This is a genomic window from Nocardiopsis sp. NPDC058631 (assembly GCF_042716955.1).
In the GTDB taxonomy this organism is placed as follows: domain Bacteria; phylum Actinomycetota; class Actinomycetes; order Streptosporangiales; family Streptosporangiaceae; genus Nocardiopsis.
Genome location: NZ_JBHXQY010000021.1, coordinates 1 through 56,642, shown reverse-complemented (window position 1 = coordinate 56,642; position 56,642 = coordinate 1). Strand labels below are relative to the sequence as shown.

Here is a 56,642-nt window from a genome sequence, read left to right as displayed (position 1 = left end):
GGCCGTTGTCGGCGAGGACGGTGTCCAGGCCGTCGGGGAGGCGCTCGACGATCCCGTCGGCGTGCGCGATGCGCAGCGCACGCCACAGCTGCTCGTCGTCGACCGGTGCGTCGGTGGCCAGGAGCAGGTTGTCTCGGACGGTCTCCTGGAACAGGGACACGTCCTGGGGCAGGAGCGAGACCACGCGCGGCAGCTCGCCCCTGGAGTACTCCCCCAGGGGCGAGCCGCCCGCGGTGACGCCGCCGTGGTCGGGGTCCATGAAACGGGCCAGCAGCTGGGCCAGGGTGGACTTGCCCGACCCCGAGCGCCCGGCGACGGCGACGTGTTCGCCGGGGCGGACCGTGACGGTGAGGGCCTCGACGGCGAGACGGGCGGAGGCCTCGGGGGCGACAGAACTCCACCGGAAGGCGACGTCGCGGACCCGCACGTCAGCGCTCTCGGCCTCCGGTGCCGTGCGGTCGCCGTGGGAGGCGATCGGCGGACGCGCCGCCAGAAGTGCCTCGATACGCGCGGCGGCCTCCCCCGTCGTGCCGTAGTGGCGGGTCATGCCCGCCCACTGGAGGATCGGGGCGGTGGTCATGGTGGCGAGGACGATCGCGAACGGCACCGCTTCGGGGGCCAGTGTGCCCCGGCTCAGCTGCCAACCGGCGGCACCCGCCGCGGCGATCGCGGCCACGAGGGAGACGACGCCGAGCGCGGCGGTCTCCGCACCCGCCCTGCGCGCGTTGCGGAACTGGGCGGTGAGGAGCCCGTGGTCGATACGGGCCAGTCGCGCGTTCCTGCGCGGCACGAGCCCGTAGCCGACGATCTCGCGGACCGCCCCCGCGTTCTCGGCGACCTCCCCGCCCAGTTCCGCCAGGGCCGAACGGACGCGTTCGCCCTGGGGGCGCGCCCACCGCCGGGCGAACAGGGTGACCGCCACGGCCAGGGCGAGCACTGGGGCGACGAGCAGGGCCGCGGGCGGGCTCACCGCGGCCAGCGCGAACCACAGGAGCGGTGTGCTCAGCCAGGTGCTCAGGGTGTAGACGGAGGAGTGCGCGTAGTAGATCTCCAGAGCCTCGGAGTCGGACAGGCTCGTGGTGAGCAGGTCGCCGACCCTGCGGCCGGAGATACCCGCCGGTGCGAGCCCGGCGACCGCGTCGTACACCCACAGGCGCACGCGGGCGAGCACGCGGAAGCTGATGTCGTGGGTGAGCCAGCTCTCCAGCCAGGACGCCGCCGACCGGACGATGACCGCGGCGAGTGTGGCCAGGGCAGGGCCGAGCAGGTCCCCCGTTCCCCCGCCGCCGAGGACCGTGACGACGGCCCACGCCCCGCCCGCAGCCGCCGCGGCCTGGGCCAGGTGCACGACGGCGTTGCACGCCACGCCCGCCAGGTACGGGGTCCGCATGCCCGTGATCGTGTGCCACAGTCCCGCCAGAGTGGCGAGTCCCGTGCGGGGCGGTCCGAGCCCGGCGTCCTGTTGGTCCGGCGCGCTGTTCATCGTTCTCCTCCGGTTCCGGCCCGCTGTGCGTCGACGAGTTCCGCCCAGCGGCCTCCCCGGGCGGCGAGCTCCCCGGGCGGGCCGAATTCGACGACCCGCCCCTGGTCGAGTACGAGCACGTGGTCGGCGTGGGCCACGGTCGAGAGCCGGTGGGCGATCACGACCATCGTGCGCGTGCCGCGCTCGGCGCGCAGGACGTCGGTGATGAGGGCCTCGTTCTCGGCGTCGAGCGCGCTCGTCGCCTCGTCCAGCACCAGCAGCCGCGCGTCGGCGGCCAGGGCACGGGCCAGGGCCACGCGCTGGCGCTGCCCGCCGGACAGGAGCCGCCCGTGTTCGCCGACCTGGCCGTCGAGGCCGGCGTCCAGCTGGACGGCCACATCGTTCACCTGTGCCCGCGCGATCGCGGAGGCGACCCGGGCGTCGGCCCCCCGGTCGGAGGGGGCGGCCGCGATCCCGACGTTCTCGCGGATCGAGCCGGACAGCAGGACCACGTCCTGGGCGACCCTGGCGGTGGCCCGCCTGAGCCGGGCGAGCGGGATGTCGGTGAGCGCGTGTCCGCCGAGCACGATGCGCCCGGAGTCGGGGTCGACGTCCCGGAGGAGGAGCCGGCCCAGGGTGGTCTTGCCCGCCCCGGACGCTCCGACCACCGCGAGCGTCGTCCCCGCGGGGACGGAGAACGACACGTCGCGCAGCGCGGGCTCGTCCGCACCCGGGAACGTGAAGTCCACGTGCTCCACCGCGAGGGCGGGGGCCGTGTCCAGGCTCTCCGCGGCTTCCTGCCCTCGGTCCTCCACCGGCGGCCGTGCCGCGAGGAACCGCGAGATCGCGCCGACGGCGGCGATGCCGTGGAACCCCTCGTGCCAGTATCCGCTCAGCTCCTGCTGCGGGCGGAAGCACTCGGCGGACAGGAACAGCACCAGGAGCACGGACTCCAGGGGCAACGCGCCGCGGGCGGCCTCGAACGCCGCCACGACCGTCGCCCCGGAGGTGCCGAGCGCCATCGCGGCCGACATCACCGCGGACACGCCCAAGGAGGCGCGCATGTTGGCGGCCGTGGCCTCGCGCAGCCTCTCGGCCGAGGCCGCCACGTGGGCACGCCGCCGGTCGACCGCTCCGAGCGCGACCAGGGTGGGCAGTCCGCGAATCGTGTCCGCGACCCGCGCGGCGAAGGCGTCGAACCGCTCCCAGTGGTCCTGGGCCCGGTCACGCAGGAGCCACCGCCACATCCTCTGGGCGAAGGGGACCAGCAGCACGCAGGCCAGCACGAGGGCGGCCACGGTCGGAGCGACCAGCACCAGGACGACCAGCAGACCGGCCGGGACGATCCAGGAAACGAGCAGCTGGGGCAGGTAGAAGCCGACGTAGCCCTGAAGGTGCTCCACCCCGTCGACGACGGTCGTCTGTGCCCCGCGCCGCCCGCCCTGCCAGGTGTACCCGGGCCCCAGCTGGTAGAGCTTGTCCATCACCCTGGCCCGGACCGACCGTTTGACCCGGGCGGCCGCGGCCATCGCCAGCTGGTCGCGGATCCACAGGCACACCCCCCGTCCCACCGCGCACACGGCGGTGGCGAGCAGGGCCCGTGCCAGTTCTGTCTGGCCGCCGTCCTCCCAGCGCAGCAGGGCTCCGGTCGCCGCGGCCAGTCCGAACGCGGTGCCGACCGAGAAGGCGGCCGCGAGTACGGCGGCCAGCGTGGTCGCGACGACCCATCCGCGTACCGGAACCAGGAACGGACCTGTGGCTCCGCTCAGATACATGGGGTTCTTCCTTCCCGGGGCGACCCGGTCCCGGCCGGACGGCCCGGTGCGTGGTCCATCAGAAGCGGTCGGGGTGGAGACCTTCGGCGATGCGCTCGACGGCGCCGATGTTGCCCAGGGTCCCGGGGAACAGGTCGGACCCGGGAACCGCGATGAGGCGGTCCTCCGCGACAGCGGTCACGTCAGGGAAGGTCTCGGTCAGATAGGAGCGCACCGCGGCCTCGTGCTCGCTGTCCTTGACGCCGAACACGATGGCGTCGGGATCCCGTGAGGTGACCTCCTCGGGGGTGATCGTCGCCGCGAAGAAGTCGGCGAAGGCGGACTCGTCCGGATCGAAGACGTTGTCCCCTCCGGCCTGGAGGATGATGTCGTACTCGACGCCGCTGCCGATGGCCGACAGCGTCGTGCCATCGACGTAGAGCTGGGCCACTGTCGGCAGTTCCGCTCCCTCGATGGCCGAGGAGACCGCGGCCAGGCGCTCCTGGCCCTCACCGGCGAGTTCGGCGGCGCGCTCGGGTTCGGCGAAGACCATCCCGAGGTTCTCGATGTCGGTGAAAACGTCGTCGACCGTGCCGGACTGCCGCCGTTCGGGGCAGCCACCCGTGGCCACGTAGGCGTTCGCCCCTGCCTCGGCCAGCTGGTCCGTGCTCGCGAAACCCTGTTCGGTGGTGAACTCGTAGGTGGTGGGCGAGTAGACGAAGTCGGGGGTGACCTCAAGCAGGGTCTCCCGGGTCGGTGGGGCGCTGTCGCTGAGCACGGGCACGTCGGCCACCTGCTCGGAGAGTTCAGCGGGCAGTTCGTCCGTGTCCGTCTGGGCCTGGCCGACGAGCTGGTCGGCCTGGCCCAGCTCGACCAGGAGCTCGGTCTGCGACGGGCTCAGTCCGACCAGGCGTGTGGGTTCGGCCTCGAACGTCAGCTCGGTTCCGCAGTTCTGGACGGTGACCGGGTAGCCCTCCTGGGCGGTGCCCTGCGGCGCGGCCTCGGGTGAGACGGAGGTCCCGCAGGAGCTCAGGGCGAGCGCGGCGAGGGCGGTGAGTGCTGCGGCTGCGGAGGTCCGCTTGCCGGATGCGGGTCGGGGGTCGGTCATGTTCGTGTCCCTTCAGGGGATGACGGGGAGGGGTCGGTGGGGGCGGGTTCGGAACGGACGACGCCGTTGAACAGGATGTGGGCGCGGTCGCGGGCCGGGGTGCGGACGATGTCGGCGTGGACCCGGAAGCGGTCGCGGAGCACATCCGACGTCAGCACCTCCTCGGGCGTGCCGGCCCGGTCGACCCGGCCGCCGGCGAGGAGTGCGACGCGGTCGCAGTGGCCCAGGGCCAGATCGAGGTCGTGCAGGGCGATCAGGGTCGTCAGCCCCAGTTCGCGGATCAGGTCCATGAGTTCGAGCCGGTAGGCGATGTCGAGGTGGTTGGTCGGCTCGTCGAGCACGAGCACCCTCGCTCGCTGCGTGATCGCGCGGGCGAGGAGGACCCGCTGCCGCTCCCCGCCGGACAGGTCCGCGACCTGGCGGTCCGCGAGCGCGCTCACACCCACCCTGGCCATCGCCTCCGCGGCGATCCCGCGGTCCTGCGCCGTGTCGGATCCGAATCCGCGGTGGTGGGGGGTGCGGCCCAGTAGGACGGCCTGGGCCACGGTGATCCCGAACTCGTCGTGCGACTCCTGGGCGACGACGGCGACCCGCAGTGCGGCCTCGCGCGGGCTCATCCGCCAGACGTCGTCACCGTCGAGGAGTACCCGCCCGTGCCGGGGCCGGAGCACCCGGTAGACCGTTCGCAGCAGCGTCGACTTACCGCTGCCGTTCGTCCCGAGGATCCCGAGGACGGCGCCGGAGGGCACGTCGAGGGACACGTTCTCGACGACGGCTCTGCCCCCGCGCGACACGGAGACCTCGTCGAACACGACCCTCATCGGTCCATCCCCGCCACTGAGGCGCGATCACGGCGCATGATCCACAGGAAGAACGGTGCCCCGACAACGGCGGTGAGGATGCCGATCGGGATCTCCGTGGGCGCCGCGATCGTCCGGGACAGCAGGTCGGCGGACGCCAGGAACAGTGCTCCGCCGAGCACGCACACCGGGAGCATGATCCGGTGGTCGGTGCCCACGACGATGCGGGCGATGTGCGGAATGATCAGGCCGACGAAACCGATGCTGCCGCTCACCGAGACCACGGCGCCCACCAGGAGAGCGGAGACGAGCAACAGGACGGTGCGCAGGCGGTCGACGGGGATGCCCAGGGACGTGGCGGCCTCGTCACCGATGAGCATCGCGTTGACACCGCGGATGTTGAGGGAGACGACGACCACCGCGAGCAGCAGGGCCAGCGCGGGCAGGAGCAGGGAGTCCATGGTCGCGGCCGACACCGAGCCGAGGAGGAAGAACATGACGCTGAAGACGTTCTGCGCCTCCGTGGTCAGGGTCAGGTAGCTCGTCACCGCACTGAACAGGGACCCGAGGGCCACCCCGGCGAGGATGAGGCGCTGCGGTGCGATCCGCCCGTTCTTGCGTGCCAGCAGGTAGACCGCCGCGGTCGCCACAGCGGCGCCGGTGAAGGCCGCCGTCGAGAGCGAGGGGCCGCCCACGGCTCCGCCGAGGCCGACGACCACCAGGACGGCGCCGACGCCCGCGCCGGCGGACACCCCCAGCACGTAGGGCTCGGCCAGCGGGTTGCGGACGACCGCCTGCATCAGCGCCCCGGCGAGGGCGAGGGAGGCGCCGGTGATCGCGGCGAGGAGGGTTCTGGGAACTCTGAACTGCCACACCGCCTGGTCCTGGAGGACCGTGTAGCTGCCGTCCGTCATCCAGGGCATGCCGGGCAGGAGGTGTCCGAGCACGAGTCTGGTGGCGTCGGGCAGGCCGAGGGGGACCGATCCCGTGCTGGCGGAGGCGAGGACGGCGAAGAGGAGGAGGGCTGCCAGTACGGCGGGCACGAGGGAGTTCAGGCGTCTTCGCCTGGTCCGCGCCCGTTCCCCGTGTGCGGCCCCGGGGACGGAGCCGACCGGCGCGCGTTGGCCCCGACCCGCTCCTGTGTGGGGTGTGGTTGTGTCCATCCCTGTCCTGTCTTCGTTCGCGCCCGGAGAGCGGCGGTCCGGGCGGGCTTCGAGCGGTGCACCGCACAAGCCGGACAATGAAAACCGTTGTCAGCTCCGTGGCACTGTAGCGCAAAACGGCATAAAAGCTCTCATTCCTCCCGCCGGCCCGCCCCGATGACACCTCCACCTCGAACGGGTGGGGAAGCCGCAGGTTCACCCCGCCTCGGAGGCGACGGCGGTCAGGGCAGGTAACCGCTGCGCGTGCCAGGCGGGCGGCGGCCCCGGCGCGGGCGGGGAAGAGCTCCGGCGGGCGGTCGGGGAGGTCGCACGGGCAGGACGCCGCGACCAGCCGTCCCCTCAGTCACAACAGCAGTGGAGTTCGTGCTCGGCCGCGTCGGCTCCATGGCGCTGTTGTCCCTCGCCGTCCGCGCGGCGTCCGGGTACCGGGGCAGCACGAAGCCACCGAGGTCCCCAGAGGCTGGCTGGACACCTACGGAAGCAGTGACTGGGCAACCTACGACCGGCTGACGGCACCGGAGCCGCCCCGACCGTCACCTGGGCGCCCGTCCTGGCGCTGCGGCCGACCAGGCGTCGCCCGCGCCCATCGGTTCGCGCTCCCCCGCCACGATCCGCCCCATGTGCCTCTACAGGCAGCGTTGGGAATTGACGGCCCTGGGGCGCAGCATTTCCCCGGGCCGCCCGCGGCCCGGCCTCCATCCTTCGCCGCGGTCACCGGGCGGGAACCCCGGGGCGGCCCAGTGGTCGGGGCAGCGGTCCAGGCTGTCGACGAAGCGGGCGGCCCCGCCCTCGGTCATCCCGGTCTCGCGGGAGACCAACGTGATCGCCTCGGCCACACCGTCCCGGGCGGGCAGTTCCCGGGCCCGGTCGGCGAGGCTCCGACCGGGTGTGGGCTCGACCGGAACCCGGCGGCCCTCCTCGACGGCCTCGACGAGGTGCTTGGCCTCGACCAGCCCCGGGCCGGTCCGCTCCGCACGAGTCTGACGGCCTCGATCTTGCGGTGGGCCCGCACGAGGGCCAGGACCTCGTCGACCGCGTGCTGGTCCAGCGGCCTCCTCGCAGGTTCGGGCCCGAAGAAACGATCGAAGATACCGGCCATGTTCGGCGCGCCTTCCCTCGCGAGCGGACCGGGGGGTCCGCCCCGGCCCCGCGGTGTGGGCGGGGTGGTCGTCATCGTCGAACCGGTCCTCGGTTCCGGGACTGGTCGAACGTCTCTCTTTGTCGCACGCCGAGGGCCCCAGCGCCGAACGGCGCTGGGGCCCGAGAGTTCAATACCACCTACCGGCTGCCGCCGGTCTTCCGCTTGCCGAGATCGAACTCGGACGGGAGTGCGGGGATCGCGGTTGTGTGACCGTGGACCACCTTCTTCCGAACCGGGCCTGCGGTACCCGAGTGGAGCATTCCCACACCCGGGCGTTCCTCGATGGCACCTACTCCTCTCGATCTCTTCGCGTGCGCTTCCCTCCTGCTGCGGTGTCCCCCGTACGGGCGGGGCACCGGCCCCACCGGCCGCCGGCGTCTTGAAGCACGTGTACGCCGGTCGAGCCGACCTGCTCTGTTGCTGCGCGGTCCCCCACGGGTGGGAAACCGGTACTGCCACTGCGGTCCTACCGGCTCCCGGCGCTGTCCGACACTGCGCGCCGGTCGAGCCCTACTGCGCTCTTCTTCGTTGGTTCGATGTCCCACGCACACGCGGGATACCGGTCCTGCTCTCCACCGGCGTATCCGGTGGTCCACCGTGTGGATCTCTGTGGCTACGACAGAAAATGTATCAGCGCCACCAACACATGTCTACTCTGACCAAGACAGGTTTTCGCGTGTCCGGCGAGCAGATATCCGGGGCGGCAACTCAGCCCGCCCCGACTCCCACCGGAGCCTCCAAAAACGCCCGCAACTGCTCGGCCAGCGGTTCGTCGAGACTGTACGGCCCGCCCCTGTGACGGGGGTCCCGGAACGCCCGCCGGAAGGCGTCGGGGCCACCGGTGAGATCGGCAGTGGCATTTTTGAGGTCCTCCAGCGCCCGGCCGAGCCGCCCGGGCCTACTCCCCCAGGCGGCCTCGTAGGCCCGGAGGGCCCGAAAGAAGCGGACGCACGCCAGATGGGTCGACTCCCGGTGGTCGTGGCGCTGGATGTGCTCGGCGATCGCGCGGGTCCTGCGAAGCGTGGAAGGCATCGGATCACTGTTTCCTGAGGCGAGGGACACAGACACTGCTCAGGGGCGGCCCGGCCGGAGCCGGGCCGCTGAGGGCATCAGGCATCGATGCTGCGAGGCCGACCGCCGCCATGGCTGACACTGATCTTGCGCGGCTTGGCCTGCTCGGCGACCGGGATGCGCAGGGTCAGGACGCCGTCGGTGTAATCCGCCTGGATGGCGTCCGTTCGCAGCGTCTCGCCGAGAAACAGCTGCCGCGAGAAGGTGCCGGTGGGCCGCTCGGCGATCACCAGCGCCTCGCGGTCACGCACGGTGCCCGAGCGCTCGGCTGTCACGGTGAGAACGTTGCGTTCGACCTCCATGTCGATGGAGTCGGCACGCACACCTGGCAGGTCGAAGCAGACGATGAAGACATCGCCCTCGCGGTAGGCGTCGATCGGCATCGAGGCCGACCTGGACGCCTCCCCCAGGATCCGCTCCGTGAGGCGGTCGATGTCCCGGAAGGGGTCGGTGCGCATCAGCATCATGAAAGCCTCCTCTGTCCCTAGTAGAAAACCTGATGCGAGGTGACGCAAGTTTTATACCTCAGCCCAGGGTAGATATTCAACTGTGACGGACAAAGGTTTTCTCAAGCGCGGAGGGTAGGATCACGGGTCACACCAGTGGCGCCTCCAGGAAGGACGTACTGATGGCAGAACCGCGATCAGGTTCCGCCCGGGGCCTGTACACGATCTCCGTGGCCGCGGAGCTGGCGGGGGTCGCACCGCCGAGCCTGCGCTCCTACGAGGAGCGGGGCCTGGTCGCGCCGACGCGCACCGAGGGCGGCACACGGCTGTACAGCAACGCCGACATCACCCGGCTGCGGCGGGTGGCCGAACTGGCGGCCCAGGGGGTGAACCTGGCGGGAATCGGTCGGATCCTCGAACTGGAGGAGGAGAACGTCCGCCTGCGCGACGGGCCCGTCGAGCGCGGGTGAGGCGGCCTGGACCCGGCCCACGAGCCGCCCGGTGGATGGCGGATGGCACTCGACCCGGCGAGGTCGCCACGGTTCCGCGCATCCTCTCCCCGGCCCGCGACCGGGGCTGCTCCGGCGAGGCCGACCTCCAAGTGTGCGGGGGGTCACAGAAGGAGATTCAAGGCCCGCGACCAGCTGTTCTACCGGTGTACTGGTCTAACAGATGTATGTGTCAGAGACTCGGCTGTGGCACCATGAGTACGTGAATCGACAGGCCAACTTCGCCCTCGCGCCCTCGTCCCTGACCGACGAGCTCTACCAGTCACTGCGCCGCCGCATCGTCAACGGGGAGATCGCGGCCGGTGAGAAGCTCACCGAACACCGCATCGCCACCGAGTACGACGTTGCGCGCCCCACCGCCAAGGCGTGCCTGGAACGGCTCACCGTGCTCGGCCTGCTCCGCCGGTCCGCCCACAAGACGGCGGTCGTCCCCGACTTCCACGCGGACGAGATCCACGACCTCTTCTTCAGCCGGGGCACGGTCGAGAGCGCGGCGGTCACCGTGCTGGCGGCCGAGGGGCTGGTGCCCGCCGAGGCCGCCGAGGCGCAGTTGCTCATCGAGGCCGCGGCCCGGGAGGGCAACTTCGAGCGGCAGGTCAGCGCCGACATCGCCTTCCACACCGCGCTGGTCTCCGGCGCCGGCAGCGAGCGGTTGAGCCGGATGCACGAACTGATCATGGGAGAGGTGCACCTGACCATGGGCCGGTTCCAGGCGCACCGGGCCACCCAGGGCACCACCGTGGCCCACGAGCACGCCACCATCCTCGCGGGGATCGAGGCGCGGGACCCCGACACGGCGCGCCTGCGCCTGTCCGAGCACCTCGACCACGCGCGCGACCGCCTCCTGGCGGGGCTGGAGACCAGCGCGCAGGAGACGGCCGGGGACGAGTAGCCCCCTCCACACGCCGGAGGGGCCCCGGGCAGCCCTGGAGCCGGCCCGCGCCCCGGGGCCGGCTTCCGACGTGCCTCACTTGAGGCCGCTGGTGACCATCCCGCGAATCAGGTAGCGCTGCGCGAAGACGAAGAACAGGATGACCGGCAGCAGCGAGACCAGGGACATCGCGAACAGCATCCCGATCCCCTGCTGGCTCTCCGAGCTGACCATCGCGCTGAGCGCGACCGGCACGGTGTACATGTCCGTCGAGGTCAGGTAGATGAGCGGCGTGAAGAAGTCGTTCCACGTCCAGATGAACGTGAAGATGGTCGTGGTCACCAGGGCGGGGCGCATGAGCGGGAGGATCACGTGCCAGAAGATCCGGAAGGGGCCCGCTCCGTCGATCGCCGCGGCACGGTCGAGGTCGCGCGGGATGCCCCTGATGAACTGCACCATCAGGAAGATGAAGAACGCGTCGGTGGCGAGCAGCTTGGGGATCAGCAGCGGCAGGTAGGTGTCCACCCAGCCCAGCTGGGCGAAGAAGATGTACTGCGGGATGATCAGCACGTGCATCGGCAGCATGACCGAGACGAGCGTGATCCCGAAGAAGAGGCGGCGGGACCTGAACTCCAGCCTGGCGAGCGCGTAGGCGGCCAGTGAGCAGGAGAAGAGGTTGCCGAGGATCGATCCCACGGTCACGACGAGGGAGTTGAGGAAGAACATCGAGAAGGGACGGTTGAGGGCGTGCCAGCCCTCCCGGAAGTTCTCGAAGGTGACCTCGGTGGGGATCAGTCCCGGTTCGGTCAGGATCAGGTGCGCGGGCTTGAAGGCGCTGACGATCATCCAGACCAGCGGGTAGATCATCACGATCAGGAAGAGCAGCAGGGCGCCGTGCTTGAGCATCGCGCTGCGCGTGCGGCGGCGGCTGCGGGGGCCGCGTGCGCCCACGACCGGTGCGGCGTCGATCATCAGTCGTCTCCGTAGAAGACCCAGTACTTGGACAGGAAGAAGTGGATCGCGGTCACGGCGCCGATGACCAGCAGCAGGACCCAGGCCAGCGCGGAGGCGTAGCCCATGTCGAAGGCTTTGAACCCCTGCTGGTACACGTAGAGCGTGTAGAAGAGGGTGGAGTCGACCGGGCCGCCGGTACCGCCGCTGATCACGTGTGCCTGGGTGAAGGTCTGGAAGGCACCGATGGTCTGCAGGATGAGGTTGAAGAAGATGATCGGGGTGAGGATCGGGACGGTGATGTGCCAGAACTGCCTGACGCGTGAGGCCCCGTCCACGCGGGCCGCCTCGTAGTACTCCTCGGGGATCTGGCGCAGGCCGGCGAGGAAGATGACCATCGGCGAGCCGAAGGTCCACACGTTGAGGACGATGAGGGTCGAAAGCGCCGTGGAGGGGTTCTGGAGCCAGCTCTGGCCCTCGATCCCGATCAGCGCGAGGGCGTCGTTGACCAGGCCGTGGTGTCCGAACACCTCCCGCCAGAGGACGGCGATCGCGACGCTCGCCCCCAGGAGCGAGGGCAGGTAGAAGGCGCCGCGGTAGAACGGCAGCCCCCGCACCCCGCGGTCCAGCAGAACCGCGAGGAGTAGCGCGAACATCAGCTGGAGCGGGACCGAGATGAGCACGTACCGGGCGGTGACGGAGGCCGACGCCCAGAACCGCTCGTCGCCGAGCATGCGTTCGAAGTTGTCGAGCCCGGTGAAGTTCGGTGTGCTGAGGATGTTGTAGTCGGTGAACGCCAGGTAGAGCGAGGCTCCGAGCGGAATGGCGGTGACCAGGCACAGGCCCAGCAGCCACGGGCTGAGGAAGACGTAGGCGGCACGGCCCTGCCGCTTGTCGGCGGGTCTGCGCTTCACTGAGGGGGCCACGCCCTATGCCCCCTGGTCGATGCCGGACTGGATCTCGGCGATGAGCGATTCCGCCACCTCCGAGACGGCGCCGTTGCCCAGGGCGACGTTCTCCGAGGCGCGCGACAGTGCCTCCCGCCACGTGCCCGTCCCGGGGGGAGCCTCGTGCCGCGGCCGCTGCTCCTCGGCTTTGTCCGCCTCCACCACGGTGAGCATCTCCGTCTCGTCCTCGGAGGCGAACTCGTAGGCCTCGGCGAGGACACGCGGGTTGGGGGGCGCCCCCATGGTGAGGCCGACGGTCCGCAGGAAGTCGGCGTTGTTGACGCTGAAGTCGATGAGCCGTCCCGCCGCCTCGACCTTGTCGTCGTCGATGCCCTGGTAGACGGCCAGCCGGGGGTAGTAGAGGAAGCGGTGTCCGTCGGCCGCGTCGCCGCCGACCGGCACGGAGCGGAGCCGGTACTTCCAGTCGGGGAACATCGTGGCTTCGTCGATGATGTGGTTGGAGCTGCCGAAGGTGAGCAGCACGCTGTCACCGACAGCGGAGAAGTCGGGCTGCATGCCCTCCTGCTCGCCCAGGCTCAGGACGGCGCCCTCGTCGAGGAGCTTGCGCCACCACTCGAACCAGTCGCCGAGGGCCTCGGCGTCGAACCCGACGGTGCCGTCCTCGGTCCAGAGGTCCTGGCCGCGCTGGCGCAGCCATGCTTCGAAGGCCATGTCCTGGTCGGGGGTGTAGCTCGCCCCGCGGCGTCCTGCCGCGTTGTTCGCGCTGTAGTCGATGAGGAACTCGGCGAGGTCGTCCCACGTCCAGTCCTCCCCCGGCATCTGCCCGCCCTCCTCCTCCAGGAAGGTCTCGTTGTGGCGGACGACGGGGACGAAGACGCCGTGGGGCATGGTCACGAACTCGCCGCCGAGGGAGAAGGACGCGATCTCCTCATCGCTGTAGTCGGAGAGGTCGAGGGTGGGGATGTCGTCGAGTCGGCGGTACAGTCCGTTCGCCTCGTACGTCATGACCTGGGGGGAGGCGATCCAGAAGATGTCGGCGACGTTGCGGGCCGCCATCTGCGTGGTCATGCGCTCCTGGAAGGCGGTGTACTCGGCGAACTCCGGATCGATCGTGATGTCGGGGTTCGCCTCCTGGAACTCCTCCAGGGCCTGGGTGTAGGTCTGCTGGCGGACGGTGTTCCCCCACCAGGCGTATCGGAGGGCGGAGTTGGAACTGCCGCCGCCACAGCCGGACAGGAGCGTGGACGCACCCATCGCGCCCAGGCCGGTCAAGGCGAGAAACGCGCGCCGATCGAAGTCTCTCATCACATTCCCTTCGCTGCGGGGGAAGCCACCCCAGTGAGTGTGTGCAGCCTCACAGGACATGTTTCCGGCATAGATCTGGTCTGTCAATAATTCATGAATACTTGTTTTACAATGTTACCGGGCGTTGATGTGTCAGGGCCTGACCAGCACTTCGAAGAGGTCGATACGGGGCAGCACGACCTCCCCGTCCCCGCCCGGTCCGGTGCCGGCGCGCAGAGCGAGCGACGGCTGGTCGGGCCACCACGGCACCCTGAGGCGCCGTCCCTCCACCGGGAGGGGCGCACGGAACCCCTGCGGCACCTCTCCGGAGTGGTTGATCAGGTGGACCACGCCCCCGGCCGCCGAGGTGCCCAGCACCACCTCGACCTGCTCGGGCAGGTCGGTGTCGACCCGTACGGGGCCGCTCGCCGTGCGCAGCGCCGCCTCGACGAACACGTCCCTGTGCCCGCTCAGGCCCACCTGGCGGTACGCGCGGCCCGGTGTCCAGGGCAGGACGGCCACCCGGCCCTGCCCGTGGGTGCGCCACAGCGCACCGGGCAGGTCCAGGGACACATGGCCGTGGCACTTCTCGGGCGGGCCGTAGGGGGCGCGGGACAGCACCGGCAGGTCCGTCTGCGCGTCCGGCAGTGCCTCGACCACGTGGAAGGCGCCCAGCACGGGAAGGTCGCCCCCGCGTCGCGCGTCGTGCCGCCCGGGGCGGCGCAGGTGCAGCGAGCGTACGGACTCGACGGTGTCCCGGACGGCCGTCCGACGCAGTACGGGGGAGCCCTCCAGTTGGAAGGCCTCACCCTCGAACCCGCTCTCACCCGTGGCGAGCACACCACCCCCTCCTCGGACGAAGCGGTCCAGCGCTTCGACCGCCTCGGAGCCCAACGGCCCCAGGTCGGGGAGGACGACCAACCCGTAGTCGCCCAGACGGCCCTGGGCGCCGACGTCCGGAAGGCGCGGCTCCGGCAGGACGTCGAACGGGATGTGCCGTTCGAGGAGTGCCGTGTACAGCCCGTGGAACTCGTGGGTGGCCTCCTCCAGCCGCGCGGGGGCGAGCTTGAGCGGGTCCGGCCGCACCAGGAGGGTACGGGCGGCCGGTACGAGGTCGCGGTAGACCTCCTCGTGGTCCCGGTGGAAGCGGGTCACCTCCCCGGCCACGTCGAGGCACTCGTAGGTGACGTCGTCGGGGGTTCCCATGATGTACGTGGAGGGGTTGGCGCCGCGCGAGATGGCCTGCACCAGGTACTGGGCGAAGTGGTGTGGTTCCTCCCCCGCCAGCCGGTAGGGCATGTCGACGAAGCCCACGGCGTTGGTGAGCACCGGGACCCGCGGCCGGTACGTCCGGGCGGCGCTGACGTGCTCGGCGGTGCGGTGGTGCCACAGGGTGCGGCCGACGGCGTTGTTGGCCTCGTGGAAGACGATGTCGGCCCGGTCCCCGAGGATGAGCGGCGCCTCCGGTCTGCGCGCGCTGACGTGGGCGCGCACGCGGGCGGTCAGCTCGTCGAGCACGGTCGCCGTGAACCTCTTCCACACGGGGTAGGTGGGGGAGCCCGGTCCGGTGGGCAGTTCGGTGCCGGGTGCGAAGTCCGCGAAGGCCCTCCGGCAGGGGAGGCAGTGGCAGGTGCCCCGGTGGACCCCGCTGTAGTCGACCTCGTTGAACGACATCCAGTTGAAGAAGAACCCGTCGACGGCGTACCGGTCCAGTACCTCGTCGACCACCTCGAAGAGGCGGTGCTGGTAGTAGTCGCCGCTGGGGCACACACTGGTCAGTCCGTTGTACACCTGCTGTGTGCCGTCGGCGCCGGTGAAGCACCACTCCGGGTGGCGTTCGGCACGGCGGTGGTCGACCTTGGAGAAGTCCATCCGGGCCAGGACCCGTATGCCCCTCTCCCCCGCGGCCGCCACCGCGTCGCCCACGAGGTCCCCGGAGGGGCGTTCGGCCAGGGCGGGGTTGCGGGTCTGGAAGTCCAGGTCCGTGGGGTGGTTGGAGATGATGCCGCCGACGCTGAGGAGCCAGGCGCGCGCGCCGAACTCCTCCAGGTAGTCCAGGACCCGGCCGACGTCGAGGCCGGCGTCGATCTCCCTCAGGTTCGTCTGGAACATCTGGAACGGCCGCTGCCACCAGAGGTCGTGCCCTGTCACGCCGACTCACCCCGGATCCAGGTGAACCGGACGGTCTCGACGAGGTCCGCGGAGCCGACGGTGACCTCGGCGCGGCCCTCGCGGACGCGTACCGGGACGTCGGTCTCCGCGACGAGGAGGCGGGCGTGCGCGCCGACCGCGCCCTCGGGCAGGGCGATCGAGACCTCCTGTTCGGGGAGGGGAAGGATCTCACGCATGGGCCCCTTGAGCGCCATGGGGTTGGTGAGGTTCACGATGACCACGGCGACCGACTCGGGGTTCTCCCACACCGCGAGGTCGACGAGACCGCGTCCCCGCACCCGGACCCGCTCGGGTGTGCCCAGGGCCCAGCGGACGGCGTTCGCCACGAGGGTTCCGTGGTCGGGCTGGAGCGCCTCCCAGAACAGCGAGCCGAGGTTGAAGGGGGCGTAGACCGAGCGTCCTCCGCCGGGGAGCTCCCGTGTGATGAGGGCGGGGCTGCCCGGCTCCTCCCGCGGGTACACCTCCTCCATCGGCAGGTCGGGGTAGTCGGGCACGAACCGGAAGGGCACCTCGGTCCCGGGGCGGGCGGTCACGCCGATGAGCTCGGTGCCCCCGATGATCCGCTCCGCGCCGTCGAACCCGGCGTTGGTGGGGTGGTCGCCGATGAGCGCGATGTAGTTGTTCTTGACGGGGCCGCGCACCGGCATGCTCAGGTCCGCGCCGAACACGTCGGCGAGTCCGAAGTTGGCCCGGGGGGTGCCGTACTCGTCGTCCAGGGAGGACCTGTGGGCGGCGACGACGCTCCCGCCGGACTCGGCGAAGGCCTGGATGGTCCGGCACTGCTCCTGGCTCAGCCGCTCCGCGTCGGGCAGGACCAGCACCTTGAACCGGTGGAGTTCCTCCACGGTCAGGTTCGGCTCCGCGACGACCTCGAAGGGGATGCGGGCCTCGACCAGTGCGTGGTAGAAGCCGTCCTCGTGCGCGCGGGTCCCCGTCCCCGCGGGTCCGGTGCCCGTCTCCAGGAGCGCCACGTCCGCCGTGACCGCGCGGGCGGCGAGCTCGGGCTCCAGACGCTCGTGGAGCGCGAAGGCGTCGACGACGGGCCGCACCCAGCGGCGGTCGGGGACCATGCCGTTGAACTTGGTGAACCACGGGAACGCGCCCTGGGCGAAGCCGTCGACGATCCACATGGTCGTCTCGGCGCCCGGCGAGACCGAGTCCTTCCAGCGGTGCTGGTGGTCCTCGGGGCCGATGGAGGTGATGAGGCCGACCGGTCTGTCCCGGAACACCGCCCGGCTCCGTTTGGCGTTGCGGCCGGCCGACCACGGGGCCTCGACCCCGGAGCGGCCCTGCTTGTCGATGAGGAAGAAGGGGAAGTGCCTGGCCAGCATGTCGCGGTCGAGGTCGCGGGCGGCGATGCTACCCAGGTTGGGGATGAACCGCGCGTGCGGGCGGATGTCGCGCACGGCCCGGTCCCACAGGCTCACCAGCTCGCTCAGTTTGCGCCGGCGCCACACCACGTAGGCGCGCCAGGCGGGGTCGGAGGAGTCCCCCTCGCGGCGCGGCAGGTCGAACCCGGTCTCGTCGCGGAAGCTGCGCAGCGCGGCCTCGCTGTAGGAGATGCCGTGGCCCTGCCAGCGGTTGGCGAACACGGCGTCCACGTCGTAGCGGGTGACGATCTCCCGGGCGACCTCGGTGATGAACTCGCGGTTGTACGGTCCGAACGGGCAGGTGAGCCAGATGTCGGGGTAGCCCCAGTGCTCCACCGGTCGGCCGTCGGCGGTGCGCGCCAGCCATTCGGGGTGCGCCCGTGCGGCGTCGGCGTGGACGGCGTGGGGGTCCACCCGCGCCATGACGTGCATACCGAGGCTGCGGGCCCCGTCGACGAGGGTGCCGAAGGGGTCGGTGTCACCGAGGTGGGCGCTGCGGTAGTGGTACGGGACGTCGGTCGGGTAGAAGGCGACGTAGCCGCCGGCGCTGATGCAGGCCGCGTTGGACCTGCTCCGGCGCATGACGTCGATCCAGAAGTCGGGGTCGAAGCGACCCGGGTCGTTCTCCGTCAGCGTGAGCTGTGTCCACCGTGTCGCGCCCAGATGCCAGTCGGACGTGCGTGGCGCGCTGGCCGCGGCCTCGGGCCCGCTCTCCGTCACACCCTGTGCCATGTGGCTGGTCCTCTCGTCGGCGTGGCCGCCGCGGGCCCGGTCCGCCTTCCGCACCGGTGGCGCTCCGCGACGGCGGCAGGCCAGTATAGGCACATTGTCAGTCAAGATTTCAAGACTGACAATGTGCCGGAAAGGCCGGTCCGGGTCAGTCGGCGGCCTTTACCTCCCGGCCCGACATGCGCTCCACCTGCAACAACAGTGCCGAGTGGTCGAGAGAGCCGCAGCCCTGGGCGCTCAGCGAACCCATCAGGGTCGCCGTGAGTGCTCCGAGCGGGAGGGCCACCCCGGCCTCGCGCGCCGCGGCCGTGACGATCCCCAGGTCCTTGTGGTGCAGGTCGACCCTGAATCCCGGGGCGAAGTCACGCGCGAGCATCGACGCGGCCTTGCGGTCCAGGACCGTGCTCCCGGCCAACCCGCCCGCGAGCACACGCACCGCGCGCTCCCGGTCGACCCCGTGGGCGTCGAGGAAGACCAGCGCCTCGGAGACGAGTTCGATCACCCCCGCGACGATCAGCTGGTTGGAGGCCTTGACGGTCTGGCCGGCCCCGGCCGCCCCGACGTGGACCACCGTCGCGCCGAGCGCGTCCAGCACGGGCTCCGCCAGGGCGAAGGCCTCCGGCTCGCCCCCGACCATGATCGAGAGCTTCGCCTCGACGGCTCCCTGCTCGCCCCCGCTGACGGGCGCGTCCAGGACCGGGACGCCCCTGGCCTCCCCGGCCTCGGCCACGGCGCGGGCCACGTCCGGGCGGATGGTGCTCATGTCGATGAGCAGCGCGCCGGCCCGCATGTGTTCCAGGGCCCCGCCCTCGCCCAGGACCACGGCCTCCACGTCCGGGGAGTCGGGGAGCATCGTGATGACGGCGTCGGCTCCCGTCACGGCCTCGGCCACCGACGCCGCGGAGCGCCCGCCCGCGGCCACCAGCGCCTCCCTCTTCGCGGCGCTGCGGTTGTGTCCCACCACGTCGAATCCGGCACGGACGAGGTTGGCCGCCATGGGGGCGCCCATGACGCCGAGGCCGATGAACGCGATCGTTCGTACACTCACTGCGAACTCCTGGGTTGTTTCGTCGATGCCGGCGGGCCGTCGGGCCCGCCGGGATGTGGTGTGTCGGCCGGACCCGGCCGACACGGCGGCCTCACACCGTCGGCCCGCCGGGCAGGCCGGGCAGGTCGCAGGAGCGCGCCCAGGCGAGGGTGTCGGGTCCCTCGCCCGCGTGCTCCAGGGCGGTCCAGCCGCCGTAGCCGCCCGCGGCCAGGTCGAGTACCCAGTCGCGCAGCGGGAGCGCGCCGGTCCCGGGGGCTCCCCGGCCGGGTGCGTCGGCCAGCTGGACGTGGCCCACCCGGTCCCGGTGGCGGGCGAGGGCGGCCGGGACGTCGTCGCCGTTGACCGCGAGGTGGTACACGTCGAAGAGGAGGCGGAGGTTGTCCGCGCCCGTCCGGTCCCCGACCCGGTCGATCACCGCCACGGCATCGTCCGCCGTGAGCAGCGGGTAGTCCGGGGCGCCGCTGACCGGCTCGACCAGGACCGTGCCCCCGATCTTCGCGAGCTCGCCGGCGATCGATCCCAGGGCGCGGACCGCGGCGGCGTCCTGCTCGGTGTCGGGGACGTCGGCTCGGCGGTTGCCGTACAGGGCGTTGAACGACCGGCAGCCGAGGGCCTCCGCGATACGGCGCACCACGGCGGTGTGGGCCCGGAGTTCGTCGGCACGGTCGGGCCAGGAGACCACGCCCCGGTCGCCGCCGGGCATGTCACCCGCATAGAGGTTGAGTCCGACCAGCTGCAGCCCCGAGGCGCGGACGGTGTCGACGAAGCCCTCGACCTCGTGTTCGGGGGGCGTGGAGACGGCGAAGGGCCACCAGAACTCCACCGCCTCGAAGCCTGCCTCCCGCACCGCCGCGAGCCTGCGCTCGGGCGGCCGGTCCTTCATCATGATCGAACAGTTCACGGCGTAGCGCGGCGTCACCACGGTGCTCTCCTTCGGTGTCGATGTCGGTCGGACCAGGACAACTGGTCCGACCACCTGACCGATGGTGAAGCTAAGTGGGCGCCGCACGCCGTGTCAAGCGCTCAGGGGCGCTCCGGCCGCTCCTCCTCGTGCGAGGAGCCCAGCTCGCCCAGCAGGCCCGTCTCGATCTCGCTCATGTGCACGGCCATCAGCTGCCGCGCCCTGCGGTGGTCGCGCCGCTCGATGGCGCGGAAGACCTGCCGGTGGTGTTCGAGGTAGTGCTCGGCCTGGTTGCCCCTGTTGCGCGAGCGGTCCTTGAGCTCGCTCCACATGCGTTCGCGCATGAGGTCGACCAGGGTCCGCTCCAGGGCGAAGAGCACGCTGTTGTGCGAGGCCGCCGCCACTGCCAGGTGGAAGTCGGCGTCGACCGTCGAGGGGTCTGCGCCCTCGCGGACCACGCGCTCCTGCTGGAGCACCAGATCCTCCAGTACGCGCAGGTCGTTGGAGGTCCGCGCGATCGCCGCGTGCTCGGCGCACACCGGTTCGAGAGAGGCCCTGGCGACGATCAGGTCCAACGGGCTGTGCTCCCCGGCGACCGCGGCGCGCGCCCGCAGGACGTTCTCCTCCGAGCCCCCGTCGCCGACCACGTAGGTGCCGCTGCCCACGCGCACGTCGAGCACCCCCGCGTGCTCCAGGACGCGGATGGCCTCCCGGACCGAACCGCGTCCGACCTCGAACCGCTCGGCCAGGACGCGCTCGGCGGGCAGCGGTGAGCCGGGGGGAAAGACACCCGAACGCACCCCCGCGAGGATCTGGTCGGCGACCGCGGAGTAGACCTTGGACCGCTCGACGGCCCGGAAGACCGGACGCCCCTCCTGTGGCATCTGACACACACCTTCCCTATACTCACCGGACCGGTCGGACCAATCTCGGCCAAAATTACCAGAGCGAACGAAGGACGTGATGTGCGTGCCCGAGTACGGACCAGTACTCGTGAGCGGACGGTTCGAACCCGAGGAGAAGGAGCGGATCCGCACGGCCGCCGCGGGCGCCCCGGTGGATTTCGTGGACAGGCCCGGGGAGCGCCCCGACCTCCTGGCGTCGGCGACCGTGGTCGCCGGGACCCTCAGCGGGGAGGAGCTGGCCGCGGCTCCCGCCGTGCGATGGATCCACAGCTGGGCGGCGGGCGTGAACGCCGACCTCGCGGGCGGGTTGGACGAGCACCCGGCGACCCTCACCTCCTCCGCGGGCAACGGTGCGATACCCCTGGCCGAACACGCCATGATGCTGATGCTGATGCTGAACCGCGACGCCGCCCGCTGGGCGCGGGCCCAGGCAGGGCATCGTTGGGAGCGCTTCCAGCACGGTGAGCTCAACGGCCTCACCTGCGGGATCGTCGGCCTCGGGAACGCCGGACTCGACCTGGCCGCCAAGGCCCGGGCCTTCCACATGCGGGTGGTGGGGGTGCGGCGGCGCACCGACCGCCCCTCCCCCGGTGTGGACGCCGTCTACGCACCGGCTGACCTGCACCGGATGCTGGGCGAGTCCGACTTCGTGGTGGTCACGGCCCCCGACACCCCCGCCACCGAGCACCTGATCGGTGAGACGGAGCTCAGGGCGATGAAGGAGTCGGCGTTCGTCGTGGTCGTCTCGCGCGGCGGGATCGTGGACGACCGGGCGCTGCTGCGGGCCCTCACCGAGGGGTGGATCGCCGGAGCCGGGCTCGACGCCCACGGCGAGGAGCCGCTGCCGCAGGGCAGCCCCTTCTGGGACCTCCCCCAGGTCGTCGTCACCCCGCACAACGGGGCGACGACCGCCGCGACGCGGCGCCGCGGGGTGGACATCTTCGTCGACAACCTGGAGCGCCGCGTCCAGGGCCGACCGCTGGCGAACGTGGTCGACAAGTCCGCCGGCTACTGACCCGCCCGCCTCCCCCGTACCCCACCGCGGACACGGTTCCGCTCCCCCGCACACAGCCATCGGAGAGAGACCATGACCATGCCAGAGCTGCCCGTCTTCCCGCCCGGATTCGTCTTCGGGGCCGCGACCGCCGCCTACCAGATCGAGGGCGCCGCCGCCGAGGGCGGCCGCGGGCCGTCCATCTGGGACACCTACTGCCGCACGCCCGGCCGCGTCGCCCGCGGCGAGAGCGGCGACGTCGCCTGCGACCACTACCACCGGTACCCGGAGGACGTGGCCCTCCTCCAGGAGCTGGGGGTGGACGCCTACCGGTTCTCGATCGCGTGGCCGCGCGTCCTGCCGACCGGGAAGGGGGCGGTCAACCCGGAGGGGCTGGCCTTCTACGACCGTCTCGTCGACGCCGTCTGCGAGGCCGGGATCGAGCCCGTGGCCACGCTCTACCACTGGGACCTGCCCCAGGCGCTGGAGGACGAGGGGGGCTGGCGCGTCCGCTCCACCGCCGAGCGCTTCGCCGAGTACGCGCGGGTGGTGGCGGACCGGTTGGGTGACCGTGTCCGGCGCTGGATCACCCTGAACGAGCCGCACTGCTCGGCGTTCGTCGGCCATGCGGTGGGACGCCACGCACCGGGCACCAGGGAGGGCACGCCCGCCCTGGCCGCCGCGCACCACCTGCTGCTGGCCCACGGCCTGGCCGCCCGGGAGCTGCGGGACTCGGCGGCACGGCACGGCCGCGGGGCGGAGGTCGGCATCACCCTCAACCCGGACCGGCTGATCCCCGCCACGGACTCGGCCGAGGACGCGCAGGCCGTGGACCGCGCCGAGACCCTGCACAACCGGGTGTGGCTGGATCCGCTGCTGCGCGGCCACTACCCCGAGAACGAGACCGCCGTCTGGGGGCCGCTGGCCGACGGGAGCTACCGCTCCCCCGAGGACGCGGCGACCATCGCCCAGCCCCTGGACTTCGTCGGGCTGAACTACTACCGCCCGGTGCACGTGCGCCACGCACCGCTGCCCGACGCGGCCACGCGCACGGCCGTCGACATCGGGGTGGAGCAGGTGGCGGTCGAGGGCGTGCGCCACACGACCATGGGGTGGCCCGTGGTCCCGGAGTCCTTCACCGACCTCCTGCTCGACCTGCGGCGCCGGTACCCGGAACTGCCCCCGGTCTACATCACCGAGAACGGCTCGGCCGAGCCGGACGTGCCCGCGGCCGACGGGCGCGTGCACGACGGGGACCGGGTCACCTACCTGCGGGACCACCTGTCCGCCCTCGCCGACGCCATCGCGGCCGGGGTCGACGTGCGCGGCTACTTCGTCTGGTCCCTGCTCGACAACTTCGAGTGGGCCTACGGGTACGACCGCAGGTTCGGCATCGTGGCGGTCGACTACGAGACGCTGACGCGCACGCCCAAGGACAGCTACCACTGGTACCGGGAGATGGTGCGGGCGCACCGGGAGCGCCGAGCCGGGTGAGACCGCCGACGGGCATGAACACCGCCAAGCAGGCCGGCGGTGCGGTGGGCCTGGCCCTGCTGGCCACCCTGGCCGCGTCCCGGGGCGGAGCGTCCGGCGACGGGTACGCTGCGCCTTCTGGGCCCTCGCAGCCGCGCAGACCGTGGTCGCGGCCTGTGCGGTGGCCCTGCCGGCGCGCGAGGCGCGGTGACCCGCGCCACCGTCGCGCCCGCGGACGTCCGGGAACCGGTGAGGGACGCGTTAGCGTTACCCGACAGGGTGCCCCGCGGCGAGAACACGTCTCGCGCGAGGGATGCGACGATGCGAGGAGAGTGCGGTCATGTCCAGCGGCGGGCACATGCAGATCGGCGAGGTCGCGGAGCGGACCGGCCTGTCCCTGCGGACCATCCGCTACTACGGGGAGGTCGGCCTGGTCGAGCCCTCGGCCCGTTCCCGGGGCGGGTTCCGGCTCTACACCGAGGACGACGTCGACCGGCTCCAGTTGATCAAGCGCATGAAGCCGCTGAACTTCACCCTGGAGGAGACCCACAAGCTCCTGCAGTCCCTGGACAGGCTGAACACGCCAGGGACCGCCGACGACGAGCGCGCCGCCCTCAGCTCGGACCTGGACGCGTTCGAGGAGTCCATCGCCCAGCGCTGCCGGACCCTGCGCAAGGAGTTGGCGATGGCCGAGGAGTTCGGCGAGCGCCTGCGCGGTGAGCGCGCCCGCACCGCGGACCAGGAGGCGCGGGAGCAGGGCTGAGCCCGCACGAGCCCACCCCGGCGGGACGGTCTCCTCGGGACCGTCCCCACTCCGCTCCTGACGCGCTCGCCCGGTCGTCCCCGGTCCCGCAGGCTCGCACCGCCCCGCCCCCGCGCCACGGCCCCGTGGACCGCGGAACCGCACTCGTCCACGAAAACCACAAGACTTCGGCCGGTGATGTCGAGAAGCCGTGCCCGGCTCCGTCCCCGGGGTGAATGCGACCACAATGGGTCGCACCAGCACCGAGGAGAACACGATGGCCAAGTACCTGCTGCTCAAGCACTACCGTGGCGCCCCGACCGCGGTCAACGACGTGCCCATGGACCAGTGGACGCCGGAGGAGATCTCGGCCCACATGCAGTACATGAGCGACTTCGCGACCAGGCTGGAGGAGAGCGGCGAGTTCGTCGACGGGCAGGCGCTCGCCCCCGAGGGGACGTTCGTCCGGTACGACGGCGAAGGGCGCTCGCCCGTCACCGACGGCCCGTTCGCCGAGACCAAGGACCTCATCGCCGGCTGGATGGTGATCGACGTCGACAGCTACGAGCGCGCCGTCGAGCTGGCCGGGGTCCTGTCGGCCGCCCCCGGGGCGGGCGGGGCGCCGATCCACGAATGGCTCGAAGTGCGCCCGTTCCTGGCCGCGCCGCCCACCATCACGGAGTGAGACAGTGAACGAGGTCCTCCTCCGGAGCCTCACACCGGGTGTGCTCGGAATCCTCGTCCGCCGCGGAGCCGGCTTCGCGGCGGCCGAGGACGCCGTGCAGGACGCGCTCGTCGAGGCGGTCCGCACCTGGCCGACCGATCCGCCTCGGGACCCCAAGGGCTGGATGGTCACCGTGGCCTGGCGCCGGTTCCTCGACTCGACCCGGGCGGACACCGCCCGCCGTCGGCGCGAGGACCTCGCCGACGAGGAGCCGGCGCCCGGCCCCGCAGCCGCGGTGGACGACACCCTCCAGCTCTACTTCCTGTGCGCCCACCCGTCGCTGACACAGGCTTCCGCGGTCGCGCTCACGCTGCGCGCCGTCGGCGGGCTGACCACCCGCCAGATCGCCCGGGCCTACCTGGTGCCGGAGGCGACCATGGCACAGCGCATCAGCCGGGCCAAGCGCACCGTCTCCGCCGGGCGGTTCGACCGGCCCGGCGACGTCGCCACGGTTCTGCGCGTCCTCTACCTGGTCTTCAACGAGGGCTACTCCGGCGACGTCGACCTCGCCGCCGAGGCCATCCGCCTCACACGGCAGCTCGCGGCCGCGATCGACCACCCCGAGGTGGCGGGCCTGCTCGCCCTCATGCTGCTCCACCACGCCCGACGCCCCGCCCGGACCGCGCCCGACGGCAGCCTGGTCCCGCTCGCCGAGCAGGACCGCGACCGGTGGGACACCGGGTCGATCGCCGAGGGCGTCGAGATCCTGCAGGCGGCCCTCGCCCGCGACCGGCTGGGCGAGTTCCAGGCCCAGGCCGCCGTCGCGGCGCTCCACGCCGACGCGCCCTCCGCCGAGGAGACCGACTGGGTGCAGATCGTCGAGTGGTACGACGAGCTCGCGCGCCTGACCGACAACCCGGTCGTCCGCCTCAACCGAGCGGTGGCCGTCGGCGAGGCCGACGGACCGCGCGCCGGTCTGGCCGCGCTCGGGGAGCTGGACGACTCCCTGCCCCGCCACTGCGCGGTGGCGGCGTACCTCCACGAGCGCGACGGGGACCTGGCGAAGGCGGCCCGGTTGTACGCCGAGGCGGCCCTCAAGGCGCCCAACCTCGCCGAGCGCGACCACCTGACGCGCAGGGCCGCCCGGCTCAACGACCGCCGGGACCGCTGACGGGGCGGACTCCGATCCTCCGTTCCGGCAGGCACAGGGCGGACAGGGAGGGGCGGGGAGTGGCCCGGCCGAACCTCTCGGGGGTCAACAGGGGCCGCCCTCCGGGTCCACCCGTGGTGCGGCCCGCAGCCCGTCGAACAGGATCGCCAGGGTCCGCTGCGGATCGGCGCCGTCATTGCCCGGGTGGCGCAGGGCGAGCAGCACGCCGGACATGACGGCCATGAGGTCCGCGGTGCCGATGTCGTCGCGGACCGCGCCGCCGTCCTGGGCGCGGGCGAGGAGACGGCCGATCTCGCGGCGCAGGTCGGCTGCCGTCGAGGCGACCGCTGTGCGGACCTCGACGCCCGCACCTGCCAGGGCGTCGACGATGTCGGCCTTCTCCGCGGCGTCGGCGACGACGCTGCCGATGACCGTGAACAGGGCCGCTCCGGGATCGTCGGAGCTGTTCAGGGAGCGGGCCCGGTCGACCAGCATCCGGAGCCGCTCGTGGACGACGGCCTCGAAGAGCGCCTCCTTGGTGGGGAAGTGGCGGTAGAGGGTGCCCGGGCCCACCCCGGCCCGGCGCGCGATCTCATCCAGCGGGACGGACAGCCCCTCGCGGGCGAAAGCCTGCCTGGCCACCTGGAGGAGCCGGTCACGGTTGCGGCGGGCGTCGGCGCGCAGGGGTCGGTTCTCCGCCTCCACGTCGGTCTCCTTCGTCGTACGGACTCTAAGCGGGGCGCTGTGTCCGCTTATGCTAGCGTAAGCGGGGCGCCCTCTCCGATTGTAGTGCGTGGCCGGTGGAGATGTGGTGCCGACGAGATCCCGCGAACCCCGTGGAAGCGCGAGGCCGTCTCGGGCCATGGAGACGGTTCCTGCGGCTTCCTCGGCCAAGGAGCCCCCATGACCGTGGACAACCAGGCAACGAGCGCGCGAACAGCCTTCCTCGCCCTGGACTTCGTGACGTACATCGTCGACAACTTCAGCCACGACGCCACCGTCGTGGAGCGGGCGTCGAACGCGCTGGCATCGGCCAGGGCCGCGGGACTGCCCGTGTTCCACGTCGTCCACGAGGCGATGCGCGACCAGATCCATCCGTCGCTGGCACCGGCCGGGGACGAGCCCGTGCTGGGCAAGACCACCCTCGGAGCGTTCGCCACCACCGGCCTGGAGGACCTGCTGCGGGCCTCCGGCGTCGACCGCGTCGTCATCGCCGGTGTGGCGACCTCCGGCACGGTGCTCTCGACGGCCCGGTGGGCGCACGACGTCGGCTACGAGGTGGTCGTCTGCGCCGACGCCTGCGCCGACCCCGACCCGCGGGCGCACTCCGCGCTGCTCGACGAGTCCGTCTTCCCGGAGAGTTGGGTCGGGCTCTGGCGCATCGCCCGCGTGGTGGAGTCGACCGAGATCACCGGCCTCTGACCGTCACGGAACGACCCCCGGCCTGTCCACGCGTGGAATCCGCGCGTGGACAGGCCGGGTGGTTCGGCGATCGCGGATCGGGCCCGCTGGGACAGGACCGTCACGGCACCTGGCCCTCTGCGACCGCAGGGCTGCCCGGGTACGCCGCGTATCGAATACACAGATCACGCGCCTACCTGCCCAGTAATGCGAAACCCACCTTAACCTGACAATTTTCAGCAAAACGGAACGCGCACGAGCCCTGCATCCGCGGTGGCCCCAATGAGCGTGAGTCCCTTCGTCCATTCCGGGGTCTCTCCTGTTCAGGACCTTCGTCAGGTTCGCGGTGAAACCGGAGACCGGACCGGCCTGAGAAGATTTCGCAATTGCCTGACCGCTTCCGGACACGGGAACGGGACCGTCGACCCGAGAGGCGTTGTTCCAGATCAGAACCCGTTCATGCATTCTCCGCAGCCCGGAAGACCTCTGGTTTCTCGGTGCTCGGACGACTGTGGTCGAATTCTGCCTTGTTCTCGCGCACCGCATCGTTATAGTGGTGACCCCTTACCGAAGCTGGGGCCCCGCGGCATCGCGACACCCGCCCCCGGAACCGAATGGAAACCCCCTTCGATGGACGTCGAAACACTCTCCTCCCAGGTGTTTCCGTATGTGAGAAGCGCGGTCGGCGCCTTTGGACAAGCGGTGCTGTCCAGGTCCGAGGACACGGCGGCCGACGGCACCGTGCGGCTCGGTCAGCGGATGCTGGCCGCCCTCCTCAGGCGCGGAAAGAGCACACCGGAGGTCGAAGACGCAGTCAGGAGGCTCGCCGGAGCACCGGAGGACCCCCTCGCCGCCGAGGAACTCCGCGACCGGATCGGGCAGGCCCTGCGAGAGGACCCGGACCTGGCCAGGGACCTGGCCGCCATGAACGTGCAGGCGTACAGGACCACGGTCTCGGGCCACCACAACGTGACCGTGGGCGGCGATCACCAGGGCCCGATCCACATGGGCGACAACACGCACCACACCGTGCACAACAACCTCCACGAGCGGAGGATCGGCGAGGCCGGCATCGTGACGCCTGCCCCCGAAGCCGAGGGGAAGCAGCTCTGATGGACGTCGAGACACTCGCCTTCCAGGTGTCTGCGTATGTGAGAAGCGCGGTCGGCGCCTTTGGACAAGCGGTGCTGTCCAGGCCCGAGGACACGGCGGCGAACAGCAGTGTGCGGCACGGTCAGCGGATGCTGGCCGCCCTCCTCAGGCGCGGAAAGAGCACACCGGAGATCGAAGACGCAGTCAGGAGGCTCGCCGGAGCACCGGAGGACCCCCTCGCCGCCGAGGAACTCCGCGACCGGATCAGGCAGGCCCTGCGAGAGGACCCGGACCTGGCCAGGGACCTGGCCGCCATGAACGTGCAGGCGTACAGGACCACGGTCTCGGGCCACCACAACGTGACCGTGGGCAACAACCAGCAGGGCCCGATCCACATGGGCGACAACACGCACCACAACGTTCACCACACCGTGCACAACAACCTCCACGAGCAGAAGATCAGCGGGTTCTCCATCGCGGCGCTGGTCCTGGGATTGCTGGGCTTCCTCATCCTGCCCATCCCCATCGCCATCGTGTTCGGGCTCCTCGCCCTCCACCAGGTGCTCCGGTCGCCGTCTTCGGCGCAGGCCCCGGGCCTCGATCAGGCGGGGCGCGAGGCGACCACTTCCGCAGGACCGCCGACGGCCGCGGCACCGCAGGCAGGAACGGCCGGCCCCGCAGGTTCGGCCGACACCGGCTCCACCGCCGCGGCGAACAGTACGGCCAGACCCGCTGAGTCCACCCGGCCGGCCGAGTCCGGCGCCGACCCGGCGACGGCCGTACCCGAGGGATCAGTGGGCCAGGCCGGACCGTCCGCCCCCGCCCCTCCCCCGGGTGCGGACCAGGCCGCGCCGATCGCACCGGACGGGCCCGTGTGGCAGTGGGGCCCCACAGCTGACATGTACCCGCCTCCGGCCTACGAGTCGGCTGCGCCGAGTACACCGTTCACACCGCCGTTCACCGAGACGTCGGCCTCCTTCACCCCGTCCGCCGGAACCGGGTTCGCGGTCCCCGCCGCTCCGACCGCCGGAACCGGATTCGCTGCCGCCAAGGCGCTCAGCGTCGTCTTCTCCCTGCTCGGGCTCCTGGCCGCCGGGCTGTGGGGCCTCGGATGGACGGCCGCGGCCGCCATCGTCGCGCAGGCGGAGCCCAGTTCCCACTCCTCGGGGAGCACGGATCCCTCCTTCTCCACCGGCGCGGGGGAAGCCCCCGAACCGGCCGAGCTCTGCGAGCCCTCGCCCGGGTATGCCACGGTGTGCACGCTGGAAACCGGCGACTGCTTCGTCGACCCTCCGACCTCGGTGTTCTACGAAGTCGAACTCACCTCCTGCGACGAGCCACACAACGCCCAGGTCATCGGCTCCTACTCCCCCTCCTCGAACGACTGGCCCGGAGATGCCGCCTTCTACGCCGACATCGACGACACGTGCAGCCCCATGAGCGAACGCGCCCTGGATCCCGCACGTACACCGGACACGTACTTCGTCGGCTACATCGCGCCGACCCAGGACGCGTGGGACTACGGAATCCAGGAGGCCTTCTGCTACGTGGCCGCGGACGGGGAGTCCTGGACCACGTCCCTCACCTCATGACCACGCGTCCATCGGGCCCGCAGTGGCAGAACCGGGCGTGATGAGCAGGTCACCGGTGACGGTCCTCCTGGGCCCCACCGGACTGCCACCGGCGGACCGGTGGGGCCCCTGAGCGCGTTCGCGGTCAGCGCGGCTCTTCGGGGGCGTCGGTCCGCCGGTTGTGGTGGTCCAGCAGCCTGGACAGCAGCTCGGTCAACCGCTCCCGCTCCTCGGGTGAGAGCGGAGCCAGCAGTTCCTCCTGGGTCTTCGCCAGCTGCTCCTCCAGTCGCCGCAGCTGCCGCGTGCCCGCGACGGTCAGGGAGATGATGTTGCGCCGCCGGTCGGAGGGGTCCAGGGCGCGCTCGACCAGTTCGCGATCGGCGAGCTCGTTGACCGTCGCGACCATGTCGCTGACGTGGATGCCGCTACGGCGGCCCAGCGCTGCCTGGCTGGCCGGGCCGGACTCCTCCAGTACCGCCAGCAGCCGGTAGTGGTAGCCGCGGGCGCGGACGGACGAGAAACCCTCGGCCACCAGGCGGTGCGCGTGGTTGGCGTTCTGGGTGAGCAGCCAGCTCGGCGTGCTCTCCCAGCCGGCGGTCGTCTTCTCGGACGGGTTCTCCATGCCCCGAGTCTAACAAACCGTTGGTGGCACCAACGGTTATGGTATCGTTTGGCCTCCAAACGTTTGTCGCACCAATATTTGCGTGCCGAATGAACCCCCGGAGCCAGGACCATGATCACGCCGTTGCGCATCGACATCCCCCAGTCCGACCTCGACGACCTGAACGACCGGCTCGCCCGCACCCGTTGGCCCAACGAGGTCGCCGACGCCGGCTGGGACTACGGCTTCCCGCTGGCGCGGCTCAGGGAACTGGCCGAACACTGGCGCACCGGTTACGACTGGCGCGAGCACGAGGCCGAGCTCAACGAACTCGCGCACTTCACCACCGAGATCGACGGCCAGAACATCCACTTCGTCCACGTCCGGTCGCCGAACCCGGACGCGCTCGCGCTGGTCCTCACCCACGGCTGGCCCGGTTCGTTCCTGGAGTTCCTCGACGTGGTCGAGCCGCTGTCGCGCGACTTCCACCTGGTAATCCCGTCCATCCCGGGGTACGGCTTCTCCGGACCGACCCACGAGCGCGGCTGGGACGTGGTCAGGATCGCGCGGGCCTGGGCCGAGCTGATGCGCCGCCTGGGGTACGAGCGCTACGGCGCCCAGGGCGGCGACTTCGGCTCGGGCATCTCCATGGCGCTCGGAGCAGTGGCGCCCCAGCAGGTGGTCGGGGTGCACGTCAACTACCTGCCGACCCGCCCTGACCCGGACGCCGGCATCGAACTGTCCGAGGAGGACGGGGCCCGGCTGGACAGGATCAGGCAGCTGATGGCGAACCGGCCGCCGTACCAGGCTCTGCAGGCCGCCACCCCGCAGACCATCGGCTACGCGCTGACCGACTCCCCGGTCGGCCAGCTGGCGTGGATCGCCGAGCGCTTCGCCCAGTGGACGGACCCCCGTGCGCCGATCAGCGACGATCGGATGCTCACCGACGTCTCTCTGTACTGGCTGACCGCCACCGCGGCCTCCTCGGCACGGCTGCACCGCGACGCTCCGCGGCGGGTCGAGCCGTGCCTGGTACCGGTCGGGGTGGCGGTGTTCGCGCACGACATCACGCAGTCGGTGCGGCCGCTGGCCGAGCGGCTGTACGACATCAGACACTGGTCGGAGTTCGAGCGCGGCGGCCACTTCGCCGCGATGGAGGTACCGGACCTGCTCGCCGGGGACGTCCGGGACTTCTTCCTCGCCCGTCTCGGGTGACCACCGGGCAGCCTGTCAGGTCCGGCGCCCCCGCCCTCAGGCGCTCCGGCCCTGGGCCCCCAGCTGGAGCGACAGCTCGGCCGCCGCCTCGCGGACGGCCGCGATGACGCCGACCAGGCCCGTACCCCGAAAGTGCGTGGCGGGGCCGCCCAGGCTCACCGTGGCGGCCAGTGCCCCGGAGGAGTCGAAGACGGGGGCGGCCACGGCGCCCACGTCCTGGAGGAAGTCCTCGTCGCTGACGGTGTAGCCCTCGGACGCGATCTTCTTGAGCTCCCCCCGCAGGACCTCGGCGTCGGTCAGTGTGTGCGGGGTGTACTTGCGCAGCGGCCGGGACAACCACTGCTCCCGCAGTGCGGAGGAGTAGGCCAGCATCGTCATCGGCCCCGCCGCCGTGTGGAAGGGCAGCACACTGCCGACGGTGATCTTCTTGACGGTCAGCGGCCCGGCTCCCTCGACGAGGTCGATACAGACCGCACCGTCCTCGGACGGCACCATCAGATAGGCGGTGTGGCCGAAGCGCGCGGACAGGTCGCGCAGCAGCGGCGCGGCCTCGTCACGCAGGTTGAGCTCGGCCAGCGCCACGGATCCCACCGCGAACAGCCGCATGTTGACCTTGTAGGCGCCGTCCGCGCGCTGGCTGACCCAGCCGACCTGCACCAGGGTGGCCAGGAGGCGGTGCGTGGTGGCCTTGTTCAGGCCGGTGCGCTCCGCCAGCTCACCCAGGGTGAGCGCGGGCCGTTCGTGGGTGAAGCACTCCAGGAGCCGGCAGGCACGGAGCACCGCGTTGACCGTGCCCTTGGGATCAGCGGCCGATTCACCGTCGATCATCGCCACTGAGGAGACCTCCTCGCACGCTCCGTCATCGATGACAGCGTAATGGCCGATTCACGGCACTTCCGACACCGTGCCCCGGCCCCGGGGGCGGGGCCTCCCGCCGGCTCAGCGCCCATGACCGTACTCCGCGCGCATCCGCTTCTTGTCGAACTTGCCCACGCTGGTCTTGGGCACGTCGTCCACGACCACGAACCGGTCGGGCAGCTGCCAGCGCGGGACCTGTGCCCCGAGGTAGCTCCGCAGCTCGTCCGGGTCGATGGGTTCACCGTCCACGCTCGAAAGGACGGCGACGGGCCGCTCGCCCCAGACCTCGTCGGGGACCGCGATGACGGCTGTCTCGCTCACACGCGGGTGGGCGGTCAGCCTGTTCTCCAGGTCGACCGAGGAGATCCACTCCCCTCCGGACTTGACCATGTCCTTGGCGCGGTCGACCAGGGTCACGTACCCCCGGGTGTCGACCGTGACCATGTCCCCGGTGCGCAGCCAGCGGCGCCCGTCGGCGGAGGTGGTGAAGGACGCGCTGTCGTCCTTCTCGGGGGCGTGGTAGTGGTCGACGACGAAGGGCCCGCTGATCTCCAGTTCCCCCACGGCGGCACCGTCCCGGGCGACCTCGCGCCCGTCCGCCGCCGAACGCGTCGCCAGACCGGGGAGGGGACGGCCCTGGGTGCGCCGGGCGGCCGAGCGCGCCGCCCCGTCGGAGGTGCAGGGGTCCGAGGCCACCAGTCCGACCGGGGAGCACTCGGTCATGCCCCAGGCGTGGACGGGCCGGATCCCCAGACCGGTGAGCGCGTCGAGCAGGCTCTCCGGCGCGGAGGAACCGCCGATGACGATCCGGTCCAGGGTGGACAGCGCGTCGCCGGGTACCTGCTCCTCGTTCAGCGCCCTGACGACGGAGGCCCATACGGTGGGCACGCCGGCGGCGAACGTCGCCCGGGCGTCCCGGATCAACCCGGTGAGGCCGAGCGGGTCCAGGTGGCGCCCGGGAAACGCCAGCCCGGCTCCCGCCACCAGGCCGGCGTAGGGCAGGTTCCACGCGTTCGCGTGGAACATCGGCACGACCGGCAGCACCACGTCGTGGTGGCCGATGGCGAACGCGTCGGTCCCGCACAGCGTGAGCGCGTGCAGGTAGACCGACCGGTGGCTGTAGACCACGGCCTTGGGGCGGCCGGTGGTGCCGGACGTGTAGCAGATGCCCACGGCCTCGTTCTCGTCCCGCGGACGCCACCAGCCCCGCTGCTCGGGGACCGGTCGGGTCTCCAGCCGGTGCACGGCCGCGCCGCCCTGGACGGCGGGGAGCGCGGGGGCCTCCCCCATGACGAGCACGTGCTCGACCGTGTCGGGAAGGTCGACGGCGGACCAGGACTCCCACAGGGAGCCGTCCACGAGCACCGCGCGGTCGCCGGCGTGCGCGAGCGTGTAGGCGATCTCGTCGGCACCGAGGCGGATGTTCACCGTGTGCATGACCATGCCCGCCCCGGGGATCGCGACGTAGGCGCGCATGTGGTCCAGGGTGTTCCAGGCGTAGGTCGCGACCCGGTCGCCGGGTCGGAGCCCGAGGCCGACCAGAACCTCGGCCAGCCCGCGGGCCCCCGAGAAGAGCTCGGCGTAGTCCAGACCGCTGATGCCGTCGGGCTCCCGGCCGGTGACCTCCCGGTCGGCGAAGACCGCCTCGGCCCGCTCGAAGACGTGGTGCAGCCCCAGCGGTTCGGTCTGCATCGCGGAGATCATGGCGGTTTCCCCTCTTCGTGGTGGACCGGAATGCGTTCCATTTTTCGTGGACTCGAACACCCTCGGAGCCGGAGCGCACCGCTGATGCGATGCGTTTCGGCACGTAGATCACGCCTGTGTCTGCTGGATTACAGATGGGAGTGACCCTTGACACAAGATTCTAGCGCTCCTTAGTCTCCTTTTGAAACGCGTTCCGCAATACGAAAGGAGACGCGATGGGTTCCCAACGACTGCGCGAGCTGATGGACGAGGGAGTCGTCTACGCCCCGGGGGTGTGGGACGGACTCACCGCCCGCCTCGCCGAGCAGGCCGGCTTCCCAGCCCTGTGCGCCTCGGGCTTCGCGGTCTCCGCGGCCCTCGGGTACCCCGACGCCGAGCTCTACACCATGTCGGAGAACCTTGAGGCCACCCGCCGCATCCGCGAGTCGAGCGGTCTCCCGCTGATCGCCGACATCGACACCGGGTACGGCAACGCGGTCAACGCCGCCAGGACGGGCCGCCGCTTCCGCGACGCGGGGGTCGCCGCGGTCTTCATGGAGGACCAGGAGTCGCCCAAGCGCTGTCCCCTCTGCGTCGGCGACCCGGTACCCCTGGTCCCACGGGAGGAGGGGGCCATGAAGGTGCGCGCCGTCAAGGACGCCGTCGGGGACGACGTCCTCGTCATCGCGCGCACCGACGCCCGGGGCGAGGAGGCGCTGCGCCGGGCGCAGGCCTACGCCGGGGCCGGGGCCGACATGGTCATGCCGGTCACCAGGACCTTCTCCACCGCCGCCGAGTGGGCCAGGTGCCGGGAGGTCGCGGGGGTCCCCCTCGTTGCCACGCTCACCGCCTCCACCTGGACCGAGCGCGAGTTCACCCCCCAGGTGCTCGGGGAGGTCGGGGTCGCGATCGCGCTCCTGCCCACCCAGGTGCTGTTGGCGGCGGCCGGGGCCATGCGCCAGTCCCTGGGCCGGCTGGCGGCGGGCGAGCCCCCCGCGGACGTGAGCGCCGACGCCCTGCCGCACCACGAGTTCGTCGACCTGATCGGGTTCGCCGAGGTGGAGGCCGCGCAGAAGGCCTACCTGCCCGCGGCCCGGGGAGGAGCCTGAGCATGGGCCACACCATCACCGAGAAGATCCTCGGCCGGGCGGCCCAGGGCCCCCCGGTCCGCGCGCGCGACAACCGCGCGTTCCGGCCCGACCACATGATCGCCTACGACTTCCCCGGATACACCGACGTGATGTTCCGTCAGATGCACGACGACTTCGGCATCACGGAACTGGACGACCCCGAGCGCTACCTGGTCTTCATCGACCACATGCTCACCAGGGGCGACGCCAAGGAGGAGGCGGTCCACCAGGTCACCCGGGACTGGTGCGACTTCTACGGGATCACCCTGCACGAGGCCGCGGGGATCGGCCACCAGGTCGCCGCCGAACTCGGGTACGCCCTCCCCGGCAGGTTCCTCATCCACTTCGACGGCCACGTCAGCGGGCTTGGCGCCTTCGGGGCTCTCGGCTGGGGAGTGCGGCGGGACCTCCTGGAGGCATGGGTCACCGGCCGGATCTTCCTGGACGTGCCGGAGTCGGTGCGGTTCGAGCTCACCGGCAGCTTCCCCAAGGGGGTGGACAACCGCGACCTGATCCACACCATCATCGCCCGGCTCGGCGCCGACGGCTGCGCCCACCAGGTCATGGAGTTCACCGGGCCCGGCGCGCGCTCCATGAGCATCGACCGCAGGCAGGGCCTGTGCGGAATGGCGATGTTCACCGGCGCGGTGTCGGCGATCTTCAACCCGGACGAACTCTCCCTGGACTACGCCCGCAAGGTGTCCGACACCGTCCCCGAACCGCTGTACAGCGATCCCGACGCGGTCTACACCGGCGTGCACGAGATCGACCTCTCGGAGCTGGAACCCCAGATCGTGTTGCCCGGCTCGGCCCGGGGCGGGAACACCCGGGGGGTCTCGGCCCTGAAGGGCACCCCCGTCACCAAGGCGTTCATCGGGTCCTGCGCCAGCGGGAGGCTGGAGGACATCCGCGCGGCCGCGCAGGTGCTGCGGGGCCGCAGGGTCGCCGACGGCGTGCAGCTCAACGTCGTCCCCACCTCGGCCGTGATCCACCGCCAGGCGGAGGAGGAGGGGCTGCTCGACGTCCTGCGCGACGCCGGGGCTGCCGTGGCCACGTCCAGCTGCGACTTCTGCTTCGGCTACCAGAAACCACTGCGGGCCGGGGAGAACTGCGTGTCCACGGGCGTGCTCAACATCTCCGGGCGCATGGGCGACACGGGCGCCGACATCTACATGGGATCCGCCTACACCGTCGCCGCCAGCGCCCTGACCGGGGAGATCTCCGACGTGCGGGAGGTGACGGGCCCATGAGTCCGCTGCCCCCGCCCGACACCATCGAGGGCCGCGTCGCCTGGATCTTCGGGGACGACTTCGACGTGGACCTCGTCATCGGCGTGGAGAACATCAAGCACTACGACCCCGACGTGCTGAGAAGCGTGTGCATGCGGCACTACGACCCGTCGTTCGCCGACGAGGTGCGCTCCGGCGACATCGTCGTCGGAGGCCGCAACTTCGGCTACGGGCACCCGCACTACCCGCCGCTGGTCGCGCTGCGCAACCTGGGCATAACGGCCGTCGTCGCCGAGTCCTTCTCCCCGGGCTTCTGGCGCGGGGAGACCTACAACGGCATGCCGCTGCTGACCGTTCCGGGTATCACCCGCGCCGTCCGCAGGTGGGACCGTGTCTCGGTCGACTGGCGGCGCCCCGTCGTCCGCCTCGAAGGCCAGGGCGTCGAACTGACCGGGGAACCGCTCAGTGAGCGCGTGGTCAAGGTCATCGAGGCGGGCGGGAGCCTGAACCTGCTCCTCGACGAGCACCGCCGGGCACGCACAGCCGGCTGACCGGCACGTTCGACCCACCGCACCGACGGGCGGGAGCACCACGACGGCGCCCCACCCCGCCTCCCCGGGCCCACCGGGAGGCACCATCCCCCGAGAGCTCGTGTCGGACGCCCGAGCTCCATCCTCACCAGGAGGTATCGCCTTGTCCTCTTCAGAGAGCGCCGGGAACCCCCCGGCCGTCGCCGTCCCCGGCGCACCCGTGCGCGACCGGCGCACCGCGCTGCGTGCCGCGATCGCCGGCGGGGTGGGAACCCTGATCGAGTACTACGCGTTCAGCGTCTACGGGTTCCTGGCCGTCGTCATCGCCCCGCTGTTCTTCCCCAGCTCCAACCCCGCCACGTCGATCCTGGCCACCCTGGCCGTGTTCGGGTCCGGCTACCTGATGCGGCCGCTCGGCGGGATCTTCTTCGGCCGCCTCGGCGACCGGAGCGGGCGCAAGGTCGCGCTGGTGTCCACCGTCGTCAGCATGGGCCTGTGCTGCGCCCTGATGGGCGTGCTGCCCACCTACCCGCAGGTCGGCATCATCGCCCCGATCCTGCTGGTGATCGTCCGTATGGCGGAGGGCTTCTCGGCCGGGGGCGAGATCGGCGGATCGGCCACCTACATCGCGGAGTCCTCACCGCCCGGACTGCGCGGCTTCTTCGGCGCCTTCACGCCGACCGGTTCGACCATGGGCTTCGCGGTCGCCGCGGCCGTGGCCGGAATCGTCGTCGGGCTCCTCTCCCCCGACCAGATGTCGGCCTGGGGATGGCGCCTCCCGTTCCTGCTGTGCATCCCGCTGACGCTCCTGTGCCTGTGGGCGCGGCTCAAACTGGAGGACACTCCCGACTTCAGGGAGATGGAGGCCAAGGCGGAGGTGACCCGCAGCCCCTTCGTCGACGTGCTGCGGAGCAACTCGGGTTCGGTCCTCAAGGTCATCGGTCTGGCCGTGGCCACCAACGGCACGGGGTACGTCGGGCTGACCTACATGAACGTCTACCTGATCAACGACCTGGGCCACGACTCCCAGCACGTGTACTGGCTCTCGGCCGCGGTCATCGGACTGGCCTGCCTGTGCATGCCGTTCATGGGCATGCTCACCGATCGTTTCGGACGCCTGACCGTGCTCACCACGGGGTGCGTCGGGTACGTCCTGCTGGCCTACCCCATCCTGTTGGCCATGTCCGAGGCCTCGGGACTACTGGTCGTGGGGCTGGTCTACCTGGTGTTCATGGTCCTCAACGCGGCACTGCAGGTTCCGGCGTTCCCGCTGTTCACCGAACTCTTCCCGCGGGCGGTCCGCTACACCGGTGTCTCCCTCGGCTTCAACATCGGGACCATCGTCGCCGGCGGCACGGCCCCCTACATCGCGGCCCAGCTGGTGGCGTCCACGGGCAACCCGGTCTCCCCGGCGTACTGGGTGATGGGGGTGGCGGTGGTCGGCCTGCTCACCGCGCTGACCCTGCGCTCCGCCCGCTCGAACGACCTCCCCGACTGAGGCCCTCTCCGGCCGATGCCGTTGCTTCTGCGCACTCGGCGCCGTGTGGCACACGAGAACGGGGCCCGACCGCCGTCTCGCGGACGCCCGCCGATTCGACATACTTGACAAACTGTCGGCGTCGTCAGTGCCACGGGTTCCGCCGGGGTCGCGGGACCGCTCCGGGACGGGCCCGCACCGGGGCCTGCCCCGCCGGAGGGCGGCGCCTGGTCGTCCTCGATCGGGATGCCCTCCAGCATCCCGAGGGGTCCGGCGTCGGAGGTGAGCTCGGCGGTGCCCTCCGGCGGCGCGGTCAGGTAGAGGTACCCGTACTGGGTGGACCCCGCCGCGGTGGCCGAGGGCCACATGGGCGGGACGGCGTTCATGCGCCAGTGGGGTCCTCCGGCGCCGGGACGGCCCCTTCCGCCCCGCAAGCCAGCTCCTCCCAGAGCCGCCGCCACGGCCCGACGGGGAAGTGGGAGTCCATCCTCGCCCTGTTCCGCCGCATGGCCTCGGCGAACCAGGGTTCGCCGCCCACCCGGGCACGCATGAGCCCGAGCATCTCCTCGGCGGTCCTGCTCAGGTCGCCGTCCCCGTGCAGGCGGGCGCACAGGAACGCGTCGCCGTAGATGTCGGAGAAGGCATGGAAGTCGCCGACCGCGCTGGGCAGGCCCGCGACGGTGGCGAGTGCGGGCCCCAGCCCCACGCTCTCCACGTCCGGGCGGTTGGGTGTGAACAGCACCCCTCCGCCCGTGGCGGCGCTCACCCGCAGAAGGTCGACCTCGTCGAGGCGCCAGCGCAGGCCCGTCCCCCGGTGGCTCTGCAACGGCACCCCGTCCAGGAACCGCACGTGGTCCAGCACCCCCTCCTGCGCGGCCTCGTCGAGCACCTCCTCGGTGTAGTCCGGATCCTCGCCGAGGTCGCCGAAGACCAGGAGAAGGGGTTCGGGCCGCCCCTGTTCGCGGCTCACCTGCCGCATGCGGGAGAAGAGCCGGACCGAGATCTCCACGCCCTTGACCCTGAAGACGCGGACGGGGACCAGCAGCAGGGGCCGGCCGGGCGCGGCGCCGATCTGCTCCAGGAACTCCGTGTGCCGGTCCTGCAGCCCCTCGGGGGGAGTTTCGGGCAGCACGTTGGGGACCGTGACCGGCTCCAGCGGGGTGGGGTACCCGCGGGCCTCGGCGCGCAGTGCCTCCGAGACCACCGCCCAGCGGTGCGCGGGGTGCCCGCCCGGCAGCGGGGTGAACTCGTTGGGGGCCGGGGGGTAGACCCGTTCGTCGCCCTCGTGCACGGCGTAGCTGCCGAACAGGTCGTGGTCCCAGAAGAGGACTCCGCCGGGGCGTCCGCCGCCCCAGCGCTCCTTCGCGGCGCGGTGCAGGGCCAGGGTCACCGGGACCGCGTCGGAGAGGGTCATGTTGACCGCCACCACCCAGTCCACGTCGTGCTCGTGGAGCCACTCCGAGAAGTAGGCCTCGTAGGGCCCGGCCAGGGCCTCGACGCGCCGGTGCAGGTGTGCCCTCTCCCCGGGGCCGAGGGCGTCGGTCCGGGCGACCTGCCGCCGCACGTCGAGGAGTTCCCCCGCCAGGTCCGGTCCCGCGCAGGGCCGGGCCCGGCTCACCCGGAGCCAGGGCGGGTAGCAGTCCGCTCCGGCGCCGTGGGGGAAGAAGGCGGGCTTGTCGGGGCGCCACGAGTAGCCGAGGTCGGCCGGGACGGGCTCGTGCGGGTCCGGTCGCCCGTGGAAGCGGGTCACGACGTTGCGGAAGACGGTGAGCAGGCCGCTGACGGGGAGTCCGTCTCCGCAGACCAGCGCGATCTTGACCAACGTCCCACCTTTCCCGGGGTGTCCCCCGAGACCTACCACACCGCATGTCCGCCGCGTGGCCGAAACGGTCCGATCGCCGCCGGAGCGGTATCCGGTACCGGCGGTGGTGTCGGGATTTCCGGGTGACCGGTCGGGGCGGGGGCCGGGCCCGCCCGGGGAAGGGCGGGCCCGGTGGCGCCGACACGGCGCCGGTGGGCTTCGGGTCAGCAGCGGTAGGTGGTGCCGTTGGCGGCCCTGCCCCAGTTGCAGGAGCTGATGGACCCGTTCGAGGAGTTGTTGTCCGCGCTTCCGGGCTTCTTCAGGCGCAGGTCGGGGTTGCGGCCGGTGGCGTCGTTGGGCAGCACGTGACGGGCGTAGCCGCGGTAGACCTGGTGGTTGCCGCTCGCGTCGCGGCGGTTGGTGCCGCTGCCGGTGCGCACGTAGGCCACCGCCCCCGCGGGCAGGTTGTAGGAGGGCAGGACCCGGCCGTAGGTGTTGCTGGTGATGTCGGGGACGTACCCCCTCAGGTTCACCGTCTTGGTGCTGGTGTTCTTGATGACGAAGTACTCGCCGTTCAGGTTGCTCTTGGTGTCCGTGCCCGCCGAGTTGGCGCGCACGTGGGTCACCGTCAGCGCCCCGCTGGAGGAGGCGGCCTGTGCGGGGGCCGACAGCAGGGACAGGGCGGTGACGGCTGCCGCGGCGATGGCGGTGACGCGCGAGGCGGGTCGTGGCATGGGCGCTCCAGGGGTGAGGGCTGTTGGAAGCGTCATCTTGGCAGGCCACAGAACCTGGGTGAGATGTTTTCGCAGGCTATGGCCAGGTTTGGCCAGCATGTACACCTACCCGGCCGTACGGCGTCGCTGCGCGGCACGGCGCGTCGCCGGACCCGTCCGCCGACGACAGCGACGACTCCCCCCTGCCAGCGGCCCAGGACGTGCTCCGCCCACAGGCGGTCCAGGGTCAGGCAGGCCGCGGCGCCGAACAGCACGAAGGAGAGGAGCAGTCGTTCACTGGGCGGGCCGCGGGGTTCGGGCAGGATCCTGGGTGGCCTTTCACGGGTGTGGAGCGCTCTTCGGGAGGCCGGCGGCCGTGTCGCCCGGGACCGGGCGGTGTACGCACCGCGGGGCACCTGCCCGGCCGTCCCGCAGATGTGGACACCTGTCCCGCCGACGGCGCGACGGTGTCCACACCCTCGGCAGAGATCTCACTCCAGGGCGTCCTTGACCTTGCCGGCCAGCCCCTTGCCGCTCTTGGTGGCCCGGGAGGCCCCCTTCTGCGAACCCTCACCGCCGGGGCCGGCGAAGGTCCCGTAGAGCTTGGGGTCGGGCGGGGGCGCGGAGGCCGGCCCCCCGAGCGGGTCGGGCTGGTCCAGGTAGCGCAGCTCGTGCTCGCCGTCGGGGGCGGGCCGGGAGGCCCACCGGCCCTGGGCCGCGGCCGTTCCGTCCGACAGGCCCCAGATGGTGTTGGCGTGCTCCTGGTCCTCCACGTCCATGAGGGCGTTGGGGGCGATCTCGCCCTCCAACCCGTCCTCCTGGAGCTCCGCGATGGCGGCCATCCACATGTTCTGGTGGACGGTGTCCCGGGCCAGGTTGAACTGGAGCATCTCCTTGACCCCGGGGTCGTCGGTCATGTTGTACAGCCGCGCGGTCTGCAACCTGCCCTGCGCCTCGGCCGCCACGTTGGCACGGAAGTCCGCGAGCAGGTTCCCGCTGGCGACGATGTACTTGCCGTTCCACGGGGTACCGGCGGAATCCGTGGGTACGGCCCCGCCCCCGGCGATGATGGCCTGCTGCGGGTTCATCCCGCCCACGATGGCGGCGACGGCCGGATCCTTCACCGCCTCGGCGACGGTGTCGGACGGCGCTCCCTCCAGCAGGCGCCCGACCATGGTCGCCAACATCTCCACGTGGCCGATCTCCTCGGTCGCCACATCCATGATCAGGTCTTTGTACTTGCCCTCCATGCGACAGTTCCATCCCTGGAACAGGTACTGCATGGTGACGGTCATCTCGCCGTAGGCGCCGCCGATGAGCTCCTGCAACTTCATGGCGTACAGGGCGTCGGGGGCCTCGGGCTTGGCTTCGCACTGGAGGTACTTGGTGTGTCGGAACATGCTCTGACCTGCTTCCTTCTCACCGTTCCGCTCAGGAACGCAGGACTCCAGTACCCGGGGCCACCATCCGCAGACACCCCTTGCCCGAATGATTGCGTTCGCGACATCCTCCCGGGAGGCGGAGGGGGTGTGAGGGGCCGCGTAGCTCTCCTACCAGGTAGGAAACGCCTACGGGCGGGCATGGTGGTGCTGTGGAGAAGGTTTCGAGAAGCCGAGAACCGAGGAGCACCCATGCGCGCCGTCGTCATGCACGGTCCCGGGGACGTCCGGGTCGAAGACGTCGAGGACCCCGCGATCATCGAACCGAACGATGCCCTCATCCGCGTCACCGCCACCTGTGTCTGCGGTTCCGACCTGTGGCCCTACCGCGGTCTCGAACAGCAGGACGGCCCCACCCCGATGGGCCACGAGTACATCGGCGTCGTCGAGCAGGTCGGCCCCGGTGTCCGCCACATCGAGGCGGGTGACCTCGTCGTCGGCTCCTTCGTGGCCTCCGACAACACCTGCGAGATCTGCCGGTCCGGTTTCCAGTCCCGCTGCGTCCACCAGGTCATGATGGGCTCGATCGGCACCCAGGCCGAGTACGCCCGCATCCCCCTCGCCGACGGCACCCTCGTCAAGGTGCCCGGCGAGCCGACGCCCGAGCAGTCCCGCAGCCTCCTGGCCGCCTCCGACGTTCTGGGCACCGGCTGGTTCGGCGCGGTCGCCGCGGACACCGGGCCCGGCAAGACGGTCGCGGTGGTCGGCGACGGGGCGGTCGGACTGCTCGCGGTCCTGGCCGCCGAGCGCCTCGGTGCGGAGCGGATCATCGCCATGTCCCGCCACACCGACCGGCAGGCGCTCGCCCGGCGGTTCGGCGCCACCGACATCGTCGAAGGGCGCGGCGCGGAGGGCGCCGCGAGGATCAGGGAGCTCACCGACGGATACGGCGCGCACTCCACCGTCGAGGCTGTCGGCACCCAGGAGTCCATGGCACAGGCCATCGGCGCCACCCGACCCGGCGGGCACGTCGGCTACGTGGGTGTCTCGCACGGGGTCGAACTCGACGGCCTGGAGCTGTTCTTCGCCACGGTGAACCTTCTCGGGGGGCCGGCGCCCGTGCGCCGCTTCCTGCCCGAGCTGGTCGACCTCATCATGACCGGCCGGATCGACCCCGGCGCGGTCTTCGACCTCACCCTCCCGATCGAGGATGCCGCCGAGGGCTACAGGGCGATGGACGAACGCCGCGCCACCAAGGCGCTCCTCACGCTCTGACAAACCGCCCGAGGCCCCGTCCGGCCGTCGGGGCCGGACGGGGCCTCTCCGCGGGCGGAGGAACCCGGTCGGCGGTTCAGGTGACGAACAGGGTGAGGACCAGTGCCACGGCCAGTCCCGTCAGCCCGACCAGCGTCTTCATCACGGTCCACGACCGCAGGGTGTCCCCGACCGACATCCCGAGATAGCGGTTGGCCATCCAGAAGCCCGAGTCGTTCACATGGGAGAACGCCGTTCCGCCGCACGCGATGGCGACGCAGGTCAGGGCCGCGAGCGACGGGCTCGCCCCGATCGTCTCCAAAAGGGGTGCCGTCAGCGTCGCGCCGGTGATCATGGCGACGGTGCCGGAGCCCTGCGAGATGCGGATGACCGCGGCCGCGAGGAAGCCGAAGAGCACGATCGGCATGTTGATCATCTGCATCCCGGCGGCCAGCACCTCGCCGAGGCCGGAGTCGACCAGCAGGCCGCCGAACACGCCGCCCGCACCGGTGATCAGGATGATCACGCCCGCGGGGGCCAGGGCCCTGGTCGCCATCTCCTGGAGCTCCTTACCGGAGCGCCCCTTGCGCACCCCGAAGAACCAGAGGGTGTAGAGGCAGGTGATGAGCAGCGCGATCACCGGGTGGCCGACGAACCCGAGCGCGGTGGCGGCCGGGTCGCCCTCGGGCAGCAGGAGACCACTGGTGGTTCCGCCCAGGATCAGGGCCAGCGGGAGCAGGAGGGCACCGAGGACGGACCCGAAGCTCGGCAGCGGATCGGCCGCGCCGCCGTCCGTACCGCCGGAGCCCGCGAAACCCTCTCCGGAACCGTTGCCCTCGCGCGGTTCCTCCGCCGGACCGGCCCCCGCGGTGACGCTCACGGCCTCGGCGGGGACGGGGACGAAGATGCGCTTGGCGATGAACCGGCCGAAGAGCGGTCCCGCCACCGCCATCGCCGGCAGGCCGCACACGACGCCGTAGACGATGACGAGGCCGAGGTCGGCCCCCAGGATGCCCGCGGTGGCGATCGGCCCCGGGGTGGGCGGGATGAAGGTGTGGGTGACGCTCAGCCCCGCGCACAGGGGGATGCCGTAGTACAGCAGGGACCGGCCCGTACGCCGCGCGACCGCGTAGAGCAGGGGGACGAGGATGACGATCGCGACGTCGATGAAGACGGCGATCGAGACGAGGAACCCGGCCAGGCCCAGGGCCCAGGCGAGATAGCGGTCGGAGACCCGGTCCACCAGGGTCGCGGCCAGTCGCTCGGCGGCTCCGGCCCGTTGCAGCACCTCACCGAAGATGGCGCCGAGCCCGATGATCAGGGCCACCTGGCCCAGGGCGCCGCCCATGCGGTCGACGATCTGCTCGACGAGGTCCAGCGGGGCCGTACCGGTCGCCAGGCCGAAGGTGATCGCGGCGACCAGGAGGGCGACGAAGGGCTGGAACCTGAATTTGATGATGAGCAGGAGCAGGAACACCACGGCCAGGACCGAGGCGGTCAGAACCCAGGCTGTCTCAGACATGTGTTCCTCCGCCGTCCGCCTCTGGGGCCGAGGGAGCCCCGGGGACGGCGCCCCGGTCGGTCTCCGATCTCAGGAAGTCGAAATCGCAGCCCTGCTCGGCCTGGTTGACGTGGTCCACGTACAGCTTCCGGTAGCCGCGCCCCGGCCGGGGTGCGGCGGCCCGTGGGGGCTCCTGGGAGCGTGCGGCGAGCTCGTCCTCGGACACGTCGAGGTGGATGAGGCGCTCACTGATGCTCAGCCGGATCGTGTCGCCGTCGCGGACGAGGGCGAGCGGCCCTCCGGCAGCGGACTCCGGCGAGACGTGGAGGACGATCGTTCCTGCCGCGGTCCCGGACATGCGGCCGTCGGAGACGCGGACCATGTCCTTCACGCCCTGCCGGGCCAGCTTGCGGGGGATGGGGATGTACCCCGCCTCCGGCATACCGGGGGCGCCGATCGGGCCGATGCCGCGCAGGACCAGCACGTCCTCGGGGGTCACGTCCAGGTCCTCGTCGTCGATGCGTCGCGCGAGGTCCTCGGAGTCCTCGAAGACGACCGCGCGTCCCTGGTGCTCCATGAGGCCGGGGTCGGCGGCGGCCTGCTTGATGATCGCGCCGTTGGGGGCGAGGTTGCCGCGCAGGACCGCGATTCCGCCGGCGGGGTAGACGGGGGCGGAGCGCGCGCGGATGACCTCCTGGGGGAAGGGGGCCGCGGCCCGGTCCAGCTCCTCGCCGAGGGTGCGGCCGGTGACCGTGAGCTCGTCGGTGTTGAGCAGGTCGCGCAGTTCCAGCAGGAGCCTCGGGACGCCGCCCGCGCGGTGGAGGTCCTCCATGTAGTGGTCGCCGGCCGGCTTGAGGTCGACCAGGACCGGGGTCTCCTTGCTCATGGCGTCGAACCGGTCCAGGTCCAGGGAGTAGCCGAGCCGGCCGGCCACGGCGGCCAGGTGGACCAGGCCGTTGGTGGAGCCGCCCAGGGCGAGGAGCACCCGCAGGGCGTTCTCGAACGCACCCCGGGTGAGGATCCTGTCGACGGTCAGGCCCTCATGGGCCATCTCCACCGCGCGCGTGCCGGTCATCTCGGCGAAGCGTGTGCGGTCGGCGGTGACGGCGGGAGGGGTCGCGCTGCCCGGGAGGGAGACGCCGAGGGCTTCGGCCACGCACGCCATGGTACTGGCGGTGCCCGCGACCGAGCACGTGCCCACGCTTCCCACCAGGCGCCCGTTGACCTCGGCGATCTCCTCCTCGTCGACCTCCTCGGCCCGGTAGCGGCCCCAGAAGGCGCGGCAGTCGGTGCACGCGCCGACCCGGACGCCGCGGTGTGAGCCGGTCAGCATCGACCCGGTGACGAGCTGGATGGCGGGTTTTCCGGCCGATGCCGCGCCCATGAGCTGGGCGGGTACGGTCTTGTCGCAGCCGCCGATGAGAACGACGGCGTCGACCGGGAGCGCGCGGATCATCTCCTCGGTGTCCATCGACATCAGGTTGCGCAGGAACATGCTCGTGGGCTGGGAGAACGCCTCGTGCACGGAGATGGTGGGGAACTCGACCGGCAGGCCGCCCGCGAGCATGACCCCGCGTTTCACGGCCTCGATGAGCTGGGGCATGTTGCCGTGGCACGGGTTGAACCCGCTGCCCGTGTCCACGATGCCCACGACAGTGCGGTCCAGGGCGTCGTCGGTGTACCCGCTGCCCTTGATGAACGCCTTCCGCAGGAAGAGCGCGAACCCGCTGTCCCCGTAGTTGGTGAGGTTGCCCCGGAGTCCGGGAGGTCCGTCCAGCATTATCGACCTCATTATTGATAATATGTGTGATGAACACCGCAGAGCGAACCACAGGACGTGTGCCCAGCGCAAGTACCGTTGGATCCGGACCAGCGCAAAGGCCTACGTGGCCGGGAGAGGAGCACACAGATGCCCGAGACGGCCGAGGCCGCCCCCGCTTCCCGCCTGACCGGGACGAGGCTGGCGGACCTCTTGGAGGAGGAGATCGTCATCGGTCTCCGCTTCCCCCGCGAACGCCTCGTCGAGGACGAGCTGATGGCCCGGTTCGAGGCCAAGAGGCACGCCGTGCGGCAGGCGCTCCAGATCCTGGAGGCGCGGGGCGTGGTCGAGCGGCGTCCCAACGCCGGGGCCTTCGTCCGGTCGTTCACGGCGAAGGAGGTCCGGGACCTCTACGCCCTGCGCGACCTGCTGGAGGTGTCGGCCGCCGAGCTCATCGAGTTCCCCGTCCCGCCCGCGCGCCTGGAGGAGCTGGCCGGGGCCCAGCGGCGCCACGACGCCGCGGTCGAGGCCAACGACCTGCGCGCCGTGGTGACCGCGAACACGGAGTTCCACCGCAGGCTGTTCGCGCTGTCGGACAACGAGGCGCTGACGGAGGCGATCAACCGGGCCGCCCGGGTCGCCCACGCCATCCGCTCGGTCACCGTCACCTCGCCGGAGTCGCTGCGCCTCAGCCGGCAGGAGCACCGGCGGATGCTGGACGCGCTGCGCGAGGGGGACCGCGACCTCCTGGCACGCACGTGCCGGGCCCACCTCCTGCCCTCCCGCGACGCCTACCTCAAACGGGTCGGCCTCACCGGGAACTGAGCGGTCCGGTGCGCGTCCGTCGCGCCTCGGTACGGGGACCGGGCGTCCTCCGCGTGCCCGCAGGGTCCGAGACCGCGCCCCACCGTGCCCGGCTCGCCACGGAGCCTGTTCACCCGTCGCCGATCCGGTTCAGGGTGCGCCGGACGAGTCCCGCCGACGCGACCGCGGTCACCAGGAGGCCTCCGGCCAGGAGCGCCCACGTTCCGAGGGGACCGGAAGCGTACTCGGGGATCGCCAGGGCCGACCAGGAGGGCGGGAGCGGCAGCAGGAGGAGGTTCCAGGGGCCGGGCAGGACCCAGGCCGCCACCGGCACCAGGACCATGACGGCGCCGATGCCCTTGACCACCACCATCGCCTCCACCTTGTTCGCGGCCAGAGCGGTCATCCCCACCAGCAGCAGCGGCGCCTGGAGTCCGGCGAGGACCAGGGCGACGACCATGCCCGCCGACCACCCTCCGGCCATGAGCCCGCTCACGGGCAGCGCGACGGCCAGTCCCCCGAGGGAGAGGACGGCGACCAGGGCCGCCCGGTAGGCGAGGTAGGCGGACAGCGGTAGCGGGGAGACCCGGAGGACGAGGAGGACGTTCTCGTCCGCGTCCTCGATCGCGCGCAGGCCGCCCACGACCCCGAACATCATCGGCACGTGCAGGAGGACCAGCGCCGCCAGGACGGCCGGGGCGTGCGGCACGAGGTCGAACCCGTGGGAGTCGCGGAGGAAACCCGCGGCCGGCGGAAAGACGAGGCGGATGACCAGGGCCAGCAGCACCGGCGCGCAGAACATGAGCAGCAACAGCGGATCGCGCCCGGTACCGAAGAGGTCGACGCGGGCGAAGCGCACCACGGCCGGAAGCGCGCCGCGGCCGACGGCGGGGGCGTGGACGGAGGGGCCGCGGCCACCCGTGCCGGTCCGCGGGGGCGGGGCCGGGTCGGCCCCGCGGTCGACGGCACGGCGCGCCGCGACCATCCCCGACACCACCCACAAAAGCGCGTAGGCCGTGCCCGCGCCCAGGGTGGCGGGACCGGACCCCACCGACGCGGGGTCGGTCCCCAGCCGGATGAGATCGGCGCCCACGGTGGTCGGGACCACGTACGTCAACGGGTGTTCGACGATCCCGGAGATGTGCACCAGGGGCACGAGGACCAGCGGTGCGACGGCGAGGGGGACGACCAGAAGGAAACCGGACAGGTCCCTCGTGCGCGCCCCGATCGCCAGGCACAGCGTGAGCAGCAGGAGCGCGGTGAGCGCGACCCCCGCGAGGGCGGGGGCCAGCGCCCCCAGGACGTCGGCGGGCCGGTCCCGCACCGAGACCACGATCAGGGGCACGGCCATGAGAAGGGACAGTGCGGTGAGCACGGTGAGCTTGGCCGTGATCGCCTCGGCGCTGCGCAGGGGGGACACCGCCAGTGCCTGGCGGGTGCCCTCGATACGTTCGAACAGCATCAGGGCGGCAGCGAAGAGCGCGCCGAAGGCGGCCGTGTCGAGGAACAGCAGGTAGGGCGCCACGGCCCCGGCCGCCCCCGCGGGCACGAGGAACAGGACGACGGTCCACACGGCGCCGAGCGCGGCGGCGACGGGCACGATGCCGTAGCGCAACTCCACCCGGGCCTCCAGGAGGGTCGCCGCGAGCAGCCGGTTCACAGCGTCTCCCTGGTGACGGCGGCGAAGACGTCGTCCAGGGACGCCTCTCGGGTGTGCAGGGTCTCGACCTCGCCCGCCCTGAGCAGCTCCAGGAGCTCGGTGTCGTCCGCGAGGGACTCCACGGACAGTTCCCTGGGGCCCTGTCCCCTGATCTCGGCCACGAGCCCGGGGCTGCCGTGGCGGAGCCTGAACCCGCGGGGGGTGTCCACGGCCGCGATCCTGCCCCGCACGACGAAGGCGACCCGGTCGCAGAGCAGGTCGGCGGTGGCCATGTCGTGGGTGGTGAGGAAGACCGTGCAGCCGCCCTCCGCGGCCTCGCGGATCACGTCGCGCAGCCGGGCGGAGCGCACCGGGTCCTGGCCGGAGGTGGGCTCGTCCAGGAAGAGGAGTTCGGGGCGGTTGACGAGCGCCCGCGCCAGGTTCAGGCGCATCCTCATGCCCTTGGACAGGTCCGTGACCCTCCGGTTCGCGGCGTCCGCCAGGTCCACCCGCTCCAGCAGGGCGTCCGGATCCTCCACCGGGCCCCGGTAGAGGGACGCGAAGGCGGACAGGTTCTCCCGGGCGGTCAGCTTGCCGAACCCCGCGGGGAGCTCGAACCCCACTCCGACGCGTTCGAAGTACTCCGCTCCCCAGTCGCGCAGGGGCCTGCCAAGGACGCCCACCTCACCCTCGTAGCGGCGCAGGAGACGGGTGAGTACCCGCTGGGTGGTGGACTTCCCGGCTCCGCTGGGGCCGAGGAAGCCGAACACCTCCCCCCGGGTGACGGAGAAGCTCATCCCCTCGACCGCCGGCCTGTCGGCGCCCCGGTAGCGCACGTGGAGGTTCTCGACGGTGACGACCTGTTCGGCCATGGGGGTCCTCGGAGTTGTCGGTGGGATCGACGGGGTCACACGGGAGGTCTGTGGTTCTGCCGCAGGCCCCGCCCCTGTCCGATCAGACAAAGGGGGAGGTGCCCGCATGTTCGTGCGGACAAGCCGAGCAGGGCGGGGACTCGGCCAGGTCTCAAAGCAGTGTGGTTCCGCGCACAGCCGTTGTGACCCGGTGAACGAAGGGTAATGATCGCGAGCAATGTCCGTAAACAGCGCGCGAGTACACCAGTTGCGCGCGCAAGGGAAAGGAGGGGCCGGTCTTGAGCGAATCGATGCTCTGGTCGATCGGAACCTTCGGCGTCTACCTCGCCGGTATGGTCGCCATCGGTCTGTGGGCCTACAGGCGCACGGTCTCACAGTCCGACTTCGTACTCGGGGGTCGACAGCTCAACAGCTGGGTGGCCGCCCTGAGTGCCAACGCCAGCGACTTCAGCGGGTGGCTGCTGCTCGGTCTGCCGGGGGCCATCTACGTCTCCGGGCTGGGCGAGGCGTGGATCGCCGTCGGCCTGGCCTGTGGTTTCGCGGGAAGCTGGATTCTCCTGGCGCCCCGCCTGCGGGTGTACACCGAGCGGGTCACCGATGCCCGCGCGGGCGGCGACTCCGACTCGCTGACCCTCTCCTCGTTCCTGGAGAACCGCTTCAACGACCCCACCCGCCTTCTGCGCGGGGTCTCGGCGATCCTCATCATCGTCTTCTACTTCTTCTACGTCGCGTCCGGGCTGGTCGCCATGGCGGCCCTGTTCGACCAGGTCTTCGGCCTGTCCCCGGCTCCCGCCATCGCCATCGGCGTCAGCATCGTGGTGCTCTACACCGTCCTCGGCGGCTTCCTCGCGGTCTCCTACACCGACGTCGTGCAGGCCGTGATGATGTGGCTGGCGCTGCTGGTCGTGCCGGTCCTGGCCGTCACGGCGCTCGGCGGCCTCAGCGGCCTCAGCGAGGGCGTGTCCGACAAGAGCACCGGCCTCCTCTCCGCCTTCGGCGGCGTCTCCCTGGACGCCGACCTCGGCCAGTGGGCGAGCACCGAGACCCTCGGCTGGGTCGTCATCCTCTCCGGGCTGGCCTGGGGCATCGGCTACTTCGGCCAGCCCCACATCCTCTCCCGCTACATGGGCATCCGCTCGGTGAAGGACATCCCGAAGGCCGCCACCATCAGCGTGGCCTGGGCGGTCAGCGCCATGGTCATGGCCGTGGCGATCGGCTTCATCGGCATCGCCTACTTCGAGTCCCCGCTCGACAACCCCGAACAGGTCTTCCCGCTCCTCATCGAGGCGTTGAGCCACCCGCTGGTCGCCGGACTGCTGCTCGCCGCCATCCTCGCCGCCGTCATGAGCACCGCCGACTCCCAGCTCCTGGTCGCGGCCTCCGCACTCACCGAGGACGGTTACAGGGCCTTCGTGGATCGGGACGCCAAGCCGAAGACCCTGCTGTGGATCAGCCGCGCCACCGTCGTGGTCGTCGCCCTGGCTGCCGCCTCGATCGCCCTGTGGGGCAACCAGTCGGTGATGGACCTGGTCGGCTACGCCTGGGCGGGGTTCGGTGCGGGATTCGGCCCGATCCTCGTCCTGGCCGTGTTCTGGAAGAGGATGACCTGGGCCGGGGCGCTCGCGGGCATGCTCGCGGGCGGCACCACCGCGATCCTGTGGGACATCGTCGACACCGCCTACCTCGGCATCGGCCTGTACGCCATGGTGCCGGCCGTCATCCTCAGCCTCGTCGCGATCTTCGTGTTCAACGGGCTGGCCAAGGTCACCCCGCAGATGGAGGAGGACTTCGACCGTGTCGAGGCCGAGCTCCGCGCGGCGAAGGCCGGCCCCAAGTCCGAGGAGACCGTCACAACCTGACAGGAGCGGTCGCCCGGGCCCGCTTCGTCCGCGAGGCGGGTCCGGGCAGGAACGCCCACGGCGAAGCGGGCGATTCCGATGAGGGTGCGTCCTGTGCCGAAAGCCGTCCGAAGCATCCCGAACACGGCCACCCTGGACACAGGGGTGTCCCCAAGGCCACGATGAGTGGCGCCCGGAACACCTGGCGTGCCGGGAAGCCCGGTCGGCTCCGTCGCCCTCCTGCCATCACCGGGGAACCCCGCGGATATTCGCGGTGTCCCCGCCGGTGGCCGGTCGGCGACGGAGCCGCCGCGCGTGCGGGAAACGCCTCCCGCGTGCGACCCCTCTCCGGGTACGCGGTGCCGACCGGCCTCCGGGAACGTGCCGGATCCGCGTGCCCCCTCACCCCGACCACCACCGAAGAATCGAGAAGACCGCGCTCATGCAGCAACTGGCCGACGCCATCGGCGCCTTCAACGACGACCTGTTCTGGCCGCTCGTCATCCTCGCGCTGGCCCTTTCCAGCCTCTACTTCAGTGTCCGGCTCGGCCTGGTGCAGTTCCGGCTGATTCCGGACATGTTCCGCGCCCTGGGCGGGTCCGCCTCCCCCGCAGGCGCGGACGGTTCGAGATCGATCTCCTCCTTCCAGGCCTTCTGCGTCTCCGCGGCGGCGCGCGTGGGCACGGGCAACGTCGCGGGTGTGGCCACCGCCATCTCCGTCGGCGGCCCCGGCGCCGTGGTGTGGATGTGGATCATGGCGCTCCTGGTGGGAGCCGCGAGCTTCGTGGAGTCCACCCTCGCCCAGCTCTACAAGGTCCCCTACCGCGACGGCTACCGCGGCGGCCCGGCGTACTACATGCTCCACGGGCTCGGGCGCCGCTGGATGGGCGTCGTCTTCGCGATCACCATCACGGTGACCTTCGGCTTCGTCTTCAACGCCGTGCAGTCCAACACCATCTCCACCACGCTCGTCGGCTCGGCCGCCGAGTTCGGCGCCGACACCGACGGCATGACCTGGCTCCCCGCCGTGATCGGCCTCGGCCTGGTGGTCCTCACCGGCGCCGTCATCTTCGGTGGGATCCAGCGCATCGCGCGGGTGGCCCAGGCCCTGGTGCCGTTGATGGCCCTGCTCTACCTCATCCTCGGCGTGGCCGTGGTCGCCCTGAACATCGACAAGGTGCCCGGCGTCCTCGCCCTGATCTTCAGCCACGCCTTCGGTCTCCGTGAGATCGCGGCGGCGGGCCTGGGAACCGCGATCATCCAGGGTGTCCGTCGCGGCATGTTCTCCAACGAGGCCGGCCTGGGCTCGGCGCCCAACGCCGGTGCCACCGCGTCGGTGAGCCATCCGGTCAAGCAGGGGCTCGTGCAGACCTTCGGGGTCTACTTCGACACCGTCATCGTCTGCTCCATCACCGCGTTCATCATCCTGGTCTCCAACCCCACCTACGGGGAGGACCTCGGTGCGACCATGACCCAGGACGCCCTGGGGGCGAGTCTGGGCGGCTGGGCGGTGCACGCGCTCACGGTGATCATCTTCCTGCTCGCGTTCACCTCCGTCCTGGGCAACTACTACTACGGCGAGTCCAACATCGGTTTCCTGAACTCCAGCGAACGGCTGCTGACCGCCTACAAGTGGGTCTTCCTGGTGGCGACGTTCCTCGGCTCCATCGGCTCCATCCAGCTGGTGTGGACGCTGGCGGACACCACCATGGGCTTCATGGCCCTGGTCAACCTGGCCGCGATCGTCCCGCTCGCCGGCATCGCCGGCAAACTCCTCAAGGACTACACCGACCAGCGCCGCCAGGGGCTGGACCCGGTCTTCACCTCCGACAGGGTTCCCGGGCTGCGCAACGTGCAGTGCTGGGCCCCGGAGCCCGTCCCCAGCAAGACCTCGGACGCCTGATCCCCTCCTGGTCCCGGGGCGGATCCCGCCCCGGGACCACGGCGCCGTCCGCTGTCGGCCGGGACCCGGGGCCGCCACCCTCCTGTCCGGTGGCGCTCGGTCCCACCGGCGAGTGGCAGAGGTGGGGGCCGCCCGCTCACCGGACGGCCTCCTCCAGGATCTGGGTCGCGGTTCCCACGCCGTCCTCGGTGCGAACCCGCCGGCCCAGTTCCGCGGCACGTGCGGCGATGCCCGGGTCGGTGAGGGCGTCGGTCAGCGCCTGCGCCAGTGCGTGCTCGGTCAGACGGCGACCGTTCAGGGGAGCGGGGGCTGCCCCCGCCCTGTGGGCGCGCTCCGCCCAGAACGGCTGGTCCCCCCAGAAGGGGCACACGACCTGTGGCCGCCCCGCGGCCGCCGCGGCTCCCGTGGTCCCGGCCCCGGCGTGGTGGACGATCACCGAGCAGCGGGGGAAGAGCCGTTCGTGCGGCGCCCTGTCGATGACCAGCACGTCGTCCCCGAGATCGGTGGCGTCGATCCCGCCGTGACCGGCGGCGACGATCGCACGCGTACCCACACGGCGCACGGCCGCGGTGACCACGCGGCCGGTGGTCGCGGGGTCGGCTGTGGGGAGGCTGCTGAAGCCGACGAAGACGGGGGGCTCCCCCGCCGACAGGAACTCCTCCAGTTCGGCCGGGGGCTCCCATCCCAGGTCCGCCGGGGTGGCCCAGAAGCCGGTGGTGCGCACCCATGCCGGGTACCGGGCGTCTGCGGGCATCACGTGTCTGCTGAAGGCGTGGAGCACGGTGGCGTGCGCGCCGTCCGGCCGTAGCAGCGGGTCGTGCCGGCCGGGGCGGGGGGCCAACCCCAGGTCCAGGCGCAGTTCCTCGGCCACGCGGCGCTGCCCCCGCAGGGCCAGGGCGGCCAGCCTGTAGGTGAGCGGGTTGAGCGCTCCGGGGGCGCGTTCGGGCCAGGGGACCCCGGGAGCGGGGAAGGCACGGGTGGGGACCCAGGAGGGTTGCAGGGCCACCGGAACCGCCGGGACCCCCAGGTGTTCGGCGATGTGGCCGCCCGGCATCCCGGGGATGTGCACGACGACGTCGGCGCCCGGGTCGACCGCGGCCGCCATGTCCGCGTACACCTGTCGCAGGCGCGGGGTGATCTCGCGGAGCAGGGCCGCGGTGTGGGCGGCGCCGCGCAGACCGCGCAGCCCCGTCTCCATCACCCCTTTCATGCCGGGGTCGTCCATGAGGGCGTTGGGGCCGTCGTCCACGGGGCGGTAGGGCACCCCGTACCCGGAGGCGAGCGGAGCGTACGACTGCGGTCCGACGACCGTCGCGGTGTGTCCGGCGGCGCCGAGGGCCAGGGCCAGGGCCAGGAACGGTTGGACGTCCCCCCGGGTGCCGTGGGTGAGCAGCAGGGCGTGCACGTCATTCCCTTCGAGCGGTCAGACCGCGGGCGATGATGTCGATGAGCAGGTCGAGCGTCTGCTGGTAGGAGCCGGGTGCCGCCAACCGGTCGGCGTTCATGGGCAGCAGCATGACGGCCTGGAGGACTCCGACGACGGCGGCGGGAGGGGCCGGGGCCAGCTGCCCGTCCTCCAGTCCGGCGGTGACGAACGCGTTCAGCGCGTGCACGGGGTTGTCGGGGAACCCGTCCAGCCGTGCGGGGTCGGCCTTGCGCAGGACGGCGTCCATCTCCTCGGGGTGGGTCATGAGCCGCCGGTACAGGGGGTCGGTGTCCAGGACGCCCAGAGTGGCGCGCAGGAAGCGGCGCAGCGCCTCCTCGGTGTCGTCGGTCGAGGTCAGGGCCTCGTCGATGACGCGGCGCCTCACGTCGGCCATCCGGCGCAGCATCAGCTCCAGGTAGAGGGCCTCCTTGGAGTCGAAGAACACGTAGAAGCTGCTCTTGGCGATGCCGGCGGGGGCGACCAGTTCCTCCAGGGAGGTCTTGCGCAGACCCCGTGTGGTGAACAGGGCCTCCCCCGACCCCAGCAGCAGGTCGGTGATGCGTGCCTTCTCCTGCGGTGAGAACGCCGGTGGCATGTCCGTCCCCTTCTCGACGTCGGTGCCCGCGGTCACCGTGTGGCTGTTCGCGTGGGTCGCTCGCCGCGCCGGGCCCCGGTCAGGGAGAGCGGCAGTCCTCGGCGGCGGGCCACGAGGACGACGACGGCGGTCATGACCACCATGCCCGATCCCAGCGGCAGCAGTGTGGCCAGTCCGTCCGACCCGGAGTTGGCGACGGTCCAGGCGATCTTGGCGAGCAGTCCGCCGTTGATGACGAGCAGGCCCCACCCGAGGGAGCGGTACCAGAAGGCCGCGCACAGGCCGCCGATCAGGAGGAGGATCAGGGCCAGGCTGGTCCAGGTGACCCAGGTGGGGTCGGTGAACAGCCGTTCCTCCATCGCCAGGACCCCTGCCATGGCCGGGTCGGTCTCCTCGGGTTCGGGGAACCAGAAGAAGCTCGACAGCATGGCGGCGATGGTCAGGAACAGGGCCGGCGGGCGGCGGGTCCAGCAGAAGTACGCGATGGGGAGGAAGAACAGGGGGCGGATGTACCAGCTCAGGGGGTTGAGGTGGCGCGGCCAGGCCCAGGCGGCGAAGTCGGCGATCAGGTCCACGGGGGAGGCTCCTTCGAAAGTATGAGTACATAAAAACACTTTGTTCTTTTGTTTTCAAGGGGTCTCACACCACTCCCCTCTGCTGCGTGTTCGTGTGGTGGGGCCCACGCAGACCAGTCTCATATAAACAACTACCACCCCACGAAAAAGAATTTGATCTCGGAAGAGGGCGTATGGTTG

Annotated in this window: 48 protein-coding genes (1 of these 48 running past the window's edge); 19 read left to right on the top strand and 29 right to left on the bottom strand. The window is 71.4% G+C overall.

The genetic code is table 11. The features are described from left to right. From ACFWTE_RS10070 to ACFWTE_RS10040, 7 genes are all read right to left on the bottom strand, one after another. On the bottom strand, nt 1-1,483 hold the 5' portion of the coding sequence (locus ACFWTE_RS10070; RefSeq protein ID WP_378778970.1) for an ABC transporter ATP-binding protein. The gene continues 320 nt to the left of window position 1, outside the view; 1,483 of the gene's 1,803 nt are visible here — the first part of the coding sequence; the start codon lies at nt 1,481-1,483; its stop codon lies off the left edge, out of view. After that, nucleotides 1,480-3,237: an ABC transporter ATP-binding protein/permease gene (locus ACFWTE_RS10065; RefSeq protein ID WP_378778969.1), complete on the bottom strand. Its 1,758-nt coding sequence runs from the start codon at nt 3,235-3,237 to the stop codon at nt 1,480-1,482. The genes ACFWTE_RS10070 and ACFWTE_RS10065 overlap by 4 nt, the downstream gene beginning before the upstream one ends. A gap of 58 nt (nt 3,238-3,295) precedes the next feature. Next, nucleotides 3,296-4,324: an ABC transporter substrate-binding protein gene (locus ACFWTE_RS10060; protein WP_378778968.1), complete on the bottom strand. Its 1,029-nt coding sequence runs from the start codon at nt 4,322-4,324 to the stop codon at nt 3,296-3,298. Continuing rightward, entirely contained in the window at nt 4,321-5,145 is an 825-nt protein-coding gene (locus ACFWTE_RS10055) for an ABC transporter ATP-binding protein (protein ID WP_378778967.1), read from the bottom strand. Before ACFWTE_RS10055 ends, ACFWTE_RS10060 begins: the two co-directional genes overlap by 4 nt. Continuing rightward, complete coding sequence (locus ACFWTE_RS10050; protein ID WP_378778966.1) at nt 5,142-6,167, bottom strand: FecCD family ABC transporter permease; 1,026 nt, start codon at nt 6,165-6,167, stop codon at nt 5,142-5,144. Before ACFWTE_RS10050 ends, ACFWTE_RS10055 begins: the two co-directional genes overlap by 4 nt. A 1,969-nt stretch (nt 6,168-8,136) precedes the next feature. Next, entirely contained in the window at nt 8,137-8,460 is a 324-nt protein-coding gene (locus tag ACFWTE_RS10045) for a hypothetical protein (RefSeq protein ID WP_378778965.1), read from the bottom strand. Nucleotides 8,461-8,537: 77 nt separating this feature from the next. Then, nucleotides 8,538-8,966 carry an Hsp20/alpha crystallin family protein gene (locus tag ACFWTE_RS10040; protein WP_378778964.1) on the bottom strand — a complete coding sequence of 143 codons (429 nt, stop codon included), beginning with the start codon at nt 8,964-8,966 and terminating at the stop codon, nt 8,538-8,540. A 161-nt stretch (nt 8,967-9,127) separates the two neighbouring features. On the opposite strand from ACFWTE_RS10040, the gene ACFWTE_RS10035 reads away from it, so the two are divergent. Beyond that, nucleotides 9,128-9,415: a MerR family transcriptional regulator gene (locus tag ACFWTE_RS10035; RefSeq protein WP_378778963.1), complete on the top strand. Its 288-nt coding sequence runs from the start codon at nt 9,128-9,130 to the stop codon at nt 9,413-9,415. A 241-nt stretch (nt 9,416-9,656) separates the two neighbouring features. Continuing rightward, nucleotides 9,657-10,346, top strand: coding sequence for a GntR family transcriptional regulator (locus ACFWTE_RS10030; protein WP_378778962.1), 690 nt, complete (start codon nt 9,657-9,659; stop codon nt 10,344-10,346). Nucleotides 10,347-10,421: 75 nt separating this feature from the next. On the opposite strand, the gene ACFWTE_RS10025 is transcribed toward ACFWTE_RS10030, so the two are convergent. The 8 genes from ACFWTE_RS10025 to ACFWTE_RS09990 all read right to left on the bottom strand — a co-directional run bounded on the left by ACFWTE_RS10025 (nt 10,422) and on the right by ACFWTE_RS09990 (nt 20,572). Continuing rightward, a complete protein-coding gene (locus ACFWTE_RS10025) occupies nt 10,422-11,297 on the bottom strand; it encodes a carbohydrate ABC transporter permease (protein ID WP_378778961.1) in 876 nt (291 codons plus the stop codon). Then, nucleotides 11,297-12,202, bottom strand: coding sequence for a carbohydrate ABC transporter permease (locus ACFWTE_RS10020; RefSeq protein ID WP_378778960.1), 906 nt, complete (start codon nt 12,200-12,202; stop codon nt 11,297-11,299). The genes ACFWTE_RS10025 and ACFWTE_RS10020 overlap by 1 nt, the downstream gene beginning before the upstream one ends. A gap of 3 nt (nt 12,203-12,205) precedes the next feature. Then, the gene (locus ACFWTE_RS10015) at nt 12,206-13,489 is read right to left on the bottom strand and encodes an ABC transporter substrate-binding protein (RefSeq protein ID WP_378778959.1); all 1,284 of its coding nucleotides are present in this window, start codon (nt 13,487-13,489) and stop codon (nt 12,206-12,208) included. A 132-nt stretch (nt 13,490-13,621) separates the two neighbouring features. Continuing rightward, nucleotides 13,622-15,619 (bottom strand): beta-galactosidase, encoded by a 1,998-nt coding sequence (locus ACFWTE_RS10010; protein ID WP_378778958.1) that lies wholly within the window; start codon nt 15,617-15,619, stop codon nt 13,622-13,624. Next, entirely contained in the window at nt 15,616-17,742 is a 2,127-nt protein-coding gene (locus tag ACFWTE_RS10005) for a family 10 glycosylhydrolase (protein ID WP_378778957.1), read from the bottom strand. Before ACFWTE_RS10005 ends, ACFWTE_RS10010 begins: the two co-directional genes overlap by 4 nt. Nucleotides 17,743-17,887: 145 nt before the next feature. Beyond that, nucleotides 17,888-18,814, bottom strand: a complete 927-nt coding sequence (locus ACFWTE_RS10000) for a 2-hydroxy-3-oxopropionate reductase (RefSeq protein ID WP_378778989.1) — start codon at nt 18,812-18,814, stop codon at nt 17,888-17,890. 64 nt (nt 18,815-18,878) lie between these two features. Further along, the gene (locus ACFWTE_RS09995) at nt 18,879-19,709 is read right to left on the bottom strand and encodes a hydroxypyruvate isomerase family protein (protein WP_378778956.1); all 831 of its coding nucleotides are present in this window, start codon (nt 19,707-19,709) and stop codon (nt 18,879-18,881) included. 101 nt (nt 19,710-19,810) lie between these two features. Further along, nucleotides 19,811-20,572: a FadR/GntR family transcriptional regulator gene (locus ACFWTE_RS09990; protein WP_378778955.1), complete on the bottom strand. Its 762-nt coding sequence runs from the start codon at nt 20,570-20,572 to the stop codon at nt 19,811-19,813. Between the two features lie 79 nt (nt 20,573-20,651). Between ACFWTE_RS09990 and ACFWTE_RS09985 the strand changes: the two genes are divergently transcribed. From ACFWTE_RS09985 to ACFWTE_RS09965, 5 genes are all read left to right on the top strand, one after another. Continuing rightward, complete coding sequence (locus tag ACFWTE_RS09985) at nt 20,652-21,608, top strand: D-2-hydroxyacid dehydrogenase (protein WP_378778954.1); 957 nt, start codon at nt 20,652-20,654, stop codon at nt 21,606-21,608. Nucleotides 21,609-21,680: 72 nt separating this feature from the next. Next, nucleotides 21,681-23,081, top strand: coding sequence for a GH1 family beta-glucosidase (locus ACFWTE_RS09980; protein ID WP_378778953.1), 1,401 nt, complete (start codon nt 21,681-21,683; stop codon nt 23,079-23,081). 319 nt (nt 23,082-23,400) lie between these two features. Further along, nucleotides 23,401-23,823 carry a MerR family transcriptional regulator gene (locus ACFWTE_RS09975; protein ID WP_378778952.1) on the top strand — a complete coding sequence of 141 codons (423 nt, stop codon included), beginning with the start codon at nt 23,401-23,403 and terminating at the stop codon, nt 23,821-23,823. Between the two features lie 256 nt (nt 23,824-24,079). Then, nucleotides 24,080-24,487: a YciI family protein gene (locus ACFWTE_RS09970; RefSeq protein ID WP_378778988.1), complete on the top strand. Its 408-nt coding sequence runs from the start codon at nt 24,080-24,082 to the stop codon at nt 24,485-24,487. Between the two features lie 4 nt (nt 24,488-24,491). Beyond that, nucleotides 24,492-25,637 (top strand): RNA polymerase sigma factor, encoded by a 1,146-nt coding sequence (locus tag ACFWTE_RS09965; protein ID WP_378778951.1) that lies wholly within the window; start codon nt 24,492-24,494, stop codon nt 25,635-25,637. Between the two features lie 84 nt (nt 25,638-25,721). Here the strand turns inward: ACFWTE_RS09965 and ACFWTE_RS09960 are convergent, their stop codons facing one another. Next, nucleotides 25,722-26,321, bottom strand: a complete 600-nt coding sequence (locus tag ACFWTE_RS09960; RefSeq protein WP_378778950.1) for a TetR/AcrR family transcriptional regulator — start codon at nt 26,319-26,321, stop codon at nt 25,722-25,724. A 198-nt stretch (nt 26,322-26,519) separates the two neighbouring features. Between ACFWTE_RS09960 and ACFWTE_RS09955 the strand changes: the two genes are divergently transcribed. The 3 genes from ACFWTE_RS09955 (at nt 26,520) to ACFWTE_RS09945 (ending at nt 29,701) form a co-directional block, all read left to right on the top strand. After that, a complete protein-coding gene (locus ACFWTE_RS09955; protein WP_378778949.1) occupies nt 26,520-27,038 on the top strand; it encodes a cysteine hydrolase family protein in 519 nt (172 codons plus the stop codon). Between the two features lie 609 nt (nt 27,039-27,647). After that, on the top strand, nt 27,648-28,130 hold the full coding sequence (locus tag ACFWTE_RS09950) for a hypothetical protein (protein WP_378778948.1): 483 nt from the start codon (nt 27,648-27,650) through the stop codon (nt 28,128-28,130). Beyond that, nucleotides 28,130-29,701, top strand: coding sequence for a septum formation family protein (locus ACFWTE_RS09945; RefSeq protein ID WP_378778947.1), 1,572 nt, complete (start codon nt 28,130-28,132; stop codon nt 29,699-29,701). Before ACFWTE_RS09950 ends, ACFWTE_RS09945 begins: the two co-directional genes overlap by 1 nt. Before the next feature lie 124 nt (nt 29,702-29,825). Here ACFWTE_RS09945 and ACFWTE_RS09940 read toward each other — a convergent pair whose 3' ends face one another. Continuing rightward, the gene (locus ACFWTE_RS09940; RefSeq protein WP_378778946.1) at nt 29,826-30,302 is read right to left on the bottom strand and encodes a MarR family winged helix-turn-helix transcriptional regulator; all 477 of its coding nucleotides are present in this window, start codon (nt 30,300-30,302) and stop codon (nt 29,826-29,828) included. Between the two features lie 111 nt (nt 30,303-30,413). Between ACFWTE_RS09940 and ACFWTE_RS09935 the strand changes: the two genes are divergently transcribed. Further along, nucleotides 30,414-31,496, top strand: coding sequence for an epoxide hydrolase family protein (locus ACFWTE_RS09935; RefSeq protein ID WP_378778945.1), 1,083 nt, complete (start codon nt 30,414-30,416; stop codon nt 31,494-31,496). 36 nt (nt 31,497-31,532) lie between these two features. Here the strand turns inward: ACFWTE_RS09935 and ACFWTE_RS09930 are convergent, their stop codons facing one another. Beyond that, a complete protein-coding gene (locus tag ACFWTE_RS09930; protein ID WP_378778987.1) occupies nt 31,533-32,324 on the bottom strand; it encodes an IclR family transcriptional regulator in 792 nt (263 codons plus the stop codon). Between the two features lie 111 nt (nt 32,325-32,435). Next, on the bottom strand, nt 32,436-34,058 hold the full coding sequence (locus tag ACFWTE_RS09925; RefSeq protein WP_378778944.1) for a long-chain-fatty-acid--CoA ligase: 1,623 nt from the start codon (nt 34,056-34,058) through the stop codon (nt 32,436-32,438). Between the two features lie 215 nt (nt 34,059-34,273). Here ACFWTE_RS09925 and ACFWTE_RS09920 point away from each other — a divergent pair, with 215 nt between their 5' ends. From ACFWTE_RS09920 to ACFWTE_RS09905, 4 genes are all read left to right on the top strand, one after another. Further along, nucleotides 34,274-35,146, top strand: coding sequence for an oxaloacetate decarboxylase (locus ACFWTE_RS09920; RefSeq protein WP_378778943.1), 873 nt, complete (start codon nt 34,274-34,276; stop codon nt 35,144-35,146). Between the two features lie 2 nt (nt 35,147-35,148). Further along, the gene (locus ACFWTE_RS09915) at nt 35,149-36,417 is read left to right on the top strand and encodes an aconitase family protein (protein WP_378778942.1); all 1,269 of its coding nucleotides are present in this window, start codon (nt 35,149-35,151) and stop codon (nt 36,415-36,417) included. After that, a complete protein-coding gene (locus ACFWTE_RS09910; protein ID WP_378778941.1) occupies nt 36,414-36,947 on the top strand; it encodes a 3-isopropylmalate dehydratase in 534 nt (177 codons plus the stop codon). Before ACFWTE_RS09915 ends, ACFWTE_RS09910 begins: the two co-directional genes overlap by 4 nt. A 142-nt stretch (nt 36,948-37,089) precedes the next feature. After that, complete coding sequence (locus ACFWTE_RS09905) at nt 37,090-38,424, top strand: MFS transporter (RefSeq protein ID WP_378778940.1); 1,335 nt, start codon at nt 37,090-37,092, stop codon at nt 38,422-38,424. A gap of 361 nt (nt 38,425-38,785) precedes the next feature. Here the strand turns inward: ACFWTE_RS09905 and ACFWTE_RS09900 are convergent, their stop codons facing one another. From ACFWTE_RS09900 to ACFWTE_RS09890, 3 genes are all read right to left on the bottom strand, one after another. Further along, nucleotides 38,786-40,225 carry a hypothetical protein gene (locus ACFWTE_RS09900; RefSeq protein WP_378778939.1) on the bottom strand — a complete coding sequence of 480 codons (1,440 nt, stop codon included), beginning with the start codon at nt 40,223-40,225 and terminating at the stop codon, nt 38,786-38,788. A gap of 203 nt (nt 40,226-40,428) precedes the next feature. Next, nucleotides 40,429-40,938 carry a lamin tail domain-containing protein gene (locus tag ACFWTE_RS09895; RefSeq protein ID WP_378778938.1) on the bottom strand — a complete coding sequence of 170 codons (510 nt, stop codon included), beginning with the start codon at nt 40,936-40,938 and terminating at the stop codon, nt 40,429-40,431. Between the two features lie 470 nt (nt 40,939-41,408). Then, a complete protein-coding gene (locus ACFWTE_RS09890) occupies nt 41,409-42,317 on the bottom strand; it encodes a manganese catalase family protein (protein WP_378778937.1) in 909 nt (302 codons plus the stop codon). 231 nt (nt 42,318-42,548) lie between these two features. Here ACFWTE_RS09890 and ACFWTE_RS09885 point away from each other — a divergent pair, with 231 nt between their 5' ends. Beyond that, complete coding sequence (locus ACFWTE_RS09885) at nt 42,549-43,571, top strand: zinc-dependent alcohol dehydrogenase family protein (RefSeq protein WP_378778936.1); 1,023 nt, start codon at nt 42,549-42,551, stop codon at nt 43,569-43,571. A 76-nt stretch (nt 43,572-43,647) separates the two neighbouring features. Here ACFWTE_RS09885 and ACFWTE_RS09880 read toward each other — a convergent pair whose 3' ends face one another. Further along, complete coding sequence (locus tag ACFWTE_RS09880) at nt 43,648-45,072, bottom strand: GntP family permease (protein ID WP_378778935.1); 1,425 nt, start codon at nt 45,070-45,072, stop codon at nt 43,648-43,650. Then, nucleotides 45,065-46,831 (bottom strand): IlvD/Edd family dehydratase, encoded by a 1,767-nt coding sequence (locus ACFWTE_RS09875; RefSeq protein ID WP_378778934.1) that lies wholly within the window; start codon nt 46,829-46,831, stop codon nt 45,065-45,067. The genes ACFWTE_RS09880 and ACFWTE_RS09875 overlap by 8 nt, the downstream gene beginning before the upstream one ends. 129 nt (nt 46,832-46,960) lie before the next feature. On the opposite strand from ACFWTE_RS09875, the gene ACFWTE_RS09870 reads away from it, so the two are divergent. Further along, on the top strand, nt 46,961-47,635 hold the full coding sequence (locus tag ACFWTE_RS09870; RefSeq protein WP_378778933.1) for a GntR family transcriptional regulator: 675 nt from the start codon (nt 46,961-46,963) through the stop codon (nt 47,633-47,635). A gap of 109 nt (nt 47,636-47,744) precedes the next feature. Here ACFWTE_RS09870 and ACFWTE_RS09865 read toward each other — a convergent pair whose 3' ends face one another. Both ACFWTE_RS09865 and ACFWTE_RS09860 read right to left on the bottom strand, forming a co-directional pair. Next, complete coding sequence (locus ACFWTE_RS09865) at nt 47,745-49,274, bottom strand: hypothetical protein (protein WP_378778932.1); 1,530 nt, start codon at nt 49,272-49,274, stop codon at nt 47,745-47,747. Beyond that, nucleotides 49,271-50,125, bottom strand: a complete 855-nt coding sequence (locus tag ACFWTE_RS09860; RefSeq protein WP_378778931.1) for an ABC transporter ATP-binding protein — start codon at nt 50,123-50,125, stop codon at nt 49,271-49,273. The genes ACFWTE_RS09865 and ACFWTE_RS09860 overlap by 4 nt, the downstream gene beginning before the upstream one ends. A 290-nt stretch (nt 50,126-50,415) precedes the next feature. Here ACFWTE_RS09860 and putP point away from each other — a divergent pair, with 290 nt between their 5' ends. After that, nucleotides 50,416-51,984 (top strand): sodium/proline symporter PutP, encoded by a 1,569-nt coding sequence (gene putP, locus ACFWTE_RS09855; RefSeq protein WP_378778986.1) that lies wholly within the window; start codon nt 50,416-50,418, stop codon nt 51,982-51,984. Between the two features lie 421 nt (nt 51,985-52,405). Continuing rightward, a complete protein-coding gene (locus tag ACFWTE_RS09850; protein WP_378778985.1) occupies nt 52,406-53,866 on the top strand; it encodes an alanine/glycine:cation symporter family protein in 1,461 nt (486 codons plus the stop codon). A gap of 136 nt (nt 53,867-54,002) precedes the next feature. Here the strand turns inward: ACFWTE_RS09850 and ACFWTE_RS09845 are convergent, their stop codons facing one another. Genes ACFWTE_RS09845 through ACFWTE_RS09835 form a run of 3 tightly spaced genes read right to left on the bottom strand, consistent with a single transcriptional unit; the run spans nt 54,003 to nt 56,462 of the window. Beyond that, nucleotides 54,003-55,271 (bottom strand): glycosyltransferase, encoded by a 1,269-nt coding sequence (locus ACFWTE_RS09845; RefSeq protein ID WP_378778930.1) that lies wholly within the window; start codon nt 55,269-55,271, stop codon nt 54,003-54,005. Between the two features lies 1 nt (nt 55,272). Continuing rightward, nucleotides 55,273-55,887, bottom strand: coding sequence for a TetR/AcrR family transcriptional regulator (locus ACFWTE_RS09840; protein WP_378778929.1), 615 nt, complete (start codon nt 55,885-55,887; stop codon nt 55,273-55,275). Nucleotides 55,888-55,919: 32 nt separating this feature from the next. After that, complete coding sequence (locus ACFWTE_RS09835) at nt 55,920-56,462, bottom strand: hypothetical protein (RefSeq protein ID WP_378778928.1); 543 nt, start codon at nt 56,460-56,462, stop codon at nt 55,920-55,922. Nucleotides 56,463-56,642 lie beyond the last annotated feature (180 nt).

Excerpts from the sequence above, each read along its gene's own strand:
- putP (WP_378778986.1), top strand. The coding sequence starts at position 50,416 with ATGCTCTGGTCGATCGGAACCTTCGGCGTCTACCTCGCCGGTATGGTC.
- ACFWTE_RS10040 (WP_378778964.1), bottom strand. The coding sequence starts at position 8,966 with ATGATGCTGATGCGCACCGACCCCTTCCGGGACATCGACCGCCTCACG.
- ACFWTE_RS10025 (WP_378778961.1), bottom strand. The coding sequence starts at position 11,297 with ATGATCGACGCCGCACCGGTCGTGGGCGCACGCGGCCCCCGCAGCCGC.
- ACFWTE_RS09975 (WP_378778952.1), top strand. The coding sequence starts at position 23,401 with ATGTCCAGCGGCGGGCACATGCAGATCGGCGAGGTCGCGGAGCGGACC.
- ACFWTE_RS10065 (WP_378778969.1), bottom strand. The coding sequence starts at position 3,237 with ATGTATCTGAGCGGAGCCACAGGTCCGTTCCTGGTTCCGGTACGCGGA.
- ACFWTE_RS09910 (WP_378778941.1), top strand. The coding sequence starts at position 36,414 with ATGAGTCCGCTGCCCCCGCCCGACACCATCGAGGGCCGCGTCGCCTGG.
- ACFWTE_RS09930 (WP_378778987.1), bottom strand. The coding sequence starts at position 32,324 with ATGATCGACGGTGAATCGGCCGCTGATCCCAAGGGCACGGTCAACGCG.
- ACFWTE_RS09935 (WP_378778945.1), top strand. The coding sequence starts at position 30,414 with ATGATCACGCCGTTGCGCATCGACATCCCCCAGTCCGACCTCGACGAC.
- ACFWTE_RS10005 (WP_378778957.1), bottom strand. The coding sequence starts at position 17,742 with ATGGCACAGGGTGTGACGGAGAGCGGGCCCGAGGCCGCGGCCAGCGCG.
- ACFWTE_RS09860 (WP_378778931.1), bottom strand. The coding sequence starts at position 50,125 with ATGGCCGAACAGGTCGTCACCGTCGAGAACCTCCACGTGCGCTACCGG.
- ACFWTE_RS09990 (WP_378778955.1), bottom strand. The coding sequence starts at position 20,572 with ATGCCACAGGAGGGGCGTCCGGTCTTCCGGGCCGTCGAGCGGTCCAAG.
- ACFWTE_RS10055 (WP_378778967.1), bottom strand. The coding sequence starts at position 5,145 with ATGAGGGTCGTGTTCGACGAGGTCTCCGTGTCGCGCGGGGGCAGAGCC.
- ACFWTE_RS10060 (WP_378778968.1), bottom strand. The coding sequence starts at position 4,324 with ATGACCGACCCCCGACCCGCATCCGGCAAGCGGACCTCCGCAGCCGCA.
- ACFWTE_RS09885 (WP_378778936.1), top strand. The coding sequence starts at position 42,549 with ATGCGCGCCGTCGTCATGCACGGTCCCGGGGACGTCCGGGTCGAAGAC.
- ACFWTE_RS09890 (WP_378778937.1), bottom strand. The coding sequence starts at position 42,317 with ATGTTCCGACACACCAAGTACCTCCAGTGCGAAGCCAAGCCCGAGGCC.
- ACFWTE_RS09850 (WP_378778985.1), top strand. The coding sequence starts at position 52,406 with ATGCAGCAACTGGCCGACGCCATCGGCGCCTTCAACGACGACCTGTTC.
- ACFWTE_RS09950 (WP_378778948.1), top strand. The coding sequence starts at position 27,648 with ATGGACGTCGAAACACTCTCCTCCCAGGTGTTTCCGTATGTGAGAAGC.
- ACFWTE_RS09945 (WP_378778947.1), top strand. The coding sequence starts at position 28,130 with ATGGACGTCGAGACACTCGCCTTCCAGGTGTCTGCGTATGTGAGAAGC.
- ACFWTE_RS09880 (WP_378778935.1), bottom strand. The coding sequence starts at position 45,072 with ATGTCTGAGACAGCCTGGGTTCTGACCGCCTCGGTCCTGGCCGTGGTG.
- ACFWTE_RS09985 (WP_378778954.1), top strand. The coding sequence starts at position 20,652 with ATGTGCGTGCCCGAGTACGGACCAGTACTCGTGAGCGGACGGTTCGAA.
- ACFWTE_RS09980 (WP_378778953.1), top strand. The coding sequence starts at position 21,681 with ATGACCATGCCAGAGCTGCCCGTCTTCCCGCCCGGATTCGTCTTCGGG.
- ACFWTE_RS09970 (WP_378778988.1), top strand. The coding sequence starts at position 24,080 with ATGGCCAAGTACCTGCTGCTCAAGCACTACCGTGGCGCCCCGACCGCG.
- ACFWTE_RS09920 (WP_378778943.1), top strand. The coding sequence starts at position 34,274 with ATGGGTTCCCAACGACTGCGCGAGCTGATGGACGAGGGAGTCGTCTAC.
- ACFWTE_RS09870 (WP_378778933.1), top strand. The coding sequence starts at position 46,961 with ATGCCCGAGACGGCCGAGGCCGCCCCCGCTTCCCGCCTGACCGGGACG.
- ACFWTE_RS09925 (WP_378778944.1), bottom strand. The coding sequence starts at position 34,058 with ATGATCTCCGCGATGCAGACCGAACCGCTGGGGCTGCACCACGTCTTC.
- ACFWTE_RS10035 (WP_378778963.1), top strand. The coding sequence starts at position 9,128 with ATGGCAGAACCGCGATCAGGTTCCGCCCGGGGCCTGTACACGATCTCC.
- ACFWTE_RS10045 (WP_378778965.1), bottom strand. The coding sequence starts at position 8,460 with ATGCCTTCCACGCTTCGCAGGACCCGCGCGATCGCCGAGCACATCCAG.
- ACFWTE_RS09895 (WP_378778938.1), bottom strand. The coding sequence starts at position 40,938 with ATGCCACGACCCGCCTCGCGCGTCACCGCCATCGCCGCGGCAGCCGTC.
- ACFWTE_RS10015 (WP_378778959.1), bottom strand. The coding sequence starts at position 13,489 with ATGAGAGACTTCGATCGGCGCGCGTTTCTCGCCTTGACCGGCCTGGGC.
- ACFWTE_RS09915 (WP_378778942.1), top strand. The coding sequence starts at position 35,149 with ATGGGCCACACCATCACCGAGAAGATCCTCGGCCGGGCGGCCCAGGGC.
- ACFWTE_RS09940 (WP_378778946.1), bottom strand. The coding sequence starts at position 30,302 with ATGGAGAACCCGTCCGAGAAGACGACCGCCGGCTGGGAGAGCACGCCG.
- ACFWTE_RS09875 (WP_378778934.1), bottom strand. The coding sequence starts at position 46,831 with ATGCTGGACGGACCTCCCGGACTCCGGGGCAACCTCACCAACTACGGG.
- ACFWTE_RS09955 (WP_378778949.1), top strand. The coding sequence starts at position 26,520 with ATGACCGTGGACAACCAGGCAACGAGCGCGCGAACAGCCTTCCTCGCC.
- ACFWTE_RS09840 (WP_378778929.1), bottom strand. The coding sequence starts at position 55,887 with ATGCCACCGGCGTTCTCACCGCAGGAGAAGGCACGCATCACCGACCTG.